The sequence below is a fragment of the Ruegeria hyattellae genome (assembly GCF_041537925.1).
In the GTDB taxonomy this organism is placed as follows: domain Bacteria; phylum Pseudomonadota; class Alphaproteobacteria; order Rhodobacterales; family Rhodobacteraceae; genus Ruegeria_C.
In genome coordinates this window covers 171192-227713 of sequence record NZ_JBGOSH010000006.1, presented here as the reverse complement: position 1 = coordinate 227713, position 56522 = coordinate 171192, and the positions used below count along the sequence as shown (strand labels likewise).

Below are 56522 nucleotides of genomic sequence, written 5' to 3'. Positions count from 1 at the left end.
ACCGAGAATGAGAAGCTGGAAATCCTGACGGGTGACTACCAGAATAAGCTGGATACTCGCATCGCCGAGATCAAGGCCAAGTGTAAGCTATAGCGGGCACTGCTCAGGGCCGACCACCTGCGGCATAGATTCCGTCGATCACCTGCTGAACCTGCTTGGACATCTCAAGCGGAAAGACCGGGCTGCGGTCGCCGCGGCAGGCGCCGACAAAGGCATCGGCCTGACGCTCGTACTGATTCACGTCAAACCTGTAGACTGTCTGCTTGGTGTTTTTCTGATCGTGCAGCACAATCTCGGCATAGCCGTAATTAACCGCGTTGAACGGTGCACGCACGTCAATCCAGCCGGCCTCACCCATGAACCGCATCGATTGATGTAGCGCCATCTGGCTGGAGACGTGGAAGGACAGGTTGAACCCGTCAAAGGCGACATTGGCGCGGGCGTATATATCGGTTCCGAACTCAGGCGAGTAATCGACCTGGCCGGTCACCTTGCCCGGTTCGGCACCGGTGGCCAGCAATGTCGTCACCACCGGATAGACTCCGATATCGGGCAAGGCGCCGCCACCCAGATCGGGCTGGTTGCGCATGTTGCCGGGGTCGGTCAGGTGATAGGAAAACCCACCGGTCACCTGGCGCAGCCGCCCGATCGCGCCCTCGGCGATCAGCTCGCGTACCTTGTGCCATTGCGGGTGATAGGCGACCATGAACGCTTCGGAAATCAAGCGCCCGAAGCTGTCGCGCGCGGCGATGATCGGATCGATCTCTTCGGCCCTCAGGGCGATGGGTTTCTCGCAGAGCACATGTTTGCCCGCCTGCGCCGCGCGGATCGACCATTCGGCATGATGCGCCGTCGGGATCGGCAGGTAAACACCGTCAATGTCAGGATCAGCCAGCAACGCGTCATAGTCGCCGTACCATTGCGGCGCACCGAACCGTGCGGCCTCGGCTTGCGCCTTTGCGGGATCGCGGCTGGCGATCGCATGGATCACTCCGCTGGCAGAGCGGGCAATTGCGGGCAGGACCTGCTCTCGTCCAATCTTGGAAGTTGACAGGACCCCCCAGCGAAAAAGCCTGTTCTGCATGCCCTACACTCCCTCTCCGGATGTCACGAAATGCGCCGCCCCGATCAGCGCGGCGGCGTCATCGGCGATCAGCCGGATCGGCACGCGCATGACCTGATCACCCAGCACACCATCCGTTTCGAAGGCGGCAAGGAACTCGGATACAGCCGCCGACCCAAGGATACCGCGCGCAGCACCTCCGGCGAAATGTATTCCTGCCAGCGGCAAGTATTGCAAAACCAACTCGCGGGTCATCATCCCCAAGAGCCGCGCGCTAAGCAACACCGTACGCTGCGCCTCTCGGCCCTCGCCCAGTGCGAACTGCGTCAGGATCTGCGGTCCCGGCACGTGTTCGCCCGAGATCGCGTGATGCAACCGCGCCAGACCGCGCCCAGAAAACAGGTCTTCGTTGGTTCGGAACCGTTCCGCACCCGCACCCATTTCGACACGCAGGGCATCCGCGACGCTTACAGGCAAGCTGGCATGACCCAGTTCCGCCTCGACCACCGTCGCGCCCTTGAGCAAACAGGCATTAAACCCGGTCCCTGCACCGGCCACCAGCGCCTGGTCATTTGCCGACGGTCCCGGCACGTGCCGTATCTCGGTCAGTTGCTCGGGGCGCAGATGCGGCAGCGCGTATCCCAGCGCCACAAGGTCATTGGTCAACCGCACGCGATCGGTGCCACCCAGAACATCGCGCAGCCTGTCGATGTCGAAATGCCAGTCCCGATTGGTGAGTTGCGCGTGATCGGCGTTGACCGGACCCGCGACGGCAACACAGCAGGCCTCGACCCCTGGACTTCCGGTGCTGATGCGATAGTCCTGCAACACCTCGTAGAACGAAGAATAGCGATCGTTTTCATACCGCTTGACGGCGGTTGGAACCCCATCCCGGACCATGGCAAGCCGGGCATTGGTCCCCCCTACATCGGCAACAAGAACGGACATTGACCTTCCTCATCTGGTACTGTGCATAGGGTCCGGGGCAAAACCGGCGACCCAGAAAAGTGACCGCCCCATGCATGCCATTTGGCTTAGAAACAAGCAGTTTCGCGCATCCTATCTTTTTTATTTTTGAAAGTAAATTAATTATAGCAGCGCGCCCGACCCTGCCTCACACATGACGGAATTGGCCGGGCGTCTGCCCGGTCCAGCGCTTGAACGCATCGTTGAAACTGCTCAGCCCCGAATAGCCCAGCAGAAAGGCAATCTCGGCCAGAACCAGATCGCTGTCCCTGAGATAGCTGACTGCAAGCGCCCGGCGAAGTTGCTCCAACGTCTTGAAAAAGGTGGTGTTCTCACCCGCCAGCCGCCGCGACAGGGTGCGCGAGCTCATGCCCATGGCGCGCGCCACTTTGTCCTGGCTGGCCTCACCCATGGCAAGCCGGTCGGCAATCGCTCGTTCGACATCAACGATCAGTGGCGGCAGGTTGCGCGACTTGTCGCTGAGGATCGCCTCGCAATACTCGGTCAGAACCGAATAGAGGTCATTATCCGCCGTCAGCAATGGCAAGGCCAGATCTTCGGGCCGGAAGTGATAGGCGTTCTCAACCGCGCCGAAACGGACGTCGCAGCCAAAGAATCGCCGGAAACGGTCCTGATGGTTGTTGCGCAGGTGGTGAAAGGTCACCAGCCGCGGGCTGAACTCGCGGTTTGCCGCCTGCCGCATGGCATAAAGCAGACCCGAGGCGCCGAACTCCACATATTGGCGGCGGCGCACCTGGGTCGGCACCGCGAAGTACCAGCGCAGGATACCCTGGCTTTCCAACTGGTCGGTATCGACCTCGACCGCGTCGCTGAAGACCCGGCGATAACGTGCGACATTCTTGATGAAATCCAGAACGGTCGGGGCTGCCATCCCGACATAGCAGATCACCCCGGACCGGCGCATTTCGCGACAGGCGCCACGCTCGAAACCCAGCGTGTCTTCACCGGTCAGGGTGGCGGCATGTTCGAAGAACGCGGCAATCGTGTCGAAGGGAACAAAGGGTTTGTCCTGATTGACGATATCGGGGGAAATCCCAGTGCGCTCAAAGACCTGGTGGGGTTTGTATCCCCGTTCCAGCAGGTCGACGGCCAGCTCTTTTACATAGACGGCCCCATGCCTTGGTGAGGTGCTAGGCATTCGGCGAAGATATCCTTGCAAAGTAAATGAGCATTGTCGTCAAATCTGTTGCCATTGCAGTTAGCATAGGCCGTTTTCTTTGCGTCCTGCAATATGACGGGTGGAATTTTGCGCGCGTGACCGGTTCCTTCCGCCATCTATGATTCGAGATTAGGGGACTGTGGCAGTTACATGGCGGCCAAGCCCGGTTCCCTGTCAATCAAAGACCAAAAACCGGATTGTTTCTAGGAAGATAGGCAATTAACCAGCAAAAAACGTGAGTAAGAGACAAACCCCTAAAACTTAGGGCAAATGGTAACGCTAGCCAGCATCAAGGTGCTGCGCAGCCGCCCGGTCGTGCTGGGGGTGTCCTTGTGACAGGACGTGCGACCGGGTGCTTATTCCCTCGTGTGGGTTACGAGTTTCTGCGGATACCGAGCGGCGCGCCAAGGCGCGCCGCGAGGTCCGGATTTTCATGTTCTGCCGCCATCCGGGTCAGCCGCGCCTGCGCCCAGTCAGGAAACGGGGCCGAGCGACCGGTGGACTGGCTGACATTGAGAATCAGAGCCTCTTGCGTCGCACAGAGAGCGCCATCCGCCTCGGCAAACATCTCGGCATAATAGTGCAGGCGCTTGGCATCGGTATTTACAAGCCAATAGTGGATGGTATAGCCGTCGCCCAGATGTAATTCGCGTGTGAAATGCAGATGCGATTGCAGGATATAGGGTCCATACCCCGCCGTGCGGACATAGGTTTCCCCCAGCCCCAAATGATCGTTCAGCATCACCTCAAGCGCCTGATCAAAGGCCACGCCGTAATAGCCGACATTCATGTGCCCGTTGTAGTCGATCCAACCGGGGTCGACCGTCAACCTGCCCACGATGATGGGTGTGGGATAGGGGCCGCCATGGCCGGATATCGGCTGCGTTTCCTGTGACATGGCCCGAACTCCTTGCTGCCTGCTCTGCTCCATCCTGCCGTGCATTGCGGCGCAAAGGAAGCACCGGCAAAGCCGTGCCCATGCGCGGCGAATTGATTGTCGCCCGGATATGGCAATGCTATCCGACAGTCATGACGAGTGCCCCCGATACCCGCCAGCGCGGCTCAGCTGACCTGTGGCTGGATGCCGCGACCGAGATTCTCTGTGACGCCGGCGTCGATGCCGTCAAGATCATGCCACTGGCCAACCGGCTGGGCCTGTCGCGCACCGGTTTCTATTGGCACTTCAAGGATCGCGCAGCCCTTTTGGATGCGCTGATCGCCCGGTGGGAGGCGCGCAATACCGGCAATCTGGTTGCCCGGACCGAGGCTTATGCGGAAACCATCTGCGAGGCGATCTTCAACATCTTCGATTGCTGGTTGGATGAAAGCCTGTTCGACTCGCGGATGGATTTGGCGATCCGCAACTGGGCGCGGACCGATCCAAAACTGCAGTCTCGCGTCGACGTCGCGGACACACGGCGCAGGCAGGCCATTGAGGCGATGTTCACCCATTTCGGCTACTCCGAGACCGAGGCCGAGGTGCGGGCGATGACAGTGATCTATACCCAGATCGGCCATCTCTCGATGCAGGTCAACGAGACCCGCTGGAAACATGTCGCCAGAATGCCCGATTTCGTAGAGGTCTTTACGGGCCAACGTCCCAGTCAAAGCGATGTGGGCCGTTTCATGTCACGGCATCTGAACGATTGAAAAAGGCGACCGAAGCCGGTCGCCTTCTCTTCGGTAGCTGTCACCTTTTGACTATTCTGCAGCGACCGCAGCCGCCGGTTCGATGCGCACGGCCGAGTATTTGAACTCGGGGATCTTGCCATAGGGGTCGAGCGCGCTGTTGGTCAGGATGTTCGCCGCCGCCTCGACATAGGCAAAGGGAAGGAACACGTTGTCCTCGGCAATGGCGCGGTCGGCGCGGGCCATAACCTCAACCGAGCCGCGCCGGGTGGTCAGGCGGATCATCTCGCCGGGTGCAACCCCCATGCGGCGCAGCGTCTTGGGGTTCATCGAACAGTTCGCCTCGGGCTCAACCGCGTCCAGCACATGCGACCGACGGGTCATCGACCCCGTATGCCAATGCTCCAACTGCCGCCCCGTGATCAGGACAAACGGGTATTCGGCATCGGGACGCTCATCGGGTTCGATGATCTTGGCGGGCGTAAAGCGGGCGCGTCTGTTGGGACGCGGGAAACCGTCGCCAAACACGATCGCCTGACCGGGATCTTCGGGGCTGAGCGACGGATAGGTCACCGCCTCACCTTCCAGCCTTTCCCATGTGATATTGTCGAGCGAGCCCATGTTGAGCTTCATCTCGGCAAAGACCTCGCTGGGATGGGTGTAGATCCAGTTCAGGCCCAGCCGTTTCGCCAGTTCGACCTCGATCCACCAGTCCTCCTTTGCCTCACCCGGAGGGGTCACTGCGGGACGGCCCATCTGGACCTGTCGGTTGGTGTTTGTAACAGTGCCGGTCTTTTCGGCCCAGGCGCTGGCGGGCAGGATCACATCGGCATAGTTCGCCGTCTCGGTCAGGAAAATATCCTGCACGACCAGATGATCCAGCTTGGCCAGCGCGGCGCGGGCGTGATCCACATCCGGGTCCGACATGGCCGGGTTTTCGCCCAGAATATACATGCCCTTGATGTCATCCGCATGGATCGCATCCATGATCTCGACCACGGTCAGGCCCTTCTCGTTCGAGAAATCGCCGCTGTTCCAGACGCTGGTAAAGGCAGAGCGCACACCATCATCCATCACCGACTGATAATCCGGCAGGAACATCGGGATCAGCCCGGCATCCGAGGCACCCTGCACATTGTTCTGCCCCCGCAGCGGGTGCAGACCGGTGCCCGGTCGGCCCACATGGCCACACATCAACGCCAGCGAGATCAGGCAGCGCGAGTTGTCCGTGCCGTGGATATGCTGGCTGATGCCCATCCCCCAAAAGATCATGCCTGCCCGTGCGGTCGCGAAATCGCGCGCCGCCTGGCGCAGCACATCCGGTTCGATACCGCAGATCGGCGCCATCTTTTCTGGTGTATAAGCAGCGAGATGGGTTTTCATCTCGTCCCAATTTTCGGTGTAACCTTCGATATACTGCCGGTCATACAGGCCTTCTTCGACGATCACGTTCATCATCGCGTTCAGCATCGACACATCCGCGCCCGGCTTGAACTGCAGCCGGTGGGTGGCGAATTTGCCCATGCCGACACCGCGCGGATCGCAGACGATCAGCTTGCCCCCCCGCTTGGTGAACTGCTTGAAATAAGTGGCCGCGACGGGGTGGTTCTCGATCGGGTTGCAGCCGATGACGATGGCCGCATCTGCATTCTCGATCTCGTTGAAGGTCGCTGTCACCGCGCCCGAGCCGACATTTTCCAGCAACGCCGAGACCGATGAGGCATGGCAGAGCCTTGTGCAGTGATCGACATTGTTGTGGCCAAAGCCCTGCCGGATCAGCTTTTGGAACAGATAGGCCTCTTCGTTGGAACATTTGGCCGAGCCGAAGCCCGCAACATTCGTGCCCTTTTCGGCGCGCAGGTCGGATAGCCCCTTGGCCGCCACATCCAGCGCCTCGTCCCATGTCGCCTCGCGGAAATGGGTGTGCACATTTGCGGGGTCCACATTCAGCCCCTTGGGCATGCCGTCCTTGCGGATCAGCGGCTTGGTCAGGCGATGGGGGTGGCTGATATAGTCGAACCCGAACCGCCCCTTGACGCAGAGACGGTTTTCATTGGCCGGGCCGTTGATCCCGTCGACATATTTGATCTTGTTGTCCTTGATCTTGTAGCTGAGCTGGCAACCCACCCCGCAGAACGGGCAGATCGATTTGACCTCGCGATCATAATCTTTGCTGTCCCCTGCCTGGTCCTCGTCCAGAACTGTAGCGGGCATCAGCGCGCCGGTCGGGCAGGCCTGCACGCATTCGCCGCAAGCCACGCAAGAGGACGCACCCATCGGGTCGTTCTGGTCGAACACGATCTCTGACGTCGCGCCGCGACCGGCCATACCGATCACATCATTGACCTGAACTTCGCGGCAGGCCCGGACACACAGGTTGCAGCTGATGCAGGCATCCAGATTGACCCGCATCGCCACATGGCTGGCATCCAGCAGCGGGATCGTTTCGGGGGCTTTGGCCGGAAAGCGGCTATCCTCGACACCGTTCATCGCCGCCATGTCCCAGAAATGCGACGAGGTATCATGGGCTACCTCGGGCTGGTCCGCCACCAGCAGTTCCATCACCATGGCGCGGGATTTCTCGGCCCTCTCGCTGTCGGTGGTGACCACCATCCCGTCCAAAGCCGGACGGATGCAGGACGCAACCAGCGTGCGCTCGCCTTCCACCTCGACCATGCAGGCGCGGCAATTGCCGTCCGGACGGTAGCCGGGCGCGGGTTTGTGGCACAGGTGCGGGATGGTGAGGCCCTTGCCATTGGCTGCCTCCCAGATGGTCCAGCCATCGGGTACGGTGACATCTTCGCCATTGAGGCTGAAGGTCACGGTCTTGGTTTCGCTTGCATCAAGCATGGCTCGCTCCCTGTCCTTCAGATTTCGTCTGCAAAATGTTTCATGACCAGCCGGATCGGGTTCGGGGCCGCCTGCCCCAGACCACAGATCGAGGCATCCGCCATCACATCACACAGATCGTTCAACAAACCGGTGTCCCAGCTCTCGGCTTGCATCAGCTTCACCGCCTTTTCGCAACCTGCCCGGCAGGGTGTGCACTGGCCACAGCTTTCATCCTCGAAGAAACGCAGCATGTTCAGCGCCGCATCGCGGGCGGTGTCCTGATTGGACAAAACCACAACCGCCGCCGAGCCAATGAAGGTGCCATGCGGCTGCAACGTGTCGAAATCGAGCGGAATGTCATCCATCGACGCAGGCAACAGTCCAGAGGACGGCCCGCCCGGCTGATAGGCCTTGAAGGCGTGACCTTCGACCATGCCCCCGGCAGCCTCGATCACGTCTAGGATGGTGGACCCCGCAGGCAGCAGGTAGACACCCGGCGCCACGACTCGGCCCGAGACCGAATAGCTTCGTAGCCCCTTGCGGCCGTTCTTCTCGGTCCCGCTCAGACATTCCGGACCCTCACGGCAAATCTTGGAAACCCAATAAAGCGTTTCGACATTATGTACGAGCGTCGGCCGCCCGAACACGCCGACCTGCGCCACAAAGGGCGGGCGATGGCGCGGCAGGCCACGCTTGCCTTCGATCGATTCGATCATCGCGGATTCTTCGCCGCAGATATAGGCCCCAGCCCCGCGCCGCAGATCGATATAGCCGGGCTCAACAATCCCCGCCGCTTCCAGCGCGGTGATCTCGGTCGCGAGGATCTCCAGCACCGCCGGGTATTCGTCGCGCATATAGATGAAACAGGTCTGCGCCTCGACCGCCCAAGCGGCGATCAGCATCCCCTCTAGGAATACATGCGGCGTGCGTTCCAGATAATAGCGGTCCTTGAATGTACCCGGCTCGCCCTCATCTCCGTTCACAGCCAGATAACGCGGGCCGTCATTGGCGCGCACAAATCCCCATTTCTTGCCCGACGGAAAACCAGCCCCGCCAAGACCGCGCAAACCCGAGACCAGCACCTGTTCCTGCACCTGTTCCCAATCGCCGGAGGTACGCAGGGATTTCAGCGCTTCATAGCCGCCATTCTCGGCATAGCTGGCGAAACTCTCGTAGTCAGGCAGATGCACATGTGTGTCGCCTGCGGCGATCGCGGCCTGCACCTTTTCGGGCGTGGCGTGGTCGATGTGATTATGACCGATCTCAAGCACCGGCGCGGTGTCGCAACGCCCCATGCAGGGTGCGCGGAGCACCCGGACCTGACCCGGATCAAGCCCGTCCTCCAGCGCCGCTTTCAACTGCTGCGCACCGACCATCTCGCAGGAAAGCGAATCGCAGACCCGGATGGTCAGTGCGGGTGGCGGGGCCTCATCCTCTTTCACCACATCGAAATGGGCGTAGAACGTCGCGGTCTCGTACACCTCGGCCTGGCCCACCCGCATCTCGGCGGCCAGCGCGCTGAGATGGTCGGCGGACAGATGCCCATGTGCATCCTGGATCAGATGCAGAAACTCGATCAACAGATCGCGGCGGCGGGGACGATCCCCCAGCAGGCGCTGTACCTCGCCCAGCGCCTCATCCGTGAACTGCCGGCCCTTGGGCGTGCGCCGCCCCTTGCCTTTACCTGACTTCCAGACGCCCTTTTTGTCGCCTGATGGCTTGGTATCTAATGGTGCCATGATGCCCTCCGATTAAGGCTCGGTCTCTCATCAGCAGGATATATCGTCAAATCTCAAAATCGAATGGTACGATCACGACAGATTATCACGATAATGAGGCAACCACATCCCGCAGAGCGACGATTGTCGGCAAATCGGGGTCACGCTCCAGCGTGGCCAGGCAGATCGGCTTGCTCACCTCCGGATCGGTCAGCGGGCGCACCACCGTCCCATCGAGATCACCCAACGAGGCCATCAGGATTTGCGGCAGAACACTCGCCGCCAGCCCCTCGCGCGCCATCACCAGCGAGGCGGTGAAACCGCTGGTTTCCGCCACAACCTGCGGGTGCAGTCCCTGTTCGGCGAAGATGTGATTCAGAATGCGGCGGTTCTGCATCTGCGGCTCAAGCAGCGACAGCGGATATTCCGCCACGCGCGCCCAGGGCAGAGGTCCCGTCTCATCACTCATATGCACGGGCGCCAGCAGCACATATGTTTCCTCGTAAAGCGGCTGCACGATGCGCAGATCGGTGCCGATACTGTCACCATATGTCACGCCCGCGTCGATCGAGCCATCATCCAGCTTATGCTGGATCGCGGTGGCCGACATCGCCTCGATCCGGGTAACGATCCGGGGATGCGCTTCGTGCAGGCGGCGAGTGAGCGGGCCGGTAAAGGCCAGCGCGGTCGGTACCACGCCCAGGATCAGCGTGCCAGTGATCTCACCGCGCGCGGCCTGCACTTCCTGTTCCAGCGCCTTGGTATCGTCGAGGATACGGCGGGCGCGGCGCACGATCATCTCGCCTTCTTCCGTCAGCCCCTGAAACCGATTGGCACGCCGCACAATGGACACACCCAGCCGCCCCTCAAGCGCCCGGATGCGCATCGAAAAAGCTGGCTGTGAAATCCCACAGGCCTCCGCCGCCTTGGCAAAATGCCGGTGCCGCGCCAAAGCTGTTAGCAATTGCAGGTCCTTGAGGTCTATCACGATGCGATCCGGTCTATCTTACCAGATATCATAACGGCATTCACCCAAGGCATGGCAATAGCATCGCGTCAACAGGTCCACGGGGTCCGGGGCAGCGCCCCGGGGTCTGCGTGGCCTGAACGCAAAACTGAAAAGCGCGCCGCAGGCGCACCTTTTGACAGATCACGTGTTGAACAGGAAATGCAACACATCGCCATCCTTGACGACATAGCCCTTGCCCTCGGCCCGCATCTTGCCCGCTTCCTTGGCCCCCTGCTCGCCATTGCAGGCAATATAGTCGCCATAAGCGATGGTTTCGGCACGGATGAAGCCCTTTTCGAAATCGCCATGGATGGCACCTGCCGCCTGCGGCGCGGCGGTGCCGATGCGGATGGTCCAGGCGCGGGCCTCTTTCGGACCGACGGTAAAGTAGGTCTCCAGATGCAAAAGCGCATAGCCCGCCTTGATCAATCGGGCCAGCCCGGCCTCGGAAAGACCCATCTCCTCAAGGAACATCGCCGCCTCATCCTCGTCGAGCTGGCTGATCTCTTCCTCGATCTGGGCCGAGATGACGACATGGGCGTTGCCCTGTTCGGCCGCCATGGCGGCGACCTTGGCGGAATGCTCGTTACCATCTGCAGCCTCGGCTTCGCCCACGTTGCAGACATAAAGCACCGGCTTGGTTGTCAAGAGTTGCAACAGTTTCCACGCCTTTGCATCCTCGGCATCCACCTCGACCAGCCGCGCGGGCTTGCCAGTTTCCAGCATCTGCTGCGCTACACCCAGCAGGCGGTCCTGCTGCTGCGCTTCCTTGTCATTGCCCTTGAGCTTGCGGACAAGATTTGCGCGGCGTTTCTCGATGCTTTCCAGATCGGCAAGCATCAACTCGGTCTCGATGGTCTCCGCATCGGCCACCGGATCGACGCGGCCCTCGACATGTGTGACATCGCCATCCTCAAAACAGCGCAGCACATGGGCGATGGCGTCGACCTCGCGAATATTTGCCAGGAACTGGTTGCCCAGCCCCTCTCCCTTAGAGGCGCCTTTGACCAGACCGGCAATGTCCACAAATGTCATGCGGGTCGGGATGATCTGCTTCGAGCTGGCGATCGCGGCCAGCTTGTCCAACCGGTCGTCGGGCACTCCCACCTCGCCCACATTCGGCTCAATGGTGCAAAACGGAAAATTCGCCGCCTGCGCGGCCGCCGTTCGGGTCAGCGCATTGAACAGGGTCGACTTGCCCACATTGGGCAGCCCCACGATTCCCACTTTAAAGCCCATGTCGGTCTCCTGCTATCAGTCGCGGCTGCTTCTAGGCAGCTTGCGGCCAATGCGCAAGCGGGCGCATTTGCAACACCGAAGGGCCGCCAATGCGTCCAGCAACAGCCCACGCTGTACTTACGCAGCGGAAATTAATAATTTGGGAGAAAAAATTCGGAAAGTTCAACGGGGACAATGATCAAAACACTTATTGCGTCTCTCCTGCTCGCCGCAGGGGCCGCCGCCGCGCAGGCGCAAAGCCTGATTGTTGGCGTAGGTTATGCAGATTTTTCATTCTATAAAGGTGAGGATCAGGCGCTTTTTGCGCTCGACTATCATCACACGCCCTTTCACGAGGCGACACGGTTTAGCGCTGGCTGGGGTGGCACGCTTTCGGCCGACGCAAGCGGTGACACCCATATCGGTGCGGGCCTTTATGGTGTCTATCAGCTCGGTCAGAGTTGGTTTCTGGAAGGCAGCGTGATGCCGGGCGCCTATTTCGAAGGCGAAAGCCGCAACGATCTGGGTAGCAATTTCCAGATCCGGAGCCTGTTCGGTGTTGGCTACACGTTTGACAGCGGCAACAAGCTGTCGCTTTCCGTTTCCCATAAATCCAACGCCGGTACCGAGGATTTTAATCCGGGTGTGAACGAGGCGATGATCCGCTATCACTTCGCTTTCTGAGCCGCACGGTACATGGCGGGATTGATTTTCGGGGCAAGTTTCTGCACATCAGGTCGAACCCTGAGTGCAAGGAAACCTGATGACCCGTATCGACGCCAAGTTCGCCGCCCTGAAATCGCAAGGGAAGAAAGCTTTCGTCTCTTATATCATGGCGGGCGATCCGGATTTCGACACCTCGCTTGAGGTGGTCAAGGGCCTGCCCGGCGCTGGTGTGGATGTGATCGAGCTGGGCCTGCCCTTCACCGACCCCATGGCCGACGGCCCGACAATTCAATTGGCCGGTCAGCGGGCGCTGGATGCGGGCATGACGCTGGAGCGCACGCTGGAGCTTGCCCGGCGGTTTCGCGAAACGGACGACACCACGCCGATCGTTCTAATGGGCTATTACAACCCGATCTACAATCGCGGCGTCGAGACATTTCTGAGCGATGCCAAGGCCGCCGGGATCGATGGCCTGATCGTCGTCGACCTGCCGCCGGAAGAAGATGATGAGCTGTGCATTCCGGCGCAGGAAGCGGGGTTGAACTTCATCCGCCTGGCCACGCCCACCACCGACGACAAACGCCTGCCACGCGTCCTTCAGAACACGTCAGGCTTCGTCTACTACGTCTCGATCACCGGCATCACCGGCTCGGCCGAGGCGCAGGCGACGGATGTCGGCCCCGAAGTGGCACGCATCAAATCGGCTACCGATCTGCCGGTCATCGTGGGGTTTGGCATCAACACCCCCGAGAAATCCCGCACCATCGCCAGCGTCGCGGACGGGGCGGTTGTGGGGTCGGCCATCGTCAGCCAGATCGGCGCAGGCAAGCCGGTGGATGAAGTGCTGGATTTCGTCAAAACACTGTCAAACGGCGCGCATTCGGTCTGAGAGATCACGGCACAAAAATGATAAAAATCTATGCCCGTGCGCTGCGCACTTTCACCGCAAACTTCCTGCTGTTTTTTGGGCTGTCGGTCATCATGGCCTTGCTGAGCCAAGTCCTTGATTCAAGCTCAACCAATGGCGCATCACTCTTTGTCTATGCATTTGTTGCGCTTTCTTGTCACCGGCTTCTGTTGACTGGGGAGCGGGCATCAGAAGCAGACCTGTTCAGTCGCCGTAAGGACGGACCGCTAGCCGGCAGGCAATGGCCATTCATGTGGCGGTTGGGCATGTTCTGGCTTGTTACCGCATGTTTCTGGGGTTTGTTTTTGTACCTGATCGTTGGCCTTCTGCCAGAAACCGACAAGACGTCTGTCACGGGTGCCGCCATTCTAGCTCTGGTTCCTGCCGCGTTGGTGTTCTACGTGCTTGCGGCACTGTTCGGAACCGTCTTACCCGCCGCAGCATCGGAGAGCGATTTGTCTCTCGCCACAGCATTCCAGCGCGGCAGAGTTTCCTTCTGGGTGACTATCTGGCGCCTGCTCACGGGCAATGGGCTATTCAGCATTGTATCGTTAGTCGCCCTGCTTTCACTGGCCAACATTGAAATCGCCAACACTGGGCCGGCCATGGACATAGCAGTTGGCGTTTTGGGTGAACTCTTCGGTATGTTCATGATCATGTTGACCGCCGCAGCCTTGTGTATGGCCTATGAGACCAAAGCACCTGTTGCTGAAACGACAGAGGCATAGGCATAGGAGCAGGACAGTCGTCCTGATACAGTACCCAAGAAACTGACCTGTGTGTGGGCGATCGGCGAGCATGCCCATGCGTTCACACCCGGTCGCGGTCCTCATCAAGATAGACTCGCAGCTCGGTCAGAACCGGCAGGATGTCCTGCAACTTCGAGATATCGAAATCGCGGGCCAGACGTTCGAATTGCGGGCTCATATCGGCGATGATCCGGTCGCGCAGGGCGCGGCCCGCATCGGTCAGCCAAACCTGTTTCGAGCGGCCATCATCTGGGTTTGGGCGCATATCAACCAGCCCATGTTTCACAAGTCCCGAAACCGTATGCGTCATCGAGGTCTTGGGGACTTGAAACGCCCGCGCCATCGCCATCGGTGTGCTGCCATCGCCCACTCGCACTAGGTGGTTGAGCACCCCGAAATGCGGCGCGATCAGGCCCTTGGGCATATGCGCCTCAAGCACCGTGCGGCTAAGCTGTTCGATGATGCCGATCTCGTTGAAGACCTGAAAGACCAGCGGCGGCGCATCCTGTGGTGTCAAACGGTTCTTACTTTCGCGTCCAGCGGCCAGCGCGGGCTTTCCGGAACCTGCGGACCATATCCCAATCGGCCCAACATTTGCACGGTTCCGCCGTCGGGGGCCAGCAATTCATGCGCCTTTTGGTATAGCCCGGCCATCTCGGGAAACTCCTGCAATGCCTGGCTCATGGGGTGCACACCTAGCCCCAGCGCCGTGGCCGCCAGGTTGAGCCGCACCCAGTCGCGCCCTGTCGCGATCTGCTCGGTACGGGTGTTCCCGTCGCTTACCAGCCAGATATAGGCCATGCTGGCCTGCGCCGTGTCGCGCACCATGTCGAGGCCGGAAGTATAGGCAATCCCGTCTCGGTCGAGCGCCGCTTCACGGGAGAAAAGACCGGTAAGGCGCATTGCCTCCCACATCGGGCCCGAGAAATCGAGCCCGTCGGGATTGGCATTGACCTCACGTTTACCAATCCGGAACAGATCGACGCTTTCCTCGTAGGTATGCGGCGTTTCGAACTCGATCTGCAAGGCGTCTGCCGTCAGATCGCGCAAGCTCTGCACCATGTCCGGCGCGTTGGTTGTGGCCACGTCGCTGCCCTTGCTGACCACTTGTTCGAGCGCGGACAGCACGCCCACCGGAACGGTTTTTGCCATGTCATAGCGCTCTTTCAAGGAACGGCGGTTGAGGATCTGCGCGAAGAGCTTCGGTTCTTCACCGCCCGATTGCAGGGAGAAATGTGCAACGGCGATTCGTCGGTCGCCCAGGTCCGCACCCGGTTCGCCATCGGGGAACAGATCAAATTCGACGCGATACCCGTCCTGCGCCGCGGCAATCGACAGCAGTTCCAGAAAACAACCCAGCCCGATAATGATCTGGCGGCTGAACGGATCTGTGTGGGGCAGCAGACGATTGGTATCGACATAGAGCGTCACCTCTCCCTCACGTCCCAGATCAACCCGCCAGGGCTGCTGGTTATGCGGGTTCGGAGCAAGGATGGCATAGCTCAGCGCGCGTTTGCGCGGATCGGAATACTGCCCGGCCATCGCCCATGGACGCAGCGCGTCCTTCGGAGTTCGGGTGGTGACAAAACCGGCGGCGGCACCACCTACGGCGACAATGGCACCCCCACCCAGCAAGGCGAGTGTCTTTCTGCGGCTCAGTGTCATCACAATCTCCTTTAGTGCGATATTGAACCAATATAGTACAATATCGCACCAGTCAAGTTACCGGCAATTCCCCTATTGCAAAGCGAATTCTAAATTGGTAAATATTTTTTACCAAAATTGGAGGCGCTCTGGAAATGCCCGTGATTACAAACATCGACGACCTCAAGCACATCCATGAGCGCCGGGTGCCGCGCATGTTCTACGATTATGCCGAAAGCGGCAGCTGGACCGAGCAGACCTTTCGCGAGAATACGTCGGATTTCGAAAAGCTGCGCCTGCGGCAACGAATCGCGGTCGACATGTCAGGCCGGACGACCACCAGCCAGATGATCGGGCAAGATGTCGCGATGCCGGTGGCGCTGGCCCCGGTCGGATTGACCGGGATGCAGCACGCCGATGGCGAGATCAAGGCGGCACGGGCGGCCGAGGCCTTCGCAGTGCCCTTTACCCTGTCGACCATGTCAATCAACTCGATCGAGGACGTGGCAGAGGCGACAAGCACACCGTTCTGGTTTCAACTCTATACAATGCGCGACGAGGACTATGTTCACCGTCTGATCCAGCGCGCCAAGGATGCGGGATGCTCGGCTCTGGTCATCACGTTGGACCTGCAGATTCTCGGTCAACGGCACAAGGACCTGAAGAACGGGCTGAGCGCGCCGCCGAAACCCACGCTCAGGACGATTGCGAACCTGATGACCAAATGGCGCTGGGGCATCGGAATGCTGGGCGCGCAGCGCCGCGACTTCGGCAATATCGTTGGCCATGTGAATGGAATCACGGATACCTCGTCCCTGGCAACCTGGACTGCCGAACAGTTCGACCTGACCCTGGACTGGGCCAAGATCGAAAAGCTGATGGAGCTATGGGACGGCAAGGTGATCCTGAAGGGCATTCTTGACCCCGATGATGCGAAAATGGCCGCCAAGCTGGGAGCGGACGCGATCGTGGTGTCAAATCACGGCGGGCGGCAGTTGGACGGCGCTCTCAGCTCGATCCGCATGCTGCCGCAGATCATGGACGCGGTGGGCAATGATATCGAGGTGCATCTGGACAGCGGCATCCGTTCAGGCCAGGACGTGCTGAAAGCGCTGGCATTGGGGGCAAAAGGCACCTTTATCGGGCGCGCCTTTGTCTATGGTCTGGGCGCGATGGGTCAACAGGGCGTCACTACCGCGCTGGAGGTGATCCACAAGGAGCTCGACACCACGATGGCGCTTTGCGGTGAGCGCAACGTGACCGATCTGGGCCGCCATAACCTGCTGATTCCCGACGATTTCGAAGGCCGCTGGCAGAAGGATTGAATTGCCCCTAAAGTAGCGCCATGCTGATCTTTTCCGATCCTTGCCTGGCTTTTATTGCAGTCCCGAAAACCGGCTCGACCGCGATCGAGCTGGCATTGCGGAGCCGCGCGGATGTGGCCTTTCTTGGGCGGCGCAAGCACTTGCCCGCGAGACGCTATGAAAGCAAGATCGCACCGTTTCTGGCCGATGCATTTCGGCTGTACCCAGAACGCATCGCGATCATGCGCGATCCGCTCGACCAGATCGGCAGCTGGTACAGATACCGCAGCCGCGATGACATCAAGGGAACCGACCGCTATACCGGCGACATCAGCTTTGACAGTTTTGTACTGGCCCTGCTCAGCGACGATCCGCCCGAACATGCCGCGATCGGCAGCCAGCACCGCATGTTGACCAGCAAACATGGCGACTTGCTGATCGATCACCTGTTCCGCTACGAGCAGTTCGAGATTTTTCATGATTTCCTGACCCAGCGCTTTGGTGACCGACCCGCCTTCAAGACCCAGAACGTCTCGCCCGAGATGGAGCTTGAGCTGAACCCGTCAACCATGCGTAAGCTGCACCAAGCGCGGGCGGCGGAATTCGCGCTCTATGAGCGCCTGTGCGAGGCCGAGGGCCATCTGAGAACATAAGGAAACCGCCCGGCGAAATGGGCTTTTCAATCCTCCCGGTCTGGTCTATACGCGCGGCTTCACGCGGGGTGACAGCCTTGGAGGCACCCTGCCCTAACTTTGGAGATTTATCATGGCTGGTGAGATTCCTGATCTCGTAGCTCTGGAACGGACGGGGACAGGCAAGGGCGCCGCTCGTCAGGCGCGCCGCGCCGGTATGGTTCCGGGCATTGTGTTTGGTGGTGACGTTGACCCGCTGCCGATCCAGATTCCGTTCAACGTTCTGTTCAAGAGCCTTAAAGCGGGCCGGTTCAAGTCGACCCTGTTCAACTTGAAGGTCGATGGCCACGACGATGTCCGCGTCATCTGCCGCGACGTGCAGCGTGATGTGGTCAAGGACCTGCCCACCCATTTGGACCTGATGCGCCTGCGCCGCACGACCAAGATCAACCTGTTCATTCCGGTTGAGTTTGTTGGCGAAGACGAGGCACCCGGCCTTCGCAAAGGCGGCGTTGTGACCATCGTGCGTCCTGAGGTTGAACTGATCTGCACCGCAGGCGATATCCCCGAAAAGATCGTGGTTGACCTGTCGGCAATGGAAATCGGCGACGTCGCGACCATCTCGGGCGTGACCCTGCCCGAAGGCACCAAAGCGACCATCGACCGCGATTTCGTGATCGCCAACATCGCCGCCCCGTCGGGTCTGGCATCGGATGATGACGAAGAAGGCGAAGGCGAAGGCGAAGTGGCCGAAGAAGGCGTCGAAGTGGAAGCCGAGGCAGAAGCCGAAGAATAATCCTCATTTCCATGAGGACCGGAACGGAGCCCTTCGGGGCTCCGTTTTTTGTGCCGGGATCGGGCGGTGGATCTGCGGCTGGAAATCCGGGCCAAAACGGTGCATCTAGGCGGGAAGCGAACACATGCCTGGAGCAGGACCATGAAACTCTTTGTCGGATTGGGCAATCCGGGCGGCAAATATGCCGGCCACCGGCACAATATCGGCTTCATGGCCGTTGACCACATCGCTGCCGATCACGGTTTCGGTCCGTGGAAATCCAAGTTTCAGGGCCAGATCGCCGAAGGCCGTCTGGGTGGCGAAAAGACATTGCTGCTCAAGCCCGAAACTTTCATGAACCGCTCTGGCCAGTCTGTGGGTGAGGCGATGCGTTTCTACAAGCTCGACTCGACCGATGTCACCGTTTTCCACGATGAGCTTGATCTGGCCCCCGGCAAGGTTCGGGTGAAAGCGGGTGGCGGTCATGCGGGCCATAACGGGCTGCGCTCGATCCACGACCATATCGGTGCGGCCTATGACCGGGTGCGTCTGGGCATCGGGCATCCGGGCCGCAAAGAGCTGGTCTCGGGCTATGTGCTGCATGATTTTGCCAAGGCGGACGAAGCCTGGCTGGATGACGTGCTGCGCGGGGTATCGGACGGTGCGGCCTTGCTGGCCGATGGCGATAGCGGCAAGTTCATGAACGCGGTCGCCCTGCGCACCACACCGCCCCGCTCGTCCAAAACACGACCGGCCAAACCGGCCCCCGAGGCTGCGCCCGCCCAACCCGAAACTGCGGCCGAGGACACGCGCTCGCCAATGCAAAAACTCATGGACCGCTTTCGCTGAACTGGCTTCCGCCGCGTAGCCGTTGCCCGAACACGGATCCCTTGCCACTCTGTCTCGAACAAACAGGAGAACGGAATGCGGAAGTTCGGAAAATGGCTGCTGCGGATCGCGTTTGCACTGGTTCTGGCGGTGCTGGTGGTCGGGATCTGGAAGCGCGAAGAGATCGGGCGCCTGCTGGCCGTCAACTCGCTGTTTGACGCGGACAGGATCGTCGCGAATTTTTCGAATATGAATGCGGCCTTTCTGACCGCCGATCTGCCGCGTGGAACCGGCCCGACCAGCGAGTTCGCCTACGGCGCGGCGTTTGAGCTTCCGCAAGGATCGGAGCAATGGCTGAAGGCGCGCGCGGCCACATCTCTGTTGGTGCTGAAGGACGGCGAAATCCGCTATGAAGAGTACTTTCAGGGCACCAGCCCTGAGGATCGGCGGATTTCCTGGTCGGTGGCAAAAAGCTATCTGTCGGCGCTTTTCGGCATCCTGCTGGAGGAAGGTGCCATCGGTTCTCTGGACGATCCGGTGATCAAATACGCGCCCCAGCTCAAGGGCAGCGCCTATGAGGCAGCGTCGATCCGCAACGTGCTGAACATGGCCAGCGGCGTGTCCTTCGACGAGGATTACTTCGACTACAACTCGGACATCAACCGGATGGGCCGGATCGTGGCGCTGGGGGGCCGGCTGGACGATTTCGCCGCCTCGCTGAAAGACAGCTTCGCCGCGCCGGGCGAGGCTTGGCAATATGTCTCGATCGACACCCATGTGATCGGCATGGTCATTCGCGGCGCGACCGGGCGCAACGTGACCGAGTTGATGACAGAGAAGATCATCGAACCGCTGGGGCTGGAGCGGGACGGCTACTACATCACCGACGGGTCGGCCGTTGCCTTTGTTCTGGCAGGGCTGAATTTCACGACCCGCGATTTCGCCCGCTTCGGGCAGATGATCCTGCAGGATGGAGACTATAACGGGAAACAGATCGTTCCGGCGGATTGGATCGCGGAATCGACCGCAGCCAGCGCCCCGACCAAGCCGGAACAGAGCAGCTATGGCTATCAGTGGTGGATCCCCGTGGATGCACAGGAGGGTGAGTTCTTTGGCCGCGGTATCTATGGCCAGTACCTCTATTTCGACAAACCGCGCGGCGTGCTGATCGTCATGACCTCTTCCGATCGCGGGTTTCGCGACAAGGGCGCCCATGAAAGCAATCTGGAAATGTTCAGACAGATTGCGCAAAACCTGTAAAGTAGGCGCATGGAGCCTGATGACAGCATAAATGCCCTTGGCGGGGTGCTTGAACCCTGCTCAACCGATCCTGTGACCGGTTTCTTTCGCGACGGGCATTGCAACACATGCCCCCAGGACCGGGGCAGCCATACGGTGTGCGCGGTGATGACGGCAGAGTTTCTGGCCTATTCCAAATATGTCGGCAACGACCTGAGCACCCCGCGCCCCGAGTTCGGTTTTGCCGGACTGGTGCCGGGCGACAAATGGTGCCTCTGTGCCGCGCGGTTCCTACAGGCCCATGACGAGGGCTGCGCCCCAAAAGTCGATCTGGCCGCCACCCACCGCCGAGCACTGGCGATCGTGCCGCTGGACATCCTGAAACGCCATGAGGCGCGCAAGATCTGAACCTTCCGAAAAGGTGTAGGCCGACCCGGATATACCCGGATCGGCCCGTTTCCCGGGATCAATCCCGCAGCTTCACGAGGTCGCTCATCAACCCCTCGGTGCCATTATGAACCGTCAGGCGCTCGACCTTGCCAGCGATGGTTTCCAGCGCCTCAAGCTCTTTCAGCCGCAGCATCACCGGGTTCTCCGCCATCACCTTTGCGGTATTCAATAGAGACCGCGTGGCGTTGGTTTCCTCCCGCCGCCGGATGACATTGGCCTCGGCCTGTTTTTCGGCCGCGACCACTGCTGTCAGGATCTCCCGCATCTCGCCGGGCAGGATGACGTCTTTCAACGCGATCTCACCCACTTCGATGCCGATCCCGGCCATGTGCGTCCGCACCCGATCTGCAGCCTCGGCGTCAACATTCACCTTTTCAGCCAACAGCCGGTCCAGTGTCAGCGCACCAAGCGTCTTCCGGAACGCCAGTTGCAGCGCCCGGTGCAGGGCCTGATCGAAATCCTTGACCGCACCTGTTGCCTTGACCGGATCGGTGACCCGGAAATCAGCGCTGAGGTTGACCCGGATGGATACCCGGTCCTTGGTGAGAATCTCTTGACCGGTGACCTCATGGGTCCGCTCCCGCAGGTCGATCTGCTTGACCGCCACAGTCCGGCCGACCTTCCAGAACGCATGCGCACCGGGGGCCAGTTGAACTTGCAGCACGCCTTCGACCGTCAACAGTCCTGTATGGCCCTCGGCCACCTCGACCTGCATCAGGATCGCGCCCAGACCTGCCCGGCCCAGCCGCTGCGAAACCGCATTCGGAACCGCCAGCGTTTCGGACACGGCATGCCGTTCGACCTGCCACGGTCCCGCATCGGTCCAGACCAGCACGCGCGCCTCGGGCTGCATCACCCGAACCGGCTTGCCATCCTGCAGTAGCAGCACGACCTCGTCGGGTCCGGCCCGAAACTCGGTCAGATGTGCGGCGGCCAGATCGGGCCGGTTCTGCATCAGCGCCGACTTGTAGGGCGACACGAAAAAGAGGTTTTCCAGATCATGCGGCTCGGTCAGGACATCCCTGCGCGGCAACCGGTGTTCCCCGGGCCCCAGAATCGCGTGGAATGTCCCCTTGCGAAGGACCAGCATCCGCTGGGTCTCGGTCAGGGTCAGCCGTTGATGACCGGTCACCCGGTCGATCACATCTTGGAACAGTGTCATATCATTTCTCCTTTTCGTCTCGCTCTATCGTCGTCGCAAAAGCGAACTCCTTTTCATGTTTTCAGTGAGTTGCACCCCGATCGGGTGACAGGTGTTACGCCTTTGACCGAAGGCGAGAAAGGCCCGGACATTCCCCGCGCCATGACCTTGCGCGGGAGGGTCAGAGAGAGGGGCGCAGGACCAGTACGCCGCGCCCCTGTCGGGACAGCGGGGCACCGATCCGGCGGTACCGTCATCCGCCCTCCAGCCCAAAGCCAGAGCAGCGAAGGCCCCTGCCCCGACAGGCCAAGGCCAGGCGGCGCGCGGCACCCTCCCTGCTGGGGAATGCCCGGAACCCGATGAGTTGGACCGCTTTCGCGGGCCGGCTTATAAGGCCGGTGCTGACCAAACAGCGTTTGTTCAAATGGCGGGAGTCGAACCCGCTACCCATCGATTCGCAGTCGATTGCTCTACCCAATGAGCTACATTTGCGGCTTTGGAAGGAGTTGAACCTTCGCGCACAGACCCAAAATCTGCTGCTCTTCCCAACTGAGCTACAAAGCTGACCAATCTCCGGTGTCGGCCCAGGCATACGGGATCGGCAGCGCCGTCCGCACCGGGAGAGTGATCACCTCTGCCCGCTAGGGTCCGATCCGTCGTGACCGGTATCGGCGGGTTTAGGCGAAGGGGATGGATTCGCTCAACAAGCTTTTCAGGCCCGGAAACGCGCCTGTGGCCGTCACGCAACAATATTACCCAGTTGCGCAACAATCAATAAGTCAGGTCGGCAAAATCAGGGCAGAGCATTCAATTCAAACACTCCGCCCATATCGAAAATTTCAAAAACCGACCGGTCGATCAGTTCGCCTCACGCCCCTCGGTGTCGGACATGTCAAAGCCCAGATGCTTGGCGACGGTAAAGATGTCCTTGTCGCCGCGCCCGCACATATTCATGCAGATGATGTGCTCCTTTGGCAGCTCCGGCGCGATCTTCATCACGTGGGCCAGCGCATGGCTGGGTTCGAGCGCGGGAATGATCCCCTCGGTCGAACAGCTCAGCTGGAACGCCTCCAGCGCTTCCTTGTCGGTGATCGAGACATATTGTGCGCGGCCGACTTCGTGCAGCCATGAATGCTCTGGCCCGATGCCGGGATAATCCAGCCCGGCCGAAATCGAATAACCTTCGAGGATCTGACCGTCATCATCCTGCAGCAGATAGGTCCGGTTGCCATGCAGCACACCAGGGCGCCCCCCGGTCAGCGAGGCGCAATGTTCCATCTTTTCATTCACGCCCCTGCCACCCGCTTCGACGCCGATGATATTGACCTCTTTGTCATCGAGGAACGGGTAGAACAGACCCATCGCGTTCGAGCCACCACCGATGGCGGCAATGAGAGTGTCGGGCAACCGACCCTCGGCCTTTTGCATCTGCTGCTTGGCTTCCTTGCCGATGATCGACTGGAAATCACGCACCATTGCCGGATAGGGATGTGGCCCAGCCACTGTACCGATGCAATAGAACGTGTCGCGCACATTGGTCACCCAGTCGCGCAGCGCGTCGTTCATCGCGTCTTTCAGCGTCCCGCGGCCAGAGGTCACAGGGATCACCTCAGCCCCCAGCAGGCGCATCCGGAACACGTTTGGCGACTGACGCTGCACGTCGTGCGCACCCATATAGACCACGCATTTCAGACCGAACTTGGCGCAGACCGTGGCGGTGGCCACCCCGTGCTGCCCGGCGCCGGTCTCGGCGATGATCCGGGTCTTGCCCATGCGGCGGGCCAGAATGATCTGGCCCAGCACGTTGTTGATCTTATGCGCGCCAGTATGGTTCAACTCATCCCGCTTGAGGTAGATCTTCGCGCCACCCAGATGTTCGGTCAGGCGTTCCGCGAAATAGAGCGGCGAGGGGCGACCCACGTAATTGGCCCAGAGATCGTCCATCTCGGCCCAGAAACTGGGGTCATCCTTGGCCTTGTCGTATTCCTCTTCCAGCGACAGGATCAGCGGCATCAGCGTTTCGCTGACGAACCGTCCGCCAAAAATACCGAAGCGGCCCTGCTCATCCGGACCGGACATGAAGGAATTAAAAAGATCGTTAGCCATGACAGCACCCTCACCTGATTTCGTCTGTCCTAGTGCGCACGGGCGGCGAGGACAAGACAAGGCATTTCGAATTGCCGGATCAGCGCAATCTGCGGCGTCCCCATAGACCCGGCTTTACCCAAAAGAACAATTTCCGGGTTACGCGGTCGCCGCCGTAACAAACTGCCGAATTAGGGCCACGTCCTTGACGCCAGAGCTTGTCTCGACCCCGGACGAGACATCCACCTGCGTCGCACCAGTCATGCGAATGGCCTCTTGCACGTTTTCGGGTGTCAGGCCACCGGCCAGCATCCAGGGTTTGCGCCAGTATTTCCGCCCTGCCAGCAACCGCCAGTCGAAGCGCAGGCCAAGGCCGCCTGGCATTGGGGCATCTTTCGGAGGTTTGGCTTCGATCAGAAACTGATCCGCCACGTCGCTGAACAGGTCGATCTGCTCAAAGTCCCCCGCATCGGCGACACCAATCACCTTTATCACCGGCAGGCCATAACGCGCCTTGACGTCGGAAACACGCTCGACGCTTTCGCCGCCGTGAAGCTGCAGCATGTCAAGTGGTACCGCTGCGGTGATCCGATCAAGCTCTTCGTCCGTCGCCTTGACCGTAACGGCCACTTTGGCAACCCCCATCGGCACCGCCTCAGCCAGCGATCGTGCTTGTTCCGGATCAACAAATCGCGGCGATTTCGGAAAGAAATTCAGGCCTATATAGCGCGCGCCCGCCTGCGCCGCCGCATGCACGTGATCGGCCTGTTTCAGACCGCAGATCTTGACGCCGACACTCGGGGCCATGGCCTATCAGTTGCCCTCTTCCAGCAGGGCCAAAACCTCGTCTTTGCCTTCGTTCTTCTGTTTCTTGAGCTTGTTCACTTCGCGTTCGAGCTTGCGCACTTCGCGATATTTCTCGCCCGCCTCGCGGCGATGCTTGTGCTCGCGCAGCCATTCCAGAATATAGCCGATGATCAGGCCCGCAGCGATCCCGCCAAGAACGACGATGAAGACCGGCAGCGGCAGCGAATAGTTGAACCCGACGAGCTCGGCCAGGGCATCCGGCATCAGCTTGAGGGTCACCATCTGGAGATTGGCCAGCGACACCGATACCAGTACGATGATCAGTGCGGCCAGAAAGGCGTAGCGAATATAGCGCATCATGTCAGGCTTTTCCGTTTAGTCGATCCCTGAGCAACTTGCCGGTCTTGAAAAACGGCACGTGCTTTTGTTCCACATGCACTGTTTCGCCGGTCCTGGGATTGCGACCAATCCGCGCGTCCCGTTGTTTTACCGAAAACGCGCCGAACCCGCGCAACTCAACCCGGTCGCCACGCGACATGGCATCGGTGACTTCGTCAAAAACCGTGTTCACGATCCGCTCAACATCGCGTTGGTAGAGATGCGGGTTCTCGTCAGCAATCTTCTGGATCAATTCCGAACGGATCATAGGTTCTACCCCTCCCAAGGCGGCGTGGCGGTTCTTGTGGACGTACCGGCAAGTATATGAAAAATCACGCTTGTGTGGAACGTAAAGTCACGGGCAAAATCGGGTATTTCATGCCCCCCGGCCAAAGAATTCGCCTTGACCCGCGCATTTGACCCATTTTGGCTCACGCCGCATCGCAGAAATACACGCCAGAGGAGGTCGGGCCGAAGCCCTTGATTCGCAAGGCAAAGCCGTAGGGGCATTTCCGGCTCAGGGATCGGAACGCGCAACCGCCAGACCGAGGCCCGCCACAATAAAAAAGCTCCCGGTCAAACGATGCCGCCATTGCCCCAACCGCAGAACCGACCGGCGCGCGGATTGCGCCATCGCGACCCAGGCCAGATCGCCGATGAAAATCACGATCAGATAGATGCCCGCGGCCAGCGCCAGACCCTGCCCGCCCGCCTGCGGGCTGACAAACTGCGGCAGAAAGGCTGCGCTGAACAAAAGCGTCTTGGGATTGATCACTGCCAGAAACAGACCCTGCCAGAACACGGCGGCGATGGGCCGGTCGGTGGCCCGCGCGGCGGGCATCGGATCAAAGCCACACCGCAAGGCCTGAATGCCCAGGAACAGAAGATAGGCCACCCCAGCCCACTTGATCCAAAACAACGCATCCGCGGCCAGCTGCAGCACTGCGCTGAGGCCGATCACGACCAAGCAGAGCTGCAGCAGAATGCCCAATGTAGTGCCCAGCACCGTCGCAGCCCCAAAGCGAAAACCATGTGCGATGGTATTTGCCACGATGAACGCGACATTCGGTCCCGGTATCGCAACCAGCACAAGCGTCGCCGCCGCCAGAGCCATTGCCAGATCAAAAGACATGTCTCACCCCGCAGATGATGATTGCCAGCCTAGCATGATCTGCCAAGAAACGAAAAAGGCCCTGCGGATGTCTCCGCAGGGCCTCAAGGTCTTCAAAAGACGTTCGATCAGTCGTCGCCGGATTTCAGCGCTGCACCCAGAATGTCGCCGAGCGATGCGCCGGAGTCCGAGGAGCCATACTGCTGCACGGCTTCTTTCTCTTCTGCGATCTCGCGAGCTTTGATCGACAGACCCAGTCGGCGGGTTTTGCTGTCGACATTGGTTACACGCACGTCAACCTTGTCACCAACAGAGAAACGCTCGGGGCGTTGTTCGGCGCGGTCACGCGACAGATCCGAACGGCGGATGAAGGATTTCATGCCTTCGTATTCCACCTCGATGCCGCCATCTTCGATCGCGGTCACGTTCACGGTCACGATCGAGCCGCGCTTCACGCCGCCAACCGCTTCGGCGAACTTGTCGCCGCCCAGTGCCTTGATCGAGAGCGAGATGCGCTCTTTCTCGACGTCAACTTCCGAGACAACCGCCTGAACAACGTCGCCCTTGCGATAGTTCTGGATGGCATCCTCGCCACGCTCGTCCCAGGACAGGTCGGACAGGTGAACCATGCCGTCGATGTCGCCTTCCAGGCCAACGAACAGACCGAATTCGGTGATGTTCTTGACTTCGCCTTCGACTTCGGTGCCCTCGGGGTGGGTTTCTGCAAACACTTCCCACGGGTTACGCATGGTCTGCTTGAGGCCCAGCGATACCCGGCGCTTGGCGCCGTCGATCTCCAGAACCATGACGTCGACTTCCTGGCTGGTCGAAACGATCTTGCCGGGGTGGACGTTCTTCTTGGTCCAGGACATTTCGGACACGTGAACCAGACCTTCGACGCCCGGCTCCAGCTCAACAAATGCACCGTAATCGGTGATGTTAGTGACGCGGCCCTTGTGGACAGACGACAGCGGATACTTAGCGCCAACCAGATCCCACGGATCTTCCTGCAGCTGCTTCATGCCGAGGCTGATGCGGTGGGTTTCCTTGTTGATCTTGATGACCTGAACCTTGACGGTTTCGCCGATGTTCAGGATCTCGTTCGGGTGGTTGACCCGACGCCATGCCATGTCGGTGACGTGCAACAAGCCGTCGACACCGCCCAGATCCACGAACGCACCGTATTCGGTGATGTTCTTGACCACACCGTCGACCGCCTGGCCTTCGGTCAGGTTGCCGATCACTTCGGCGCGCTGTTCGGCACGCGATTCTTCCAGAATGGCGCGGCGCGACACAACAATGTTGCCCCGGCGGCGGTCCATTTTCAGGATCTGGAACGGCTGCTTCAGACCCATCAGCGGACCAGCGTCGCGCACGGGGCGCACGTCAACCTGCGAGCCGGGCAGGAACGCAACAGCGCCACCCAGATCGACGGTGAAGCCACCTTTGACGCGGCCGAAAATTGCACCTTCGACGCGCTGGTCGTCGGCGTATGCTTTTTCCAGACGGTCCCATGCCTCTTCACGGCGGGCCATCTCGCGCGAGATGACGGCTTCGCCACGGGCGTTTTCGGCGGCGCGCAGGTAGACTTCGACCTCGTCGCCAACAGCGATTTCAGGGGCTTCGCCGGGATTTGCGAATTCTTTCAGCTCGACGCGGCCTTCCATTTTGTAGCCTACGTCGATGATGGCTTGGCCCGCTTCGATCGCGATCACCTTGCCTTTGACAACGGTCCCTTCTTCGGGCGTGTCCATTTCGAAGCTTTCATTAAGGAGGGCTTCGAATTCCTCCATGGATGCGTTAGCCATGTGGCAGTTTATTCCTTTACGTTTCACTTTATCTGGCCGAGCGGTTGTCTCCGCCGGTCTTGTTTCAGGCCCGCCTATGGCGGAACAGGTTGGTCAGACGGTCAAATCACGCCAGAAAACAAAGAGGGCCGGTGTTCCCGACCCTGCCCGTCTCATTATTCTATGGCTTGAACCGCCTTGTCGACGCGCGCTCTATAGCGGCTTGGACGGGTTCTCGCAAGTGGAAAGCCCACTGCCGTGCTGCTATCGGCAGAATAGAGGCCCACGCATGTTCACATTGGTTTGAACCTGCCAACTGGATCTTGAGCGCGCGCGTGTGACGACGCAAAGACGCTGCACACAAGAATGCCACCCCGTTGAGTTGGTTGACCCCAAGGAGTTCCGCCATAAATTTCGATGAATTCAACCTGATGGTCGTGCAGCAACCGATGGCGGTTCAAATCTGGCTGAACGTGTTGCTGGTCGGCGCGTTCGTATTGCCCTGCGTTTTGCTCATTTGGCGACAGAGCCGCATTGCCGGGGCCGCCACCCTGGGCTGCAGTGTTCTGGCTGCCATTGGCGTGATCGGGATTTTCTCGCAACTGGGCTATGTGAGGCTGATGGGGCTGGGGCACATCATCTTCTGGACGCCGATTGTCTTCTACCTGTACCGGCAGCAGGCACGATTGGGGATGCCCACCCTTCCGGTCCGGATCATCCGGGCCATCATTCTGACGGTAAGCATTTCGCTGATCTTCGACTATATCGACCTTGCCCGCTACATCCTCGGTGATCGCGCAGCGATATTGCCTGCCTGAATGACGAGTGTTGGAAGGGCAAGTTTAGATCTCCTCCCCCTTCTTCAGCAACTCGTCGATCAACTGCCGCTGCAGATTGCCGCTATCGCCGCCGCCAAATTGCACCGCGCCACCGGAATAGAGCGTGCCATAGGTTCGGGCAACGTTCACGGTTTGGCCAAGGCCCGAGATAAACTGATTCTTCTCGAGCGGTGACAGCGGATGAATGAAGGCCGCCCAGAGCGTGCCATTTGCGATGGCATAGCGCGCGTCCAGCGCGGAATCGAAATTGGCCTGCATCATGCGCGTCAGGTCCTCGGAGGTCAGTTCGCCAGCGCTGCGGATCGGTACCATGGCCCGCATCCGGTCGGCCTGCGCATCGGTCACGACCAGCACCGGCATGCCGTCAATCACGAACTGAAATCCTGGCCCGCTTGGCTGCGCCTCAGGGTCAAGCGCAAAGATGATCCGGCCCAACCGCTCATAGGTCATGGCGGGTTCAGGGTTCGGGGCGTCCTGGGCACTGGCCAGCGACGCACACAGGATCAATGGCAGGATATAGCGTAGCATCGGCAATCTCTCCTCTGGCCTGATCCCAACCTAGGCATCGTAGCCCGGGCTGGCGAAACACAGCTTGGTGAGATTTGTGACGCTTGCGCTTAGGTCTACGCGGGCATCTTCGCTTCGATCGCGGCAATGGCCACGCCCAGCGCGGTATCGATATCGAGCTTGGAGGTGTCAATCATCACCGCATCCCCGGCGGGTTTCAGCGGCGCTTCCGAGCGGTTCATGTCGCGTTCATCGCGCGCCTGCACATCAGCCAAGACCTGATCGAGAGTCACGATCTGGCCCTTGCCGGTCAGTTCCATATAGCGGCGTTCAGCCCTCACCTCGGCGCTGGCGGTCACGAATAGCTTGGCCTCGGCATCGGGGCAGATCACCGTACCGATGTCGCGCCCGTCCAATACCGCGCCCCCGGCCCGGCGGGCAAAGGCGCGCTGGAAATCCACCAGAGCGGCGCGCACCTCACCGATCACCGCCACTTTCGAAGCCGCCTGCGCCACGTCGGGTGAGCGCAGGTCGGGACGGTCAAGGTCCTCGGGCATCAGGCCACGGGCAGCTTCAATCGGGTCCTCGCCAGACAGCATCCGTCGCCCCACCGCGCGGTAGAGCAGACCGGTATCGAGATGCCCGAAGCCGAAATGCGCGGCTACCCCCTTGGACAGCGTCCCCTTCCCCGCCGCCGCCGGCCCGTCAATCGCTATGGTAAAGGCCATCACGCCGCTCAGCTGTTGTTGCGTGTCAGGCCTGCGCCCAGACCCGCCATCAGTGGCTCGAAAATCGGAAACGACGTAGCGATGGGGCCGCCGCTGTCGATGGTGACCGGGGCTTTCGCTCCCATCCCCATAACCATGAAGGACATGGCGATGCGGTGATCCAGAAAGGTCTCACAAGTGCCGCCGCCCGGAACCTGCCCGATGCCCAGCCCTTCGACCGACCACCAGTCCTCGCCTTCCTCGACTGTCATCCCATTGGCGCGCAGCCCGCGCGCCATTGCATCAATTCGGTCGCTTTCCTTGACCCGCAATTCCTTGACGCCAACCATCATCGTGGTGCCTGTAGCATTTGCCGCCACGACCGACAGCACCGGGTATTCATCGATCATCGAGGCGGCGCGTTCGGACGGCACCTCGATCCCCTTCATATCAGGCGAGTATTTCGCGCGCAGATCGGCAACCGGCTCGCCGCCTTCGACACGCTCGTTCTCATAGGTCAGGTTCGCACCCATCTCGCGCAGTGTGGTAAAGAGGCCCGCACGGGTGTGGTTCAGCCCGATACCCGGCACCAGCACGTCCGAGCCCGGCGTGATGAGCGCCGCGCAGACCGGAAAGGCCGCGCTGGACGGGTCGCGCGGGACTGCGATGACCTGCGGTTTCAACTCCGGCCGCCCGGTGAGCGTGATCACCCGACCCTCGTCGGTCTCTTCGACCGTGATCTCTGCCCCGAAGCCTGCCAGCATCCGCTCGGTATGATCGCGGGTTGCTTCCTGTTCGATCACCACGGTCTGACCGGGCGCGTTCAGACCGGCCAGCAGCACGGCGGATTTCACCTGTGCTGAGGGCACCGGCACCTCGTAACGGACCGGGATCGGATCAGCAGCACCCACCAGCGTCATCGGCAAGCGCCCGCCCGCGCGCCCCACCGCCTGTGTTCCGAATAGCGCCAGCGGGTCGGTGACCCGCGCCATCGGGCGACCGTTGAGGCTGGCATCCCCGGTGAAAGTCACCGAGATCGGGCAGGTCGCCATCGCCCCCATGATCAAACGCACACCGGTGCCGGAATTGCCGCAATCGACCACCTGATCGGGTTCGGCAAAACCACCGACACCGACGCCATGCACCGACCATTCGCCGCCACCGTGATCGGTGACCTCGGCCCCGAAGGCGCGCATCGCCTTGGCCGTGTCCAGAACGTCGTCACCTTCCAACAACCCGGTGATCCGGGTCTCGCCCACGGACAATGCTCCCAGGATCAGCGAACGGTGCGAGATCGACTTGTCGCCGGGCACCTCGGCGGTGCCGGACAGCGGTCCGCAGGGATGCGATGTCATCGGGATGGGCGTGCCGTGTCCGGACATGGGGGTTCCTTTTGCGCTATCAGTCACAGGCCGATTAGCGAATTGGCTTCCGGTGGTCCAGCATCAATGGCGTCTCCGAGCGGGCCGGAACGGAAATGCCACAGCTTGCAGTGGGTAAAACCGCGAAAATGCGCTATGATTGCGCCATTCATACAAACAACGTTTCAGTACATTAATCTATTTGCAGGAGTGTATCATGGCACAGGCGCCCTCTGTGTTGGCAAAAGGCACCACGACCTATTTTCAACCAAAGAACCCGAATGAGACCGACAGCACCATTCAGAAAAGGCTCGCTTTTCTTGTTGGGCTGGTCGCCTTTGGCCTGCCGGTCGTTCTGGCCGCCGGGGCTATCTTTGGCGGCAGCTGCTTTCGCGACAGCATCAGCCACTTCTACTATGCACAGTTTCTCGGGGCGATCTTTGTCGGCCTTCTGATTTTCATCGGCGGCTTTCTGATCGCCTATACGGGCGAGCACTGGCTGGAGGATCTGGGATCCTTCATCGCCGGGATCGGTGCCTGTTTCGTCGCGATCTTTCCCACCAGCGGTTCGGGATGTGAAATGCCCGCTAGTTTTCTGTCGCGGGTGTTTGCCACGATCCAGCAGGCCACACCGCCCAGCATCCCGAACCCTGAGGGGGCGGACCTATTCATTTTGTTCGCCAAAGCCCCCGATCTGCACGCTTACGCGGCAGGTACCCTGTTCATCTATCTCGGCCTTTACTGCATGTTCGTACTGCGCCGCGTGGTGCCGGAACGCCACGAAGTAAATAATCGACTCATTCCGTCAAAACAGCGGCGCAACGTGCTCTATGCGATCTGCGGTCTGACGATCCTGTTCTGCGTCCTCGTGCTGGGTGCAGTTGGTTTCCTCGGTGGTGAGAACTTCCTGAAGGACTGGAACAGTATCAACCTGACTTTCGTGTTTGAAACCATCGCTTTGTGGGCCTTCGGGACTGCATGGTTCGCCAAGGGCCGTGTATTCCCCAAGCTGAACGACACCTAATCCGCGCGGCGGAATGTCAGGTAGTGCGGCACCCGGCCTTCACGCAGGGCTTTTTGCTCATACCGGGTCGACAGCCAATCACCCCACGGCGCGCGCCAGTGCGTCGGGTCTTCGGCCAACCATTCAAACCCCGCGCGCGGCACCTCTTCCAGTGTCTGGCGTACATAGTCGGGAATATCGGTCGCCACCCGAAAGATCGCGCGCGGCTTCAGGACCCGTGCCAGCGGCTCAAGGTGTTCCTGGGTCACGAAGCGGCGGCGGTGGTGGCGCTTTTTGGGCCAGGGATCGGGATAAAGCAGGAAGGCGCGAGAGATCGATGCCTCGGGCAGCACATCCATCAGGTCGCGCGCATCGCCGGGATACACCGCCAGATTGCTGACGCCCGCGCGCCGGATCTTGCCCAGTAACATCGCCACGCCGTTGATATACGGCTCGGCCCCGATGATACCCACATCTGGGTTGGTCGCGGCCTGATGCACCATATGCTCGCCACCGCCAAACCCGACCTCCAGCCAGACCGGTTTGCCGCCAAAGCGCGCCTCAGTATCCAGCGGGGTGCGTTCGGGGTTGGCGTCCCAATCCACCGCGCCGGGCGACAGCGCGGCCAGGTCTTCGTCCAGATAGGCCTTCTGGCTCTGCTTGAGGGTCTTACCCTTGAGACGGCCATAGAAGTTTCTGTGCGGGCGGGAGGGCGTCTGTGTGCTCATGGCGAGGCCCATAAAGGCTTGCGCGGCGCGCTGCAATACCGGGCTAAAAAAACGAAAGGCGACCCCATGGCCGCCTATCCGGAATCGCTTAAGACCGATCAGGCCGCGCGCTTAAGTGCCTCCGCCAGATCGGTGCGTTCCCAGCTGAACCCGCCATCCGCGCTCGGCTCGCGGCCGAAATGGCCATATGCGGCGGTGCGTTGATAAATCGGCTTGTTCAAGTCCAGATGCGAGCGGATGCCGCGCGGGGTCAGATCCATGATCTGATCCACCGCCTTTTCGATCTGCGCGTCGGGCAACAGACCAGTGCCGTGGGTATCCGCATAGATCGACAGCGGCCGTGAAACACCGATTGCATAGCTGAGCTGGATCGTGCAGCGATCCGCCATGCCCGCTGCAACCACATTCTTGGCCAGGTAGCGCGCTGCATAAGCCGCCGAGCGGTCCACCTTGGTCGGATCCTTGCCGGAAAACGCGCCGCCGCCATGCGGGGCGGCGCCACCATAGGTGTCCACGATGATCTTGCGCCCGGTCAGGCCAGCATCGCCATCCGGGCCGCCAATGACGAACTTGCCGGTGGGGTTCACGTGCCACTCGGTCTCGGGGCTCAGCCAGCCATCGGGCAGCGAATCGCGAATGTAGGGCTCTACCATGAGGCGGATATCATCGGATGTCAGCGCCTCGTCCAGATGCTGGGTCGACAACACGATCGAACTGACGCCCACCGGCTTTCCATCGCGATAGACAACCGAAAGCTGCGACTTGGCGTCCGGGCCAAGTGCGGGTTCGGTGCCGTTCTTGCGCACCTCGGCCAGCCGCCGCAGGATCGCATGCGAATACTGGATCGGGGCTGGCATCAGAGCTGGGGTTTCGGTGGTGGCGTAACCGAACATGATGCCCTGATCGCCCGCGCCCTCGTCCTTGTTGTCGGAGGCATCCACGCCCTGTGCGATATGGGCGGATTGTTCGTGCAGCAGATTGGTGATCTCGCAGGTGTTCCAGTGGAACTTGTCCTGCTCATAGCCGATGTCGCGAATGCAGTCGCGGGCGATTTGGTCGATCTTGCCCATGTATTCGTGCAGCTTGTCTTGATCCGACAACCCGACCTCGCCGCCGATCACGACGCGGTTGGTTGTGGCAAAGGTTTCAGCGGCAACGCGCGCTTCGGGCTCTTCACTCAGAAACGCATCGAGCACCGCATCCGAGATCCGGTCACAGACCTTGTCGGGATGGCCCTCGGAGACGGATTCCGAAGTAAACGTGTAATTCTGACGGGACATATAAGTGCTCCATTAAATGTTGCCCCACCACGCCAGGAAGCCGTTGTGGTGGGCTCGGACCCGGATACGCTCGGTCCCGGCGCGGGTCAATCGTAAAATCAGCCTACGCGCCTGCGGGGCAGGATGATCATGCTCCCCAGGCCAAGGAGAGCAAACACAAGCGCCGGTAGATCGCCGCTTTGCGCGTAGAATGTCGGCGCGCGCGGCGCTGGCAGGTCTGCATCGATATATCCGTCTACGCCGAGAGGTATCTCGGCAATTGTTCTGCCATGAGGATCGATCATGGCCGAGATGCCCGTATTGGCCACGCGCACCATGGGCAGGCCCTGCTCGATCGCCCGCATCTTAGCCTGGGCGAGATGCTGATAGGGGCCGGACCAAGATCCGAACCACGCATCATTGGTCAGTTGCAGCAGCATGTCCGGACGCGCGGAGGTACCGCCGACATCCTGCGGGAACACCGCCTCGTAGCAGATCAGCGGCAGGGCTGCCCCGACCGGGCCCAGCGAAAGCAGTTCAGGTCCGGGACCGGCGCTGAACCCCTGCCCCGCATTTGCGGCAAAGCCGTGAATGCCGACCCGCGCCAGCAGATCGCCAAGCGGAACATATTCACCAAAAGGCACCAGATGGTGCTTGTCATAGACGCCACTCAGATCTCCGTTGCCATCCAGATAGATGGCCGAGTTATAGATGTGGCTCGCGTCATAGCGGCGAATGCCCAGAACCACGGGCACTCCGGTTGCGGCGTCACTGATGGTTTGGAACACGCTCTCGGCCTCGTCGAGCCAGGTGGGCACGGCGGTTTCCGGCCAGACGATCAGGTCGGGGCTGGGTGCTGCGGCGGTGAACTCGATCTGACGCCGGAAGAAACGCGGAACGTGTTCCGGATCCCATTTGAGGTGCTGCGGTGCGTTGGGTTGGACCAGCCGCACGGTCTTGTCGGTCAGCGTGGCGGGGGGTGGTCCGGCGCTGAAATACGACGCCAGTGCCAGCAGGCCAAGCGCAGGTGCGGCGTTCAGCAGGCGCAGCGCGGCACCTCCCGTGCCAGTCAGCAGCGCCGCCAGAGGCAGAGTGGCCGCCAGCGTGGCGATGGCCAGTCCCTGAGGGCCGATATAGGCCAGCGATTGCGCCAGCGATGTGTCGACCCAGACCTGCGCAAACGCAGCCCATGGAAACCCGGTCAGCACATAGGCGCGCGCAAACTCGGCCAGTGACCAGCTGAAGACCAGCAACCAGCTGCGCCCGACGAGCCCCAACCGCGACCCCGCCGCAGCCCAGAATGCCGCAGCCCAGAACAACGCCAGTCCCCCCGCCATCAGCAACATCGCAAAAGGCGCCATCCAGCCATGGCGCGGGACATCCACCAGGAACGGCTCGACGATCCACGCGAGACCAAGACCGAAATAGCCCAATCCAAAGGCCCAGCCGATCATCGCCGCCTGTTTGCGCGTACAATCTTGCAAGGCAAGGACCGGAAGACAGATCAGCGCACCCAGCGTCGCGGGCCAGATATGGTAGGGTGCAAGCCCGAGGGCGGCGATCGCACCAAGCACGACCGTCAGTACCAGCCGTGGCCGCAAAGACCAGCGCAGCCGCTGGGTCATCCAGTGTTGCCGGGAAGCATGACGCGCAGACGCTTGATGCGGCGGGGATCAGCCTCGATCACTTCGAATTCCGGGCCATCGGGATGCACCACCACCTCACCCCGCGCGGGCACACGTCCCGACAGCATGAAGACCAGCCCGCCCAGCGTGTCGATTTCTTCTTCGTCGACATCCTCGTGACGGGTCAGCGATTGGCCGATCTCGGCCTCGAACTCATCCAGCGGGGTCCGGGCCTGCGCAATGTAGCAGCCCGGCTTGACCTTGAACCAAGTCTGATCCTCGCCGGGATCGTGTTCATCCTCGATCTCGCCCACAACCTGCTCCAGCAGGTCCTCGATGGTCAAAAGTCCATCAACACCGCCATACTCATCGATCACCAGCGCGATATGGCAGCGGTCGGCCTGCATCTTGGCCAGCAGCACGCCCAGCGGCATCGACGGCGGAACATAGAGCATCGGGCGAAGCATCGAGGTCAGCTCGAACGCGGCGGAATTACCGTTGAACCCGTGGGTCAGGGCAAAATCCTTGAGATGCACAAAGCCCTGCGGAGTGTCGAGCGTGCCTTCGTAAACCGGCAGCCGGGTCAGCCCGCTTTCGCGGAAGACCCTAACCAGTTCCTCTCGGGCGATCGAGCCGGGGACCGACACGATCTCGGCTGTGGGGATGGCGACATCCTCGACTCGCAACCTCCGCAGGTTGATCATCCCGGGCAGCTGCGCAGCAGGCAGGCCGGTTCCGTTTGGTGGTGATTCCTCGGGTGGCTCCCCCGGAGACAGGGCCCCCATGATCCGGCCGAGCAATCCTGCCCTTTCGCCGGTCCGGTCGCTGTCGTTTTCACTCTGCGCGCGATGCGCTGCGCTAGAACTGCCTTCTATGCCGTCCATTATTCCTGTTCCAAATCCCGCGGTCCATCTGGTCCCGCAAACTCATTATATGGGTTATCCAGACCCAGTTTGCCAAGTATCTCGATCTCAAGCCCCTCCATAAGAGTGGCATCGGCGTCACGGACATGATCATAGCCCAGAAGGTGCAGCATACCATGTACGACAAGATGGGTCACGTGATCCCGCATTCCCTTTCCCACCGCTTCCGCCTCTCTGGCGCAGGTATCGTAGGAAATCGCGATGTCGCCCAGCGCGATTTCGCCGGTGAAATCGGGCTCTGGGAGCACAGGCGTACCACCATCACTGGCCGATGCCAGCTCGGCCGAAGGCCAGCTGAGAACATTCGTTGGCGTGGCCTTGCCGCGAAAGGCCGCGTTCAGCTCGGCAATCCGCACGTCATCGCAGGCCAGCAGGCTCACTTCACACATGTCCGCGGCGATTCCCAGATGGTCGAGCACCGCCGCGACGGCCCGTCCCGCCAGCGGCGACAAGTCGCCCCAGCGGGTGTCTTCCAATGTCAGGTCCAGGTCCATGGGTGCCTCGGCAAGATCAGCGCTAGCCTCACGCTCCCGAACCGCGCCTAGCCGGTCCGGGAAGCTGACTCGCGTCCGGAATCGGCCTCATACGCTTCAATGATGGCGGCGACAAGCGGGTGGCGCACCACATCCTTGGCAGTGAAGTAACTGAAATTGATCCCCGGCACATGACCCAGCAAGCGTTCCGCATCCGCCAGCCCAGAGGGCACGCCGCGCGGCAGGTCCACCTGGCTGCGGTCGCCAGTGATGACCATGCGCGAGCCTTCGCCCAGCCGGGTCAGAAACATCTTCATTTGCATGGTCGTGGCATTCTGCGCCTCGTCCAGCACCACAAACGCATTGGCCAGCGTCCGGCCCCGCATGAAGGCCAGCGGCGCGATCTCGATTTTCTTTTCCTCGATCAGCTTGGCAAGCTGCTTGCCGGGTAGGAAGTCGTTCAGCGCGTCATAAAGCGGCTGCATGTAGGGATCGACTTTGTCCTTCATGTCGCCGGGCAGATAGCCCAGCTTCTCGCCCGCCTCGACCGCCGGGCGGCTGAGGATGATCCGGTCGACCAGCCCGGTGATGAACATAGACACGCCCACAGCCACGGCCAGATAGGTCTTGCCCGTACCTGCCGGGCCGATGCCGAAGGCCAGTTCGTTCTCAAATAGCGACAGAACATAGGCTTTCTGCGCGTCAGTGCGCGGTTCAACCAGCTTCTTACGCGTCTTGATCTCGACCTTTTCGCCGGTGAACATCTCTAACTGGTCGCCATCGCGCGCGCCGGTACCCTGCTCGGAATTGCCCATGCGCAATTCGCGGTCGACATCGGCCGCCTCGACCGGGCGACCATCCTGCAGCCGCTCATACAGCGCCTCAAGCACCTCTTCGGCTTGATTCTGCGTCGCCTCATCGCCGAGAATCGCAAGTTGGTTGCCGCGGCGCAGAATCTGCACGCTCAGCTTCTCTTCGATCTGGGCGAGATTGCGGTCGTACTCTCCACAAAGATCAATCAGCAAACGGTTGTCGGGAAACTCAAGAAGCACCTCTTTCGGCGCGTCTTCCTGCGGTGGGTTCAGGGCACCTATGGCCATCCGCTCTCCTGTCATGGCAGTCTGGGCCGAGCGTAGCCAACATCCTGTCCCACGTGCAAGCGCATGTCGCGCTTTTTCATCTCGCTGAAACAAATCGTTGCGGCGCGACCCGTTTCTGCACAATGGATGGGCTGATCTGCGCGTGGATCAAAACTGGAAATTGAGCCCAATCCTCAAACCGTGGAAACCCGGCGTCGATTTTGTCGTCACGCTGTCTGTCAGTTCGACGGTTTTGGAATTGAGGTTCACGTATTCGTACTCGCCAGTCAGCGACAATTGCTCGGTCAGTTTGTGCTCGACCCCCAAACCGATTGCATAGCCGTTGCGACGGTCATCGCTTTCCCCCGCGAATGCGCCGCCCCCTGCGCTGCTGTCGAGGCCGGTTTCAACCTTGGAGTTCACATACCCGATGGAGCTGAAATACAGGGTCCGGCCAGAGCGGTTGGTAATCCCGCCCTTGAATCGCAGCGTGAACATGTCCTTGATCTCTGAGCGTCCTTCAAGGGTGGTGCCAAGCACGTCACCGGTGACGGAATCCTCGATATCGGCAACATCATAACCGACCTCGAAGCCGTAGACATATTGGCGCCCCGTGGCAAAGCGAATCGAATCTCGCCAGCCGCCACGCACACCGCCGTAAAGTCCATCAGTCTCCATGTCGCCGAGATTGCCTAATAGTATGTCGTTACGCTTCACACCGAACCTGTCCTCGAATCCGAAGCCGTAGCCAAGGGAGCCGCCCGCATAAAACCCGTCCCAGTTCGGTGGTTCCGGTGCGTCGACAACCGGGTCCTGCAAGGGCGATCTGTCATTACCCGCAACGGCGGAACTGGCGGCGCAGGCGGCCAACAGAATTCCCGGGATCGATTTGGGTCCCAGAGCGGATTTCCATTTTTTCATCGTGAGCCCCTCACATACTCGAAGTTTCACACATGCCCGAAAAGGGGGACTCTCTATCGGCCCAGCCCCGTAAAAATACTACATCTGGGTAGATGTAACTCAACAAACACAATCTGTACATTGCGACCACAACACATTTGACGTCACGGCGGCATTTTTACGCCAGAACGCCTCGCAGAGAGTTCGCCGCCGAATCGACGATGCGCACGCGGCGCAGGTCACCGACCTCGACATTGGCGTCATCCACATGCACCGCATGCAGATACTCCGACTTGCCGCCCATCTGCCCGGGAAGACGCCCCGGCTTTTCGAACAGCACCTTGACTTCACGACCTACCATCGAATTCTGAACAGATCGTTGATCCCTTGTGATCAGGGCCTGAAGGCGCCGCAGGCGATCATCGGCCTCGGCCGGATCGATTTGGGGGCGCTCGGCCGCCGGGGTTCCGGGCCGGGTCGAGTATTTGAAGGAATAGGCGTAACCGTAGGTGACCTCTTCCACCAGATCGAGTGTGGCCTGAAAATCCGCCTCGCTCTCTTCGGGGAAGCCGACGATGAAATCGCCAGACATCAGGATATCGGGTCGGGCGGCGCGGATGCGCTCGATCAGCCGCAGGTAGCTTTCGGCCGTATGAGACCGGTTCATCCGTTTGAGGATCCTGTCCGAACCAGACTGCACCGGGAGGTGCAGATAGGGCATAAGCTTGTCGCAAGTGCCATGCGCCTCGATCAGGTCGTCGCCCATGTCATTGGGATGCGAGGTGGTGAAGCGGATGCGTTCCAGACCGTCGATCTTGTCCAGTTGCCAGATCAGTTGCGCCAGGGTCATATCGCCCATTGGTCCGGCACCGTGATAGGCATTCACGTTCTGGCCCAGCAGCGTGATCTCGCGCACGCCGCGTTCGACCAGATCGCGCGCCTCGGTCAGGATGCGGTCGACCGGGCGGCTGACCTCAGCCCCGCGAGTATAAGGCACCACGCAAAAGGCGCAGAACTTGTCGCAGCCTTCCTGCACGGTGAGAAAGGCGGTGGGTCCGCGTTTTGCCTTGGGGCGCGATTTGAGCCGTTCGAACTTGTCCTCTTCGGGAAAATCTGTGTCCAAGGCCTTTGCGCCCTGACGGGTCTTGGCCTCCATCTCTGGCAGGCGGTGATAGCTTTGCGGCCCGACCACCAGATCAACCAGAGGCTGGCGGCGCATGATCTCTTCGCCCTCGGCCTGCGCGACGCAGCCAGCCACGCCAATCTTCAGATCGGGCTTTTCCGCTTTCAGCCCCTTGAAGCGCCCCAGTTCGGAATAGACCTTTTCCGCCGCTTTCTCGCGAATGTGGCAGGTGTTAAGCAGGATCATGTCGGCATCATCGGCACTTTGCGTCTCGACATAACCCTGCCCGCCCAGCGCCTCGGCCATGCGCTCGCTGTCATAGACGTTCATCTGACAGCCATAGGTCTTGATGAATAATTTCTTAGGTTCGGACATCGGGCTTTGCCTTTGCACTGGCGGGATCGACGCAGGCGTCTATACGGAACGCGCATCGCTTGCAATGCGCACGCAATTAACCGAATTTGTGCAAGCATGCCAGCGCGGCAGACCAAAGGACCCCGATGCAGTATCCCACGCTTGACCGTTTTCTGGAAAAGGGCGCCGCCCTGTCGGGAACCGCCCCGCTTGCGATGATCTTCGTCGAAGATGATGTCGAGGTCGCAACAACGCTGCGGCATCACCTGCAATGCGGGTTCGGGACGGTTCTGGCGCTGATGCCCGACGCGTTTTCACTGCCTGAGGATGTCGAGACACGGGTGCGCCGCATCAGCTTCGATTGCGGCCCCGAAGGCGTGGTCAGCGCCGCCGTCAACCGGATGATCGAAGCGGCACCGGGGCGGTGGATGTATTACTGCTATAACGCGGAATACCTGTTCTATCCGTTCTGCGAGACCCGCAGCGTCGGTGAAATGCTGACCTTTCACCTCGAAGAGCGCCGCGATGCCATGCTGACCTATGTGATCGACCTCTATGCCGACGATCTGGAGCGCTGTCCCAACGGCGTATCGCTGGATCGGGCGCATCTGGACAAATCCGGCTATTACGCGCTTGCCCGAACCGACCCGGCCACCGGGCATCCGATGGAGCGCCAGCTTGATTTCTTCGGCGGCGTGCGCTGGCGGTTCGAAGAGCATATCCCGAAGGACAGCCGCAAGATCGACCGGATCGCCCTGTTCAGAACCGCGCCCGGTCTGGAACTGCGGGCAAACCACACTTTCGCCGATCAGGAATACAACACTTATGCCTGTCCCTGGCATCACAACCTGACGGCCGCGATCTGCTCGTTTCGCACCGCCAAGGCGCTGAAACGCAATCCCGGATCAAAATTCGATATCCACAGTTTCCGCTGGCACAATTCGACACCTTTCGAATGGCACTCGCGGCAATTGCTGGATCTGGGGCTGATGGAACCGGGGCAATGGTTTTGAAGGTTCGGGGCCTGTTTCCGCCGGGCTTCAAGGTCTGGTTAGAGCCCCTCTGAGACATTCCGAGCTACCTGTTTCGGCGAAGGCTAATCCATCCTGCTGACACCAGAACTAGTCCGATGAGCAAGAGGCAACCACCTACCACGGCGGAGAGTTTTGCGTCTTCACACTGGTTTCCGGGACATCTCATGGCAGCGTCGCCGATGGCTGCAAGGGTGACAAAGCCCATAGCAAGTGTCAGCATTGAGCCGACCAAAATGAGGGATACACAAATCGCTAGTCGCACTTAGGGTTCCACTGTGGTTGGCGGTGGCCTCAGGGTAGCTCCAACAAACGTCCGCTTGGAGCCCATTCTTTCAGATTGAATGGGAAAAATTTGAAGCATCCAACCTGACGACTGGAATGCCGAGCCAGCTCAAACTAACAGTGTTTTCCATCACGGCAACTTCGTATCAAAAATTGCGAATTTGAAGATTCCCCTGTTTGGCGTTATCCAAAAGGAACTCAGTGCACCATTAAGGCTTACAACGGTTTTTCCAGACCTAAAGAAATACACTGCCGAACTCGACGGTGTGCCCAGCTTTTCCCCCCACACATTCGTCTCCCAGATATCAGTCGCTTCATTTAGTGCTACTAATTGATTGAATATCTCTGGGCTGTCTTTCAGGATTAGACAGTTGCTGGAATCTCCACAACTTCGTAAATCTTTGAGGAAATCCGAGATTGGCTTTGGCGCAACATCCAGAGCGAGGACATTCCTTGCTGGCAAGGGGAGGTACGAGGTCTCAATGTTCCTCACTCCGAAATAGACGACCCCATCAGAACTTCTTGCCTCTAATTCAAAGTGGGGATTGCACTCTATTCTATTCGATGCGTAATTTCCAATCTCCCAGAGCACTGCGCATGATGGCTTTCTCTGGTCCGAAAACTCTGGAAAATCGACATCTGCCGGAGCGCTCATCGGCGCCATTGATGCTACGAGGAAAGTAACTGCTATGAGTATTAACACTGAGCGCTTCCGTTCCATTGTTGGACTGGCCTGAGGCTTAGGCTACAGATGGTCAAGGTCCGCTTCGAGCCCAAAGCGACCAACCTAAAGTTCTCAGTCTTTTGCGTCGATCAGTTTTCGTTTGCGAGTACATCTATGACGGCAGTGAGCGCTTTGTCTTCAAGACCTGCATCCATACCTTTCTGAGCCATTTCAACGAATAGTCGCGGTAATTCGTCCCGAGCATTAAGTACCTCGTAACTGGCGAGAACATCCTCCAGGGCCGCAGCATAGGTCCGCATCGTTGCAGGTGGATCGTCGTAAGTTGCATTCGGCGCTGTTGCGGCAAAATAGTCATAGTAAGGCTTCATCATTCCCATCGAAATGGGAACAAGGTCTGAAAATGTCTTGAGCGGGATTCCGGCCTGCTTTGCGGCCAGCGCACCATAGATCATACCCCACATAAAGCCTTGGCGAACTGTAAAAAGACCTGCAAAAAGCGCCGCCAGCATGCCAGCTTCGTCGCCAACGTGAACCGAGCTGCCGCCCATAGCTTTTATGATCGAACCGTGTGCCGCCCACTGTTCAGCTGTCCCAACGACCGAAAGCACAGTTTCATCATCTCCAATCATATGCGGATAGGCATTAATGATGCCCACCATCCATTGGCCACCAGCGTTTTCAATCAGTTGTGCCAAATCCTCCGCATCCTTCGCACCTCCGGTCGAGAGTTCAATTATGGTTTTTTCGGGCAGAACCTTCGAAGCAGCGGTCAGAAGTTCCTTCGTTTGCGGATGTGATTTAACACACGTGATTGTGACGGGGCTGGCGGAAATAGCTTCAGAAACCGTGGCAGCGGAAGTTGCCCCAGCCGAGACCAATGGCGTCGCCTTTTCGGATGTCCTGTTCCAAACTGTTATTGACCGGCCCGCCTTCAACTGCGCACGCGCGAGTGCCGAGCCCATGGCGCCTAAGCCGATAATTGAAATATCCGTCATGCTCATCTCCTAAAAAAATTACACCGAAGGCTTCGATTTTCCCGCCTCCGCAACTGGTCCTAATCGGATCATCCTAATCCCAGCTCGCATGGATATGCTAAACCTTTCTACGGCAAACCCCATCGGCGGACAGCGCGCTTAAAACAAACTGCCTCAGCCAGGATAAACTCACTCGAAAACCAAACCTTCGTCCCGGGTGAAACTCACTGCTTTTCAGTTCAACAAGGGTTGATCTGACTTTTGGCACTGCAATGGGCGAACGGCAGGTTTGTCCGCATACCGGACCTTAAGGACCCTCCCCGCCCGGGCCGATATCGTCCAGATAGTCCTCGTCGATGGCGGCTTGTACCGCGCCGGTGACGGCCTCTTTCTGGTGCGGCGTCAGGTCGTCCTCCTTTTTGCCATCGGCCAGCCGCACCGTCACCTCGCGATGGGCAAAGCGGATGCCTTCGCGTTCGAACAGCGCGCGGATCTCCTCAAAAACCTTCTTGCGCACCAACCATTGATCGCCCGGTTTGGTCATGAACTTGACCCGGATGATCATCGCCGAATCCTGCATCTCGATCACGCCCTGCGATTTCAGCGGCTGGATGAAGTTTTCGCCGATCACCGGATCCTTCAGCAGTTCCTTGCCGAGATTCTTGATCATCTTGCGCACCCGTTCCACATCGGTGTCATAGGTCACCCGCAGCGGCAGTTTCATGATCACCCAGTCGCGGGAATAGTTAGTCAGCACCTTGATCTCGCCAAAGGGGATGGTGTTGAGCGCGCCTAGATGATGGCGCAGTTGGAACGAGCGGACCGAGATCTTTTCGACCACGCCTTTCACATCGCCGATATCGATATACTCGCCCTTGCGGAAGGCGTCATCGACCAGAAAGAACGCGCCTGAGAAGATGTCGCGCACGAGCGTCTGCGCGCCAAAGCCAACGGCCAGACCGACCACACCGGCACCGGCAAAAAGCGGGCTGACGTTGACGCCCAATTCCAGCAGCGCGATGAGCGAGATGGTGACGACGACCACAGCCAGGATCGCGCCGCGAAAGAGCGGCAGAAGCGTGGCGAGCCGCGACGCGCTGCTGCCACCGCCTTCGTCGCCCAGTTCACCCTCTTCGGCGTCCACGCTTTCCTCGGCGATCTTGCTGTCGATCCAGATGCGGAAGAAATGATACACGATATAGCCGATGAACAGGATCACCATCACATCCAGCGCCCGCTCGATCGGCAGGTCTTCGGTCCAACTGGCATCGGGATACCAGATCACGATCAGCGCATAGGCCCCCACCACGAATGCAAGGGCACCCGCCACACGGCGTGCCAGATCCTCATAAGTGGCGATCGGGTGGGGTTTGGGGGCGGGAACCTCTTCTTCCCAATCCTCCTCGGCATCGGCATTGGCCAGTTCCTCGTTGATCTGCTGGACCTGCCGCGAGCGGGCGAAATAGCGCTCAAGCACGTAATTCATCGCGCCATAGGCCACGACCACCGACATGAAGACGGCATAGGTTCCGGCGATCAGCGGGATGGGTGAGGGTTTTTCAAGAACCAGATCAAGCGCCAGATCGAACCAGCCGAAGACGATGTAGAGCAGAATGACAGGCGCCCAGGCGAACGAGATCAGACGCAGCAGGAACGACACCTGCTCGGGCGCCCGCCCGCCCCGGATCGCGTGCGAGATCGCGCGCGCATTGAACAGAACCATCAGCGCGTTGGCCAGTGCGCCGACGATGGTCAGCGCCCCGTAGACCATCGCATAGACATTATAGTTCAGCCCGAAATCGGCCACCCAAGTCGAAAACAGCACCACCGAAATGTCATAGGTGGCCACAAAGCTCGCCCAGATATAGAGCCGTTTGGCATCGCGGTCCGAAAACGGCGGCAGGCGATACTGAGATAGGTAGGGCGACAGAATCATGCGCCACAGGTCCGAGACCGTGCGCGCCAGGAAATAGGCGGTGAAAATTGCAGTCACCGAAAACTGGATCGAGATATCGTCGGTCGGCCCGAAGATCAGAAATCCCATGATCGCAGCAAAGAGCATCGCAAAGACGGTGCCACCGATCCCCATGAGGAAGCGATAGACCAGAAACGGCATCTTGTCCTGATAGCCCTGCGGGTTCTCCTTGATCCGCGCCACCACATAGCGTTTGGCGATCCGCTTGCCGTAAATCTCAACCGACAGCCAGCGCCCGACCAGCAGCAGAAGCACATTCCAGAACAGCACCTCGGCATAGGTCATAATGCGCCCGTCGGGGCTTGTTTGCCTGAGGATGTACTGCACCTCAAAGATCGAATAGGGCAGCGCCTCGAGCCGCGACTCAAGCGATTTTCGGAACTCCGAGAACCGCTCCTGCGCCTTCATCAGCTGCGAGCCTTCGGCCATCGGATCAGCGGTTTCGGCGTCCGCATCAGTATTGCCCGACGCGGTGACCAGATTACCGCTGCTGTCGATTACGATCACGCTTGCCCCGGCCTCAGAGGCCTCGCGAATGGCAGTGGCCAGATCGCCCTGGGCGGTCTCATCGGCGCTGTCCGACGAGGACACGCCGGGCAGATAGGACAACTGGGCCAGTGACGGGCCGGTCAGGGCCAGTGACAGCAACACAGTCACAACAAGGCAGTAAAGAATGCGGATCATGGCGCCCCGGCTTCCGGAAATGTTTGGTGACAGGACGTTACAGGACTGTGCGGCAGTCTTCAAATGACATGGCAGCACCGTTGCGAGAGCGTGTATTGAGGCCACAGCGTGGAACGCATATGTGGATTTCGAGTTTCCAAAGCCCGGGCTTTTCACTAACAGGTCGCAGTGGCGATCGCTGGCGCCGGAAACAACACAGTAAACCGTCGGAGAACACGCAGTGGCAGGCCAGACCCCGGGTGAAAAGATTGCCGTATTGGGCCTTGGCTATGTCGGGCTGCCGCTGGCACTTGGGCTGGCGCGCGCGGGCTTCGACACGCTGGGCTTCGACACAGACCCGGCGCATGTCGCCGCGCTGTGCGAAGGCCACGACAGGGCCGGCGAAGTGTCAGAGCAATCATTGCACACCACGACGACCCGATTCTCTGACGATCCCGCCGATCTGGCGGATCGCAGCACCTACATCCTTGGCATACCCACCCCGATCACCGTCGCCAAGGCACCGGACCTGGGACCCCTGCGCGCCGCCTGCCAGATGATCGCACCCTATCTTGCGCCCGGCGATTTGGTGATCCTGGAATCCACCGTCTATCCCGGCGTGACCGAAGAGGTCTGCGGCCCGCTGCTGGCAGACAAGAGCGGGCTGCGCCTTTATGACGAGATCCGCCTGGGATACTCACCCGAACGGGTGAACCCCGGTGATGCCGAACATGCGCTGGAAAGCCTGGTCAAGGTCATCTCAGCCCAGGATGCTGCCACTCTGGACCGGGTCGAGGCGATCTATGCACCAGTGATCAAGGCGGGCGTTCACCGGGCCAGCTCGATCAAGACCGCCGAGGCCGCCAAGGTGATCGAGAACACCCAGCGCGACATCAACATCGCCCTGGTCAACGAATTTTCGCTCATCTTCTCGCGGCTAGGCCTCGACACGCACGAGGTGCTCGAAGTTGCGGGCACCAAGTGGAACTTCCTGCCCTTCAAGCCGGGTCTTGTCGGTGGGCATTGCATCGGCGTCGATCCCTACTACCTGACCTATCGCGCCGAACAGGCGGGATACCACCCCGAGGTGATTCTGGCCGGGCGCCGGATCAACGACAATATGGGCCGCCATGTGGTGCAGGAGTTGGTCAAGCTGATGATCGCGCGCAAGATCAACCCCAGCACGGCGCGGGTTCTGGTCATGGGCTTTACCTTCAAGGAAAACTGCACCGACATCCGCAACACCCGCGTGGCAGACATCCTGACCGAGTTGCAGGACTATTCCGTGACCGTCGACCTGCATGACCCCTGGGCCGATGCCGATGCGATCCACCAGGAATATGGGTTCGATGTCACCGCACAGCCGGAAATCGGCACCTATGATGCAATCTTGCTTGCCGTCGCCCATCGACAATTCGTCGACATGGGGGTGAAACAAATCCGCGCACTCGGCCGGCCGGGGGCGGTTTTGTTTGACATCAAAGGCGTTTTTGGCAAAACCGAAGCTGATCTGAGGCTTTAGGCAAGGCATGAACTGGGGCAGCAAAACCGAAGAACCCGGCCGCGCGCCGCGTATCATGCTCTACAGCCATGATACGTTTGGCTTGGGCCATCTACGCCGGTCCCGTGCTCTGGCCGCGGCGATCACGGCAGCGCATCCCGATGCCTCGGCGCTGATCCTGACCGGCTCGCCCATTGCCGGGCGCTTTACCTTTCCGCGCCGTGTCGATCATGTCCGCTTGCCCGGCGTCACCAAACGCAGCGACGGCTCTTACACGTCACGCACCATCGGCATGGGCATCGAAGAAGTCACCGAGCTGCGTTCGGGTCTGATCCAGACCACTGCCGAGCAATATGACCCCGATATCCTGATCGTCGACAAGGAACCGACAGGGTTTCGCGGCGAGTTGCTTCCAACCCTCGAAAAGCTGCAACGGTGGGGCCGCACTAAGCTGGTGCTGGGCCTGCGCGATGTGCTGGACGCGCCTGATGTGCTGGCCGCCGAATGGGACCGCAAGGATGCGGTCTCTGCCACCGAACGGTTCTATCACGAGATCTGGATCTATGGCCTGCGCTCGATCTACGACCCGACAGCCGGGCTCCCGCTATCCGAGGCGGCGCAGGCGCGGATGCACTGGACCGGATATCTGCGGCGCGAGTTGGGCACCACCGACGAGCCGCCCGAACAGCCCTATGTTCTGATCACGCCGGGCGGTGGCGGTGATGGCCGCGCGCTGGTCAACCTCGTACTCAGCGCCTATGAACAGGATCCCGACCTGAACCCGCGCGCGGTGCTAGTCTATGGCCCCTTTCTGTCGGGCGATCTGCGCGCCGAATTCGAAGCCCGTGTCGCCGCACTGAACGGGCGAGTGACCGCGGTGGGGTTTGAATCCCAAATCGAGACACTGTTTGCCGGTGCCGCCGGTGTGGTCTGCATGGGCGGCTACAACACGTTCTGCGAGGTTCTGTCCTTTGACAGCCGCGCCGTGATCGTGCCGCGCACCGTGCCCCGGATGGAACAATGGCTGCGCGCCTCGCGCGCCGAGCAGATGGGGCTGATCCGCATGCTGGACGAACAGCGCGACGGGCTTTCCCCCGAGGCGATGATCCGCGCTATCCGCGACCTGCCGAAACAACCGCTGCCCTCGCAGGCAATCCGCGACGGGCTGCTGGACGGGCTGGATTACGTCACCCACCGGGTGGCTGTGCTACTTGGCGAAGTGGGCGAGCAGGCCGCCGAATGATCGCGCAAGCGCCAAAGCTGGCGGTGCTGGTCAAAGGATGGCCGCGCCTGTCGGAGACCTTCATCGCACAGGAACTCGTCGCGCTTGAAGAGGCAGGTCACAGTTTCGAAATCTGGTCACTGCGCCACCCGACGGATGTAAAACGGCATCCGCTGCATGATCGGCTACGCGCACCAGTGCGCTACCTGCCGGAATACCTCTATCAGGAGCCCGACCGTGTCTGGACTGCCCGCGCCATCGCACGGGCTTTGCCCGGCTATACCGAGGCACGCCGCGTCTGGCGCGCCGACCTGCGCCGCGACCCGACCCATAACCGCATCCGTCGCTTCGGACAGGCCTGCGTGCTGGCCGCCGAACTGCCCGACACAGTGACCGGGCTCTATGCCCATTTCCTGCACACGCCCTCCTCTGTCGCCCGTTACGCCGCGATCATGCGAGGCCTGCCTTGGAGCTTTTCCGCCCATGCCAAGGACATCTGGACTTCGCCGGAATGGGAGCTGCGCGAAAAGCTCAGCCATGCCAGCCATGGTGCTGCCTTCGGGGCAACCTGCACCGCCTTCGGAGCACGGCATCTGCGGTCGCTGTCGGACGATCCGGCGCGGGTCGATCTGGTCTATCACGGGCTGGACCTGAGCCGGTTCCCGCTGCCAGACAAACGCCCGCCCCGCGCGGTGGGCGCGCCGTTCCACATGCTCTCGGTCGGGCGGTTGGTCGAGAAAAAGGGGTTTGACCGGCTGCTGGACGCCTTTGCACTTTTGCCCGGTGATCTGGATTGGCACTGGACCCATATCGGCGGTGGCGAACTGGCCGAAGCTCTGGCCGAACAGGCGCAACAGCTTGGCCTGTCGGACCGGATCACCTGGCGCGGCGCCTGCGATCAGCCCGAGGTAATCGCTGCCATGCGGCGGGCCGATCTGTTCGTACTGCCCAGCCGCGTCGCCGCCAACGGCGACCGTGACGGGTTGCCCAACGTGCTGATGGAGGCCGCCTCGCAGCGCCTGCCAATCCTGTCCACACCAGTTTCGGCGATCCCGGAATTCATCACCTCAGGTACCCATGGTCTGCTCGCGGCGGACACCCCGCAGGCGCAGGCCGGGGCCATCATCCGACTGTCATCAGAGCCGGAACAAGCGCTGCAGATGGCCGAGGCCGCGCTGGACCGGCTGCGCAACGCCTTTGGCATGGCACCAGGCATCTCGCGCCTGTCGGCGCGGCTGTCCGATCTGTGCGGAGTGGCCTGACCGATGCCCCGCGCCGCATTCTATGCGCCCATGAAATCTCCAAACAGCCCGGTTCCCTCGGGCGATCGCGAAATGGCCCGCAACCTGATGCGGGTGCTGGAGCGCGCCGGTTTTACGCCCGATCTGGTCTCGGAACTTCGCGTCTACGACAAAATTGGCGATACCACCCAACAGACCCTTCTGCGCGCCGAAGCTCGCGATGAGGCCGCGCGCCTGGTCCGCGATCTGCCCAATGAAACCGCCATCTGGGTCACCTATCACAGCTACTACAAGTCCCCCGACCTGCTTGGCCCAGTGGTGAGCCGCGGACGCGGCATACCATATGTGCAGATCGAAAGTACCCGCGCCAACAGCCGACTGTCCGGCCCGTGGGCCGGTTTCGCGCAGGCAGCGCATCGCGCCAGCGACGCCGCCGATGCCATATTCTACCTCACCGCCAATGACCTGATCACGCTGGAACGCGAACGTTTCGGTAACCAAAAGCTGGTGCATCTGCCGCCTTTCCTACCGGATGACACCCTGCCGCCCGCCGCCGCGCTGGATGGCCCGATGCTGACCGCCGCGATGATGCGCGCGGGTGACAAGCTGGCCTCTTATACGATCATCGCCGAAACGCTGGCCCTTCTGGAGGGTGACTGGCAGCTCCACATCGCAGGTGACGGCCCCGCCCGGCCCCAGGTCGAGGCGCTGATGGCGCCCTTTGGCGACAAGGTACGGTTTCTGGGCCAGCTCGACCCCGAAACCATGCGGGGCACCTATCAGCGCGCCGCGCTGTTTTTCTGGCCCGGTGTGAACGAGGCGTTCGGCATGGTCTATCTCGAAGCGCAGGCCGCTGGCCTGCCAGTGGTGGCGCAGAACCGGCCCGGCACACGTGATATCCTGCTGCCCGCGGAATACCCGGACCCCGGCGACGGCCCGCAGGCGCTGGCGCTACGGATCAACCAGTTGCGCGATACGCCCGCGATGCGGCGCGATCTGGGCGCGCAGGCTCGCGCCATGATCGCGCGAACTAATCTGTTGCCCTCGGCGGCGGCGAGCTTGCGCGAAACGCTCGATCATTTGGTGAAAGGCTGATCCATGCCGAAACTCGCCCTTCTTCGCCATGGTCATACCGCCTGGAACCGCGCCGGTCGCATTCAGGGGCGCAGTGACATCCCACTGGACAAAGAGGCGCGCGAAACGCTGATGAAATACCGCCTGCCCGAGGCGTGGCAGGCTGCCGCGCTCTGCTCCAGCCCACTTGCCCGCGCAGTCGAGACTGCCCGGATTGTCTCGGGTCGCGATCCGGAACCAGTGATCGCACTGACCGAAATGGACTGGGGCGACTGGGAGGGGCAGCGCGGTGTCGATCTGCTGGCCAAGTCAGATAGCGGCTTCCGACACATTGAAGAGTGGGGCTGGGACTACCACGCGCCGGGCGGCGAAAGCCCTGCCCGTCTGCGTGACCGGTTGCAATCGTGGCTCGTCGGGCTCGACTGCGACACGTTGGCGGTCTGCCATATCGGCGTGATGCGGGTGCTGCTGGCGCAGGCCTGGGGCTGGGATTTCCACGGTCCCGCCCCGTTCCAGATCAAGCGCAACCGGCTCTATATTTTGTCCCTGCCCGATCTGACGCCCGAGCCAGACCCGGTGCGCCTTACCCCCAAAGAAGGCCACCAATGAAGCTGATGATCGTCGTCACGCATCTGCTGGGCACTGGCCACCTGAGCCGTGCGCTCACGCTGGGCCAGGCTTTTCGCGCGGCGGGGCATCAGGTTTTCATGATCTCTGGCGGCATGCCCGCGCCGCAGTTGAGCCATGACGGCCTCGACATCCTGAACCTGCCGCCCTTGCGCTCGGACGGGGTGGATTTCACCCGACTTCTGGAAAAGAGCGGGCAAACGGCCACGCCAGACTACCTAACCACCCGCAAGACCGCATTGTGCGCCGCTCTGCTCCAGTTCGCGCCCGACGTTATCATAACCGAGTTGTTCCCCTTCGGTCGCCGCATACTCAGCGCCGAATTCACCGCTTTTCTTGATACCGCCGCCACGCTGCCGAAGCGCCCGATGATCCTCGCCTCGATCCGCGACATCCTTGCGCCACCGTCGAAACCCGCCAAGGCTGAGAAGGCCGAGCAGATCATTGCGCAGCATTATAGCGGCGTTCTGGTCCATTCCGACCCGGACCTGACACCGCTCGAGGTTAGTTGGCCGGTCACCCCTGCCCTGCAGGCCAAGCTATACTATACCGGCTATGTCGCTCCATCCCCGGCGGGCCCGCATCCCGAGGGCGCGGGTAGCGGCGAGGTGCTGGTCAGTGCCGGTGGCGGTTCGGTCGGGACACCGATCTATCGTGCGGCACTTGGCGCTGCGGCGCTGACACCGGATTTGCGCTGGCGGCTGCTCGTGGGCGGCAAGGATGCGACTTACCGGATCGCCGCGCTCAAGGCCGATCATGATGCGCCAAATGCGATCTTGGAAAAGGCCCGCCCGGATTTCCGGCAAATGCTCTATCACGCCAAGGCATCGGTCAGCATGTGCGGCTACAACACCGCGCTGGATCTACTGCAAGCGGGCACGCCTGCGGTGCTGATCCCCTTCGATGACGGCAACGAGGTCGAACAGGGCCTGCGGGCAGACAGCCTCGCACGCGAGCCATCCATGCGGGTGCTGCGCAGCGCCGACCTGACCCCCGAAGCTCTGGCCGCCTCAGTCCGGCAGGTTGCGCGTCAGACCCCTAGCGTAGACAAGACCGGGCAGTTCGATGGAGCGGTAAGCAGCGTCGAGATCGTCGAAACGCTACTGGAGGCGCAATCGTGACCCCGGATTGGAGCCCGCTCGACACCGAACTCGCCCAATGGGACAGCGCTGGCTTGACCCTGCCGCTCTGGTGGCGGGATGATGATGCCACCGCACCCACAGCCGCGCTCGACCGGTTGCATACCTTGTCCGTTGAATCCGGCCTGCCGGTGCATCTGGCGGTGGTCCCGAAATTGGCGGTGCCCGCGCTTGCGGACTATACGCGGGGCCGCGAGATGCTGATCCCCGTGGTACACGGCTGGGCGCATCGCAACCATCAGCGGCCAGAAAGCAAGAAGTCCGAGTTCGGCGCAGACCGCGCAGCCGAGGTGGCGCTGGGTGATGCAGAACGCGGGCTGGCCCGAATGCGCGATCTGTTCGGAGATGATCTGAGCCCAATGTTCGTGCCGCCCTGGAACCGCAGCTCCGACGCGGTGATCGCGGGCCTGCCGCAACTGGGCTACCGCGCGCTATCGGCCTTCAAGCCGCGCAAGGCGCGAGAGGCTGCTCCCGGTCTGGTCCAGATCAACACCCATCTCGACCCGATCGACTGGCGCGACACACGCGGGCTGGTCGAGCCTAATGCACTGATCGCTCAGGCCATCACGCAGTTGCAAGACCGTCGCGAGGGGCGAGCGGACAATGACGAACCTTATGGCCTGCTGACGCATCACCTTGTCCATGACGACGCAATCTGGCAGTTCACGCAGGACATCGTGACACGGCTGATCCGGGGACCTGGCGTGCCGTGGCCCGCGCCAAGACAATGAAGGACGCCGAGATATGAGCCGACTGGATTCGATGCTGCGCAGGCTGAGCGCCCAGCGCGACGGGCTGAACTGGGCAGCGACGCAGATCGCAGGCCAAACCGGTGAGGTGCTCGACATGGGGCTGGGCAATGGCCGCACCTATGACCACCTGCGCGAAATCCTTCCCGATCGCCGTATCCGGGTGATGGACCGGGTGCTGGCCTGCCACCCCTCCTGCACCCCGCCCGAAGAGGACTTTTTGCAGGGCGAGGCCGAACCAATGCTCAACCGCCTTGCCGAAGACAGCGTGCAGATCATCTTGGCCCATTACGATTTCGGGCGCGGGTTCAAGCAAGACGACGTGGCCGAAGCCGCCCGGCTCAGTCCCCTGATCGCGCAGGTTCTGGCCCCCGGCGCGCTGCTGGTCTCGGGCCAACCGCTGGTGGGGTTCGAACCGATCAGCGGCCCCGACACGATCGCCAAGGACCGCTATCTGTTCTACCGCGCCTGAGCGTCACAAATTCCCGTCCCGCCCCTATCGCCACGGGCAACCAGTCTATATATGCCTGCCAAATCCCAGATGCCCCAAATCCCGAGGTGCCGCCATGAGCTTTGACCGCAACATCAAGATCGCCCCGTCGATCCTCGCCGCCGATTTCGCCAATTTCGGCGCCGAATGCGAGGCGATCGAGGCACAGGGCGCGGATTGGGTGCATGTGGATGTGATGGACGGGCATTTCGTGCCCAACATCAGTTTCGGCCCGACCACCTGCGCCGCCATCCGCAAGCATATCAAGGGCGTGATGGACGTGCATCTGATGATCGCACCGGTCGATCCCTATATCGACGCTTTCGCGCAGGCTGGCGCGGATGTGATCACCGCGCATGTCGAGGCCGGACCGCATATCCACCGCACGCTGCAGGCAATCCGCGCGACAGGAGCCAAGGCCGGTGTTGCGCTCAACCCCGGCACCCCCGGCGAGGCGGTGGCGCATTTGCTAGACCTGACCGATCTGATCTGCGTGATGACCGTGAACCCGGGCTTCGGCGGTCAGAAATTCATCGACATGAGCGCCAAGATTCGAAAGCTGCGGTCCATGATCGGCGATCGGCCTGTGCATATCGAGATTGATGGCGGCGTCGACGTCAAAACCGCGCCCATCGTGGCACAGGCCGGTGCGGATGTGCTTGTCGCAGGCTCCGCCGTCTTCCGGGGTGGCTCGGTCGGCGATCCAACGGCTTATGGCGAAAACATCCGCAACATCCGCGCCGCTGCTGAAGGGGTCTATGCCTGAGCGGTAATCACACCACGCGTCACCCAGTCGTCGAATATCTCCAAAACGCGTGCGCTGAAGGCGTCGTCATTGATATGCGCGTCCAGCGGGTGCAGGTCGACAGTGTCGGGCAGTGCCGTCTCTATCTCGGCGCAGAAGGAGGCTAGCCCTTCGCTATCATGCAGTTCACCTCCGGGCCGGTCCCATTCATTGCAGCCGCCGCGCGGCAGCAGAAACGCCACTGGCGCGCGCGCCTGACCCAGCTTGTCCGCATATGTCCGCGCCACTTGCCGCCGTTCCCCGGCGGTCAGCACGGCTGAGGTGAGCAGGCGGTTATGAGCATGAACGGGGCGATCCCGAAAGTGTTCCGGCAAGGGCTGCCAGCCCACAATATCGACCAGATCGTAGCAGCCCGGCGCCACCAGTTGCGGAATACTGGCGCGGCCCGCATTGGTCATCCGGTCCTCGCCCGCCGACAGCCCGCCGAAGAGATGGTTTGAAACTTCTTGCGGGGCGAAATCCATCACGGCGGCAAACGCGCCCTCGGCGGCAAGGCTTTCGAAGGCCCGCCCGCCCATGCCGGTGGCATGAAACACGGCGACCTCGAAGCCGCGTTCTTCCAGCGAAGGTTTCAGCGTCACCATGTAACGCAGCACGGTTTTCCCAAAGCTGGTCATTCCGATCAGGGGCCGGTCGCGTTTTGGCGGCTCCACTGCCCGCGCCGCGCCCAGAACAGCGCCTGCCGCCTGACTGAGGGACGCCTTGCATATCGAGTTCAGCCCATAGAGCCCGCCCGCCCAAAGGATCATCTGCACATCCGCAGGCAGCCGTTCCGGCGGCATCACAGGCGAGAAGGACACGGTCGAGACAATGTATTTCGGCACGCCTACCGGCAGGGCCGCGCAAAGATCCAGCGCCAGATCGGTGCCCATCGTCCCGCCCAGCACGATCACCCCGTCGATCTGCCCGTTGCGATAGAGCTCCAGCGCCTTGGCAGCGGAACCCTGGGCCATGATCTGCATCGCGGTGTTTTCATCGCCTGAGTCTATAGCCGCCTGGATCGAGCTGCCGCCCGCCTCTGCCACGTCGTGTTTGGAGACATCTGTGGGCTTTGAGGGATCG

The 56522-nt window shown here is 60.8% G+C and carries 55 protein-coding genes, 2 tRNA genes and 1 riboswitch (2 of these 58 cut by a window edge); of the genes, 23 read left to right on the top strand and 34 right to left on the bottom strand.

The genetic code is table 11. The annotated features are described in order from the left end of the window. Positions 1-93: the 3' end of a hypothetical protein gene (locus AB1E33_RS16560; RefSeq protein WP_372578381.1), read on the top strand. The gene continues 252 nt to the left of window position 1, outside the view; only the last 93 of its 345 coding nucleotides appear in the window; the start codon falls outside the window, past its left edge; the stop codon is at positions 91-93. A 10-nt stretch (positions 94-103) separates the two neighbouring features. Here AB1E33_RS16560 and AB1E33_RS16555 read toward each other — a convergent pair whose 3' ends face one another. The 4 genes from AB1E33_RS16555 to AB1E33_RS16540 all read right to left on the bottom strand — a co-directional run bounded on the left by AB1E33_RS16555 (position 104) and on the right by AB1E33_RS16540 (position 4107). Beyond that, a complete protein-coding gene (locus AB1E33_RS16555) occupies positions 104-1084 on the bottom strand; it encodes a Gfo/Idh/MocA family protein (RefSeq protein ID WP_372578380.1) in 981 nt (326 codons plus the stop codon). A gap of 3 nt (positions 1085-1087) precedes the next feature. After that, positions 1088-2011: a glucokinase gene (locus AB1E33_RS16550; protein WP_372578379.1), complete on the bottom strand. Its 924-nt coding sequence runs from the start codon at positions 2009-2011 to the stop codon at positions 1088-1090. 166 nt (positions 2012-2177) lie between these two features. Next, the gene (locus tag AB1E33_RS16545; protein WP_372578378.1) at positions 2178-3188 is read right to left on the bottom strand and encodes an AraC family transcriptional regulator; all 1011 of its coding nucleotides are present in this window, start codon (positions 3186-3188) and stop codon (positions 2178-2180) included. A gap of 394 nt (positions 3189-3582) precedes the next feature. Further along, positions 3583-4107: a thioesterase family protein gene (locus AB1E33_RS16540; protein ID WP_372578377.1), complete on the bottom strand. Its 525-nt coding sequence runs from the start codon at positions 4105-4107 to the stop codon at positions 3583-3585. A 131-nt stretch (positions 4108-4238) separates the two neighbouring features. Here AB1E33_RS16540 and AB1E33_RS16535 point away from each other — a divergent pair, with 131 nt between their 5' ends. Beyond that, positions 4239-4859, top strand: coding sequence for a TetR/AcrR family transcriptional regulator (locus AB1E33_RS16535; RefSeq protein WP_372578376.1), 621 nt, complete (start codon positions 4239-4241; stop codon positions 4857-4859). Between the two features lie 51 nt (positions 4860-4910). Here the strand turns inward: AB1E33_RS16535 and fdhF are convergent, their stop codons facing one another. From fdhF to ychF, 4 genes are all read right to left on the bottom strand, one after another. Further along, on the bottom strand, positions 4911-7688 hold the full coding sequence (gene fdhF / locus AB1E33_RS16530; RefSeq protein ID WP_372578375.1) for a formate dehydrogenase subunit alpha: 2778 nt from the start codon (positions 7686-7688) through the stop codon (positions 4911-4913). Positions 7689-7705: 17 nt separating this feature from the next. Beyond that, positions 7706-9409, bottom strand: coding sequence for an NAD(P)H-dependent oxidoreductase subunit E (locus AB1E33_RS16525; protein ID WP_372578374.1), 1704 nt, complete (start codon positions 9407-9409; stop codon positions 7706-7708). Between the two features lie 85 nt (positions 9410-9494). After that, positions 9495-10376, bottom strand: a complete 882-nt coding sequence (locus AB1E33_RS16520; RefSeq protein WP_372578373.1) for a LysR family transcriptional regulator — start codon at positions 10374-10376, stop codon at positions 9495-9497. Positions 10377-10538: 162 nt separating this feature from the next. Beyond that, entirely contained in the window at positions 10539-11636 is a 1098-nt protein-coding gene (ychF, locus tag AB1E33_RS16515; RefSeq protein ID WP_372578372.1) for a redox-regulated ATPase YchF, read from the bottom strand. Positions 11637-11810: 174 nt separating this feature from the next. Between ychF and AB1E33_RS16510 the strand changes: the two genes are divergently transcribed. The 3 genes from AB1E33_RS16510 (at position 11811) to AB1E33_RS16500 (ending at position 13916) form a co-directional block, all read left to right on the top strand. Then, a complete protein-coding gene (locus tag AB1E33_RS16510; RefSeq protein ID WP_372578371.1) occupies positions 11811-12299 on the top strand; it encodes an acyloxyacyl hydrolase in 489 nt (162 codons plus the stop codon). Between the two features lie 79 nt (positions 12300-12378). Continuing rightward, the gene (gene trpA, locus AB1E33_RS16505; RefSeq protein WP_372578370.1) at positions 12379-13170 is read left to right on the top strand and encodes a tryptophan synthase subunit alpha; all 792 of its coding nucleotides are present in this window, start codon (positions 12379-12381) and stop codon (positions 13168-13170) included. A 17-nt stretch (positions 13171-13187) separates the two neighbouring features. Further along, positions 13188-13916 carry a hypothetical protein gene (locus AB1E33_RS16500; protein ID WP_372578369.1) on the top strand — a complete coding sequence of 243 codons (729 nt, stop codon included), beginning with the start codon at positions 13188-13190 and terminating at the stop codon, positions 13914-13916. 82 nt (positions 13917-13998) lie between these two features. On the opposite strand, the gene AB1E33_RS16495 is transcribed toward AB1E33_RS16500, so the two are convergent. Both AB1E33_RS16495 and AB1E33_RS16490 read right to left on the bottom strand, forming a co-directional pair. Beyond that, positions 13999-14454 (bottom strand): MarR family winged helix-turn-helix transcriptional regulator, encoded by a 456-nt coding sequence (locus AB1E33_RS16495; protein WP_372578368.1) that lies wholly within the window; start codon positions 14452-14454, stop codon positions 13999-14001. Further along, positions 14451-15602, bottom strand: a complete 1152-nt coding sequence (locus tag AB1E33_RS16490) for an Acg family FMN-binding oxidoreductase (protein ID WP_372578367.1) — start codon at positions 15600-15602, stop codon at positions 14451-14453. Before AB1E33_RS16490 ends, AB1E33_RS16495 begins: the two co-directional genes overlap by 4 nt. Positions 15603-15736: 134 nt before the next feature. Between AB1E33_RS16490 and AB1E33_RS16485 the strand changes: the two genes are divergently transcribed. The 6 genes from AB1E33_RS16485 (at position 15737) to AB1E33_RS16460 (ending at position 20767) form a co-directional block, all read left to right on the top strand. Next, entirely contained in the window at positions 15737-16906 is a 1170-nt protein-coding gene (locus AB1E33_RS16485; RefSeq protein WP_372578366.1) for an alpha-hydroxy acid oxidase, read from the top strand. Between the two features lie 20 nt (positions 16907-16926). Next, positions 16927-17538 (top strand): hypothetical protein, encoded by a 612-nt coding sequence (locus AB1E33_RS16480; RefSeq protein WP_372578365.1) that lies wholly within the window; start codon positions 16927-16929, stop codon positions 17536-17538. Positions 17539-17650: 112 nt separating this feature from the next. Continuing rightward, on the top strand, positions 17651-18313 hold the full coding sequence (locus AB1E33_RS16475; protein ID WP_372578364.1) for a 50S ribosomal protein L25/general stress protein Ctc: 663 nt from the start codon (positions 17651-17653) through the stop codon (positions 18311-18313). Positions 18314-18454: 141 nt separating this feature from the next. Continuing rightward, a complete protein-coding gene (pth, locus tag AB1E33_RS16470; protein WP_372578363.1) occupies positions 18455-19141 on the top strand; it encodes an aminoacyl-tRNA hydrolase in 687 nt (228 codons plus the stop codon). A 75-nt stretch (positions 19142-19216) separates the two neighbouring features. Continuing rightward, entirely contained in the window at positions 19217-20380 is a 1164-nt protein-coding gene (locus AB1E33_RS16465; RefSeq protein WP_372578362.1) for a serine hydrolase domain-containing protein, read from the top strand. 9 nt (positions 20381-20389) lie between these two features. Then, complete coding sequence (locus AB1E33_RS16460; protein ID WP_372578361.1) at positions 20390-20767, top strand: DUF2237 family protein; 378 nt, start codon at positions 20390-20392, stop codon at positions 20765-20767. A 58-nt stretch (positions 20768-20825) separates the two neighbouring features. On the opposite strand, the gene AB1E33_RS16455 is transcribed toward AB1E33_RS16460, so the two are convergent. The 9 genes from AB1E33_RS16455 to rpsA all read right to left on the bottom strand — a co-directional run bounded on the left by AB1E33_RS16455 (position 20826) and on the right by rpsA (position 28139). Then, positions 20826-21971, bottom strand: coding sequence for a slipin family protein (locus tag AB1E33_RS16455; protein ID WP_372578360.1), 1146 nt, complete (start codon positions 21969-21971; stop codon positions 20826-20828). A gap of 398 nt (positions 21972-22369) precedes the next feature. Beyond that, positions 22370-22441 (bottom strand) — tRNA-Arg (locus AB1E33_RS16450). Further along, positions 22442-22513, bottom strand: a tRNA-Gln gene (locus AB1E33_RS16445). A 295-nt stretch (positions 22514-22808) separates the two neighbouring features. Continuing rightward, positions 22809-24056, bottom strand: a complete 1248-nt coding sequence (gene trpB / locus AB1E33_RS16440; protein WP_372578359.1) for a tryptophan synthase subunit beta — start codon at positions 24054-24056, stop codon at positions 22809-22811. 138 nt (positions 24057-24194) lie between these two features. Next, entirely contained in the window at positions 24195-24842 is a 648-nt protein-coding gene (locus AB1E33_RS16435) for a phosphoribosylanthranilate isomerase (protein ID WP_372578358.1), read from the bottom strand. A 6-nt stretch (positions 24843-24848) separates the two neighbouring features. Further along, positions 24849-25199: a LapA family protein gene (locus tag AB1E33_RS16430; protein WP_372578438.1), complete on the bottom strand. Its 351-nt coding sequence runs from the start codon at positions 25197-25199 to the stop codon at positions 24849-24851. A gap of 4 nt (positions 25200-25203) precedes the next feature. Further along, positions 25204-25488 (bottom strand): integration host factor subunit beta, encoded by a 285-nt coding sequence (gene ihfB / locus AB1E33_RS16425; protein ID WP_510762302.1) that lies wholly within the window; start codon positions 25486-25488, stop codon positions 25204-25206. A gap of 249 nt (positions 25489-25737) precedes the next feature. Then, the gene (locus AB1E33_RS16420) at positions 25738-26352 is read right to left on the bottom strand and encodes a LysE family translocator (RefSeq protein ID WP_372578356.1); all 615 of its coding nucleotides are present in this window, start codon (positions 26350-26352) and stop codon (positions 25738-25740) included. A gap of 107 nt (positions 26353-26459) precedes the next feature. Further along, on the bottom strand, positions 26460-28139 hold the full coding sequence (gene rpsA, locus AB1E33_RS16415) for a 30S ribosomal protein S1 (protein WP_372578355.1): 1680 nt from the start codon (positions 28137-28139) through the stop codon (positions 26460-26462). Between the two features lie 356 nt (positions 28140-28495). On the opposite strand from rpsA, the gene AB1E33_RS16410 reads away from it, so the two are divergent. After that, a complete protein-coding gene (locus AB1E33_RS16410; RefSeq protein WP_372578354.1) occupies positions 28496-28936 on the top strand; it encodes a hypothetical protein in 441 nt (146 codons plus the stop codon). 24 nt (positions 28937-28960) lie between these two features. On the opposite strand, the gene AB1E33_RS16405 is transcribed toward AB1E33_RS16410, so the two are convergent. The 3 genes from AB1E33_RS16405 to aroA all read right to left on the bottom strand — a co-directional run bounded on the left by AB1E33_RS16405 (position 28961) and on the right by aroA (position 31553). After that, positions 28961-29485, bottom strand: a complete 525-nt coding sequence (locus tag AB1E33_RS16405; protein WP_372578353.1) for a hypothetical protein — start codon at positions 29483-29485, stop codon at positions 28961-28963. 95 nt (positions 29486-29580) lie between these two features. Beyond that, positions 29581-30192 carry a (d)CMP kinase gene (locus tag AB1E33_RS16400; RefSeq protein ID WP_372578352.1) on the bottom strand — a complete coding sequence of 204 codons (612 nt, stop codon included), beginning with the start codon at positions 30190-30192 and terminating at the stop codon, positions 29581-29583. Between the two features lie 8 nt (positions 30193-30200). Beyond that, positions 30201-31553, bottom strand: coding sequence for a 3-phosphoshikimate 1-carboxyvinyltransferase (aroA, locus tag AB1E33_RS16395; protein WP_372578351.1), 1353 nt, complete (start codon positions 31551-31553; stop codon positions 30201-30203). 196 nt (positions 31554-31749) lie between these two features. On the opposite strand from aroA, the gene AB1E33_RS16390 reads away from it, so the two are divergent. Next, positions 31750-32556: a hypothetical protein gene (locus AB1E33_RS16390; protein WP_372578350.1), complete on the top strand. Its 807-nt coding sequence runs from the start codon at positions 31750-31752 to the stop codon at positions 32554-32556. Here AB1E33_RS16390 and trmB read toward each other — a convergent pair. The 8 genes from trmB to miaB all read right to left on the bottom strand — a co-directional run bounded on the left by trmB (position 32553) and on the right by miaB (position 41020). Beyond that, positions 32553-33263: a tRNA (guanine(46)-N(7))-methyltransferase TrmB gene (gene trmB / locus AB1E33_RS16385; RefSeq protein ID WP_372578349.1), complete on the bottom strand. Its 711-nt coding sequence runs from the start codon at positions 33261-33263 to the stop codon at positions 32553-32555. The two genes, AB1E33_RS16390 and trmB, sit on opposite strands and share 4 nt — an antisense overlap. 98 nt (positions 33264-33361) lie before the next feature. Further along, complete coding sequence (gene metK / locus AB1E33_RS16380; protein WP_372578348.1) at positions 33362-34543, bottom strand: methionine adenosyltransferase; 1182 nt, start codon at positions 34541-34543, stop codon at positions 33362-33364. A gap of 5 nt (positions 34544-34548) precedes the next feature. Beyond that, positions 34549-34598: riboswitch (SAM-SAH riboswitch) on the bottom strand. Positions 34599-34641: 43 nt separating this feature from the next. Further along, positions 34642-36147, bottom strand: a complete 1506-nt coding sequence (gene lnt / locus AB1E33_RS16375; RefSeq protein ID WP_372578347.1) for an apolipoprotein N-acyltransferase — start codon at positions 36145-36147, stop codon at positions 34642-34644. Continuing rightward, a complete protein-coding gene (locus AB1E33_RS16370; RefSeq protein WP_372578346.1) occupies positions 36144-37031 on the bottom strand; it encodes a transporter associated domain-containing protein in 888 nt (295 codons plus the stop codon). Before AB1E33_RS16370 ends, lnt begins: the two co-directional genes overlap by 4 nt. Beyond that, positions 37031-37564 carry an rRNA maturation RNase YbeY gene (ybeY, locus tag AB1E33_RS16365; RefSeq protein ID WP_372578345.1) on the bottom strand — a complete coding sequence of 178 codons (534 nt, stop codon included), beginning with the start codon at positions 37562-37564 and terminating at the stop codon, positions 37031-37033. The genes AB1E33_RS16370 and ybeY overlap by 1 nt, the downstream gene beginning before the upstream one ends. A gap of 47 nt (positions 37565-37611) precedes the next feature. After that, positions 37612-38643, bottom strand: a complete 1032-nt coding sequence (locus AB1E33_RS16360; RefSeq protein WP_372578344.1) for a PhoH family protein — start codon at positions 38641-38643, stop codon at positions 37612-37614. A 147-nt stretch (positions 38644-38790) separates the two neighbouring features. Beyond that, positions 38791-39543 carry an outer membrane protein gene (locus tag AB1E33_RS16355; protein WP_372578343.1) on the bottom strand — a complete coding sequence of 251 codons (753 nt, stop codon included), beginning with the start codon at positions 39541-39543 and terminating at the stop codon, positions 38791-38793. A gap of 157 nt (positions 39544-39700) precedes the next feature. Further along, positions 39701-41020 carry a tRNA (N6-isopentenyl adenosine(37)-C2)-methylthiotransferase MiaB gene (gene miaB / locus AB1E33_RS16350; protein WP_372578342.1) on the bottom strand — a complete coding sequence of 440 codons (1320 nt, stop codon included), beginning with the start codon at positions 41018-41020 and terminating at the stop codon, positions 39701-39703. A gap of 125 nt (positions 41021-41145) precedes the next feature. Here miaB and AB1E33_RS16345 point away from each other — a divergent pair, with 125 nt between their 5' ends. Further along, positions 41146-42012, top strand: a complete 867-nt coding sequence (locus tag AB1E33_RS16345) for a hypothetical protein (RefSeq protein ID WP_372578341.1) — start codon at positions 41146-41148, stop codon at positions 42010-42012. A gap of 433 nt (positions 42013-42445) precedes the next feature. Here AB1E33_RS16345 and AB1E33_RS16340 read toward each other — a convergent pair whose 3' ends face one another. The 3 genes from AB1E33_RS16340 to AB1E33_RS16330 form a co-directional block, all read right to left on the bottom strand. Continuing rightward, positions 42446-43018, bottom strand: coding sequence for a hypothetical protein (locus tag AB1E33_RS16340; protein WP_372578340.1), 573 nt, complete (start codon positions 43016-43018; stop codon positions 42446-42448). A gap of 110 nt (positions 43019-43128) precedes the next feature. After that, positions 43129-43995 (bottom strand): NAD(P)-dependent oxidoreductase, encoded by an 867-nt coding sequence (locus AB1E33_RS16335; protein ID WP_372578339.1) that lies wholly within the window; start codon positions 43993-43995, stop codon positions 43129-43131. Positions 43996-44281: 286 nt separating this feature from the next. After that, the gene (locus tag AB1E33_RS16330; RefSeq protein ID WP_372578338.1) at positions 44282-46633 is read right to left on the bottom strand and encodes a mechanosensitive ion channel family protein; all 2352 of its coding nucleotides are present in this window, start codon (positions 46631-46633) and stop codon (positions 44282-44284) included. Positions 46634-46853: 220 nt separating this feature from the next. Here AB1E33_RS16330 and AB1E33_RS16325 point away from each other — a divergent pair, with 220 nt between their 5' ends. From AB1E33_RS16325 to rpe, 9 genes are all read left to right on the top strand, one after another. Then, complete coding sequence (locus AB1E33_RS16325; RefSeq protein ID WP_372578337.1) at positions 46854-48134, top strand: nucleotide sugar dehydrogenase; 1281 nt, start codon at positions 46854-46856, stop codon at positions 48132-48134. Positions 48135-48141: 7 nt separating this feature from the next. Beyond that, positions 48142-49356: a glycosyltransferase family protein gene (locus AB1E33_RS16320; protein WP_372578336.1), complete on the top strand. Its 1215-nt coding sequence runs from the start codon at positions 48142-48144 to the stop codon at positions 49354-49356. Next, positions 49353-50597 (top strand): glycosyltransferase, encoded by a 1245-nt coding sequence (locus tag AB1E33_RS16315; protein WP_372578335.1) that lies wholly within the window; start codon positions 49353-49355, stop codon positions 50595-50597. The genes AB1E33_RS16320 and AB1E33_RS16315 overlap by 4 nt, the downstream gene beginning before the upstream one ends. Positions 50598-50600: 3 nt before the next feature. Continuing rightward, positions 50601-51671 carry a glycosyltransferase family 4 protein gene (locus AB1E33_RS16310; RefSeq protein WP_372578334.1) on the top strand — a complete coding sequence of 357 codons (1071 nt, stop codon included), beginning with the start codon at positions 50601-50603 and terminating at the stop codon, positions 51669-51671. A 3-nt stretch (positions 51672-51674) separates the two neighbouring features. Next, the gene (locus AB1E33_RS16305) at positions 51675-52259 is read left to right on the top strand and encodes a histidine phosphatase family protein (RefSeq protein WP_372578333.1); all 585 of its coding nucleotides are present in this window, start codon (positions 51675-51677) and stop codon (positions 52257-52259) included. Beyond that, on the top strand, positions 52256-53398 hold the full coding sequence (locus tag AB1E33_RS16300; protein WP_372578332.1) for a glycosyltransferase family protein: 1143 nt from the start codon (positions 52256-52258) through the stop codon (positions 53396-53398). Before AB1E33_RS16305 ends, AB1E33_RS16300 begins: the two co-directional genes overlap by 4 nt. Continuing rightward, complete coding sequence (locus AB1E33_RS16295; protein WP_372578331.1) at positions 53395-54147, top strand: polysaccharide deacetylase family protein; 753 nt, start codon at positions 53395-53397, stop codon at positions 54145-54147. The genes AB1E33_RS16300 and AB1E33_RS16295 overlap by 4 nt, the downstream gene beginning before the upstream one ends. 13 nt (positions 54148-54160) lie before the next feature. After that, positions 54161-54637 carry a class I SAM-dependent methyltransferase gene (locus AB1E33_RS16290; RefSeq protein ID WP_372578330.1) on the top strand — a complete coding sequence of 159 codons (477 nt, stop codon included), beginning with the start codon at positions 54161-54163 and terminating at the stop codon, positions 54635-54637. A 94-nt stretch (positions 54638-54731) separates the two neighbouring features. Beyond that, entirely contained in the window at positions 54732-55421 is a 690-nt protein-coding gene (rpe, locus tag AB1E33_RS16285; RefSeq protein WP_372578329.1) for a ribulose-phosphate 3-epimerase, read from the top strand. On the opposite strand, the gene AB1E33_RS16280 is transcribed toward rpe, so the two are convergent. Continuing rightward, a protein-coding gene (locus tag AB1E33_RS16280) for a Tm-1-like ATP-binding domain-containing protein (protein WP_372578328.1) crosses the window boundary here: on the bottom strand, positions 55412-56522 show its 3' portion. Its footprint extends 119 nt past the window's final position; the window shows 1111 of its 1230 coding nt (coding positions 120-1230); the start codon falls outside the window, past its right edge — the gene reads right to left on this strand; the stop codon is at positions 55412-55414. The two genes, rpe and AB1E33_RS16280, sit on opposite strands and share 10 nt — an antisense overlap.

Excerpts from the sequence above, each read along its gene's own strand:
- aroA (WP_372578351.1), bottom strand. The coding sequence starts at position 31,553 with ATGTCCGGACACGGCACGCCCATCCCGATGACATCGCATCCCTGCGGA.
- pth (WP_372578363.1), top strand. The coding sequence starts at position 18,455 with ATGAAACTCTTTGTCGGATTGGGCAATCCGGGCGGCAAATATGCCGGC.
- AB1E33_RS16435 (WP_372578358.1), bottom strand. The coding sequence starts at position 24,842 with ATGGCCCCGAGTGTCGGCGTCAAGATCTGCGGTCTGAAACAGGCCGAT.
- AB1E33_RS16360 (WP_372578344.1), bottom strand. The coding sequence starts at position 38,643 with ATGGCCATAGGTGCCCTGAACCCACCGCAGGAAGACGCGCCGAAAGAG.
- miaB (WP_372578342.1), bottom strand. The coding sequence starts at position 41,020 with ATGTCCGAACCTAAGAAATTATTCATCAAGACCTATGGCTGTCAGATG.
- AB1E33_RS16345 (WP_372578341.1), top strand. The coding sequence starts at position 41,146 with ATGCAGTATCCCACGCTTGACCGTTTTCTGGAAAAGGGCGCCGCCCTG.
- AB1E33_RS16545 (WP_372578378.1), bottom strand. The coding sequence starts at position 3,188 with ATGCCTAGCACCTCACCAAGGCATGGGGCCGTCTATGTAAAAGAGCTG.
- AB1E33_RS16480 (WP_372578365.1), top strand. The coding sequence starts at position 16,927 with ATGCTGATCTTTTCCGATCCTTGCCTGGCTTTTATTGCAGTCCCGAAA.
- AB1E33_RS16420 (WP_372578356.1), bottom strand. The coding sequence starts at position 26,352 with ATGTCTTTTGATCTGGCAATGGCTCTGGCGGCGGCGACGCTTGTGCTG.
- AB1E33_RS16400 (WP_372578352.1), bottom strand. The coding sequence starts at position 30,192 with ATGGCCTTTACCATAGCGATTGACGGGCCGGCGGCGGCGGGGAAGGGG.
- trpB (WP_372578359.1), bottom strand. The coding sequence starts at position 24,056 with ATGGCTAACGATCTTTTTAATTCCTTCATGTCCGGTCCGGATGAGCAG.
- rpe (WP_372578329.1), top strand. The coding sequence starts at position 54,732 with ATGAGCTTTGACCGCAACATCAAGATCGCCCCGTCGATCCTCGCCGCC.
- AB1E33_RS16330 (WP_372578338.1), bottom strand. The coding sequence starts at position 46,633 with ATGATCCGCATTCTTTACTGCCTTGTTGTGACTGTGTTGCTGTCACTG.
- AB1E33_RS16390 (WP_372578350.1), top strand. The coding sequence starts at position 31,750 with ATGGCACAGGCGCCCTCTGTGTTGGCAAAAGGCACCACGACCTATTTT.
- ihfB (WP_510762302.1), bottom strand. The coding sequence starts at position 25,488 with ATGATCCGTTCGGAATTGATCCAGAAGATTGCTGACGAGAACCCGCAT.
- AB1E33_RS16550 (WP_372578379.1), bottom strand. The coding sequence starts at position 2,011 with ATGTCCGTTCTTGTTGCCGATGTAGGGGGGACCAATGCCCGGCTTGCC.
- metK (WP_372578348.1), bottom strand. The coding sequence starts at position 34,543 with ATGTCCCGTCAGAATTACACGTTTACTTCGGAATCCGTCTCCGAGGGC.
- rpsA (WP_372578355.1), bottom strand. The coding sequence starts at position 28,139 with ATGGCTAACGCATCCATGGAGGAATTCGAAGCCCTCCTTAATGAAAGC.
- AB1E33_RS16430 (WP_372578438.1), bottom strand. The coding sequence starts at position 25,199 with ATGCGCTATATTCGCTACGCCTTTCTGGCCGCACTGATCATCGTACTG.
- AB1E33_RS16525 (WP_372578374.1), bottom strand. The coding sequence starts at position 9,409 with ATGGCACCATTAGATACCAAGCCATCAGGCGACAAAAAGGGCGTCTGG.
- AB1E33_RS16475 (WP_372578364.1), top strand. The coding sequence starts at position 17,651 with ATGGCTGGTGAGATTCCTGATCTCGTAGCTCTGGAACGGACGGGGACA.
- AB1E33_RS16335 (WP_372578339.1), bottom strand. The coding sequence starts at position 43,995 with ATGACGGATATTTCAATTATCGGCTTAGGCGCCATGGGCTCGGCACTC.
- AB1E33_RS16310 (WP_372578334.1), top strand. The coding sequence starts at position 50,601 with ATGCCCCGCGCCGCATTCTATGCGCCCATGAAATCTCCAAACAGCCCG.
- AB1E33_RS16305 (WP_372578333.1), top strand. The coding sequence starts at position 51,675 with ATGCCGAAACTCGCCCTTCTTCGCCATGGTCATACCGCCTGGAACCGC.
- AB1E33_RS16320 (WP_372578336.1), top strand. The coding sequence starts at position 48,142 with ATGAACTGGGGCAGCAAAACCGAAGAACCCGGCCGCGCGCCGCGTATC.
- AB1E33_RS16510 (WP_372578371.1), top strand. The coding sequence starts at position 11,811 with ATGATCAAAACACTTATTGCGTCTCTCCTGCTCGCCGCAGGGGCCGCC.
- AB1E33_RS16455 (WP_372578360.1), bottom strand. The coding sequence starts at position 21,971 with ATGACACTGTTCCAAGATGTGATCGACCGGGTGACCGGTCATCAACGG.
- AB1E33_RS16460 (WP_372578361.1), top strand. The coding sequence starts at position 20,390 with ATGGAGCCTGATGACAGCATAAATGCCCTTGGCGGGGTGCTTGAACCC.
- trmB (WP_372578349.1), bottom strand. The coding sequence starts at position 33,263 with ATGAGCACACAGACGCCCTCCCGCCCGCACAGAAACTTCTATGGCCGT.
- trpA (WP_372578370.1), top strand. The coding sequence starts at position 12,379 with ATGACCCGTATCGACGCCAAGTTCGCCGCCCTGAAATCGCAAGGGAAG.
- AB1E33_RS16355 (WP_372578343.1), bottom strand. The coding sequence starts at position 39,543 with ATGAAAAAATGGAAATCCGCTCTGGGACCCAAATCGATCCCGGGAATT.
- AB1E33_RS16485 (WP_372578366.1), top strand. The coding sequence starts at position 15,737 with ATGCCCGTGATTACAAACATCGACGACCTCAAGCACATCCATGAGCGC.
- AB1E33_RS16465 (WP_372578362.1), top strand. The coding sequence starts at position 19,217 with ATGCGGAAGTTCGGAAAATGGCTGCTGCGGATCGCGTTTGCACTGGTT.
- AB1E33_RS16490 (WP_372578367.1), bottom strand. The coding sequence starts at position 15,602 with ATGACACTGAGCCGCAGAAAGACACTCGCCTTGCTGGGTGGGGGTGCC.
- AB1E33_RS16500 (WP_372578369.1), top strand. The coding sequence starts at position 13,188 with ATGATAAAAATCTATGCCCGTGCGCTGCGCACTTTCACCGCAAACTTC.
- lnt (WP_372578347.1), bottom strand. The coding sequence starts at position 36,147 with ATGACCCAGCGGCTGCGCTGGTCTTTGCGGCCACGGCTGGTACTGACG.
- AB1E33_RS16540 (WP_372578377.1), bottom strand. The coding sequence starts at position 4,107 with ATGTCACAGGAAACGCAGCCGATATCCGGCCATGGCGGCCCCTATCCC.
- AB1E33_RS16370 (WP_372578346.1), bottom strand. The coding sequence starts at position 37,031 with ATGGACGGCATAGAAGGCAGTTCTAGCGCAGCGCATCGCGCGCAGAGT.
- AB1E33_RS16290 (WP_372578330.1), top strand. The coding sequence starts at position 54,161 with ATGAGCCGACTGGATTCGATGCTGCGCAGGCTGAGCGCCCAGCGCGAC.
- fdhF (WP_372578375.1), bottom strand. The coding sequence starts at position 7,688 with ATGCTTGATGCAAGCGAAACCAAGACCGTGACCTTCAGCCTCAATGGC.
- AB1E33_RS16405 (WP_372578353.1), bottom strand. The coding sequence starts at position 29,485 with ATGCTACGCTATATCCTGCCATTGATCCTGTGTGCGTCGCTGGCCAGT.
- ychF (WP_372578372.1), bottom strand. The coding sequence starts at position 11,636 with ATGGGCTTTAAAGTGGGAATCGTGGGGCTGCCCAATGTGGGCAAGTCG.
- ybeY (WP_372578345.1), bottom strand. The coding sequence starts at position 37,564 with ATGGACCTGGACCTGACATTGGAAGACACCCGCTGGGGCGACTTGTCG.
- AB1E33_RS16555 (WP_372578380.1), bottom strand. The coding sequence starts at position 1,084 with ATGCAGAACAGGCTTTTTCGCTGGGGGGTCCTGTCAACTTCCAAGATT.
- AB1E33_RS16535 (WP_372578376.1), top strand. The coding sequence starts at position 4,239 with ATGACGAGTGCCCCCGATACCCGCCAGCGCGGCTCAGCTGACCTGTGG.
- AB1E33_RS16300 (WP_372578332.1), top strand. The coding sequence starts at position 52,256 with ATGAAGCTGATGATCGTCGTCACGCATCTGCTGGGCACTGGCCACCTG.
- AB1E33_RS16315 (WP_372578335.1), top strand. The coding sequence starts at position 49,353 with ATGATCGCGCAAGCGCCAAAGCTGGCGGTGCTGGTCAAAGGATGGCCG.